Source organism: Amphritea sp. 1_MG-2023, assembly GCF_030547545.1.
Taxonomy (GTDB): Bacteria; Pseudomonadota; Gammaproteobacteria; order Pseudomonadales; family Balneatricaceae; genus Amphritea.
Window position 1 is genome coordinate 1 of the sequence record NZ_JAUOQE010000035.1, and the last position, 42386, is coordinate 42386.

Annotated in this window: 43 protein-coding genes; 35 read left to right on the top strand and 8 right to left on the bottom strand. The window is 48.8% G+C overall.

Going from position 1 to position 42386, the window contains the following annotated elements; genetic code table 11:
* The first annotated feature begins 207 nt into the window (after window positions 1–207).
* The 3 genes from Q4488_RS15720 to Q4488_RS15730 all read left to right on the top strand — a co-directional run bounded on the left by Q4488_RS15720 (window position 208) and on the right by Q4488_RS15730 (window position 2072).
* Window positions 208–657, top strand: a complete 450-nt coding sequence (locus Q4488_RS15720) for a hypothetical protein (RefSeq protein ID WP_303581436.1) — start codon at window positions 208–210, stop codon at window positions 655–657.
* 28 nt (window positions 658–685) lie between these two features.
* Window positions 686–1393: a uracil-DNA glycosylase gene (gene ung, locus Q4488_RS15725; protein WP_303581473.1), complete on the top strand. Its 708-nt coding sequence runs from the start codon at window positions 686–688 to the stop codon at window positions 1391–1393.
* A 118-nt stretch (window positions 1394–1511) separates the two neighbouring features.
* Window positions 1512–2072 carry a hypothetical protein gene (locus Q4488_RS15730; protein WP_303581437.1) on the top strand — a complete coding sequence of 187 codons (561 nt, stop codon included), beginning with the start codon at window positions 1512–1514 and terminating at the stop codon, window positions 2070–2072.
* A 120-nt stretch (window positions 2073–2192) separates the two neighbouring features.
* Here Q4488_RS15730 and yeiP read toward each other — a convergent pair whose 3' ends face one another.
* From yeiP to rsgA, 6 genes are all read right to left on the bottom strand, one after another.
* Entirely contained in the window at window positions 2193–2759 is a 567-nt protein-coding gene (yeiP, locus tag Q4488_RS15735) for an elongation factor P-like protein YeiP (protein ID WP_303581438.1), read from the bottom strand.
* 97 nt (window positions 2760–2856) lie between these two features.
* On the bottom strand, window positions 2857–3891 hold the full coding sequence (locus Q4488_RS15740; protein ID WP_303581439.1) for a folate-binding protein YgfZ: 1035 nt from the start codon (window positions 3889–3891) through the stop codon (window positions 2857–2859).
* Window positions 3892–3974: 83 nt separating this feature from the next.
* The gene (gene asd / locus Q4488_RS15745; protein ID WP_303581440.1) at window positions 3975–4817 is read right to left on the bottom strand and encodes an archaetidylserine decarboxylase; all 843 of its coding nucleotides are present in this window, start codon (window positions 4815–4817) and stop codon (window positions 3975–3977) included.
* Window positions 4818–4911: 94 nt separating this feature from the next.
* The gene (locus Q4488_RS15750) at window positions 4912–5724 is read right to left on the bottom strand and encodes a sulfurtransferase (protein WP_303581441.1); all 813 of its coding nucleotides are present in this window, start codon (window positions 5722–5724) and stop codon (window positions 4912–4914) included.
* A complete protein-coding gene (locus Q4488_RS15755; protein WP_303581442.1) occupies window positions 5721–7457 on the bottom strand; it encodes an HDOD domain-containing protein in 1737 nt (578 codons plus the stop codon). Before Q4488_RS15755 ends, Q4488_RS15750 begins: the two co-directional genes overlap by 4 nt.
* Before the next feature lie 18 nt (window positions 7458–7475).
* Window positions 7476–8498 (bottom strand): small ribosomal subunit biogenesis GTPase RsgA, encoded by a 1023-nt coding sequence (gene rsgA, locus Q4488_RS15760; RefSeq protein ID WP_303581443.1) that lies wholly within the window; start codon window positions 8496–8498, stop codon window positions 7476–7478.
* A gap of 97 nt (window positions 8499–8595) precedes the next feature.
* Here rsgA and orn point away from each other — a divergent pair, with 97 nt between their 5' ends.
* The 3 genes from orn (at window position 8596) to Q4488_RS15775 (ending at window position 12343) form a co-directional block, all read left to right on the top strand.
* Window positions 8596–9138: an oligoribonuclease gene (gene orn, locus Q4488_RS15765; protein WP_303581444.1), complete on the top strand. Its 543-nt coding sequence runs from the start codon at window positions 8596–8598 to the stop codon at window positions 9136–9138.
* A 157-nt stretch (window positions 9139–9295) separates the two neighbouring features.
* Window positions 9296–11143, top strand: coding sequence for an EAL domain-containing protein (locus Q4488_RS15770; RefSeq protein WP_303581445.1), 1848 nt, complete (start codon window positions 9296–9298; stop codon window positions 11141–11143).
* Between the two features lie 207 nt (window positions 11144–11350).
* Complete coding sequence (locus Q4488_RS15775) at window positions 11351–12343, top strand: patatin-like phospholipase family protein (RefSeq protein WP_303581446.1); 993 nt, start codon at window positions 11351–11353, stop codon at window positions 12341–12343.
* A gap of 15 nt (window positions 12344–12358) precedes the next feature.
* Here Q4488_RS15775 and queG read toward each other — a convergent pair whose 3' ends face one another.
* Complete coding sequence (gene queG, locus Q4488_RS15780; protein ID WP_303581447.1) at window positions 12359–13483, bottom strand: tRNA epoxyqueuosine(34) reductase QueG; 1125 nt, start codon at window positions 13481–13483, stop codon at window positions 12359–12361.
* A gap of 75 nt (window positions 13484–13558) precedes the next feature.
* On the opposite strand from queG, the gene Q4488_RS15785 reads away from it, so the two are divergent.
* The 12 genes from Q4488_RS15785 to Q4488_RS15840 all read left to right on the top strand — a co-directional run bounded on the left by Q4488_RS15785 (window position 13559) and on the right by Q4488_RS15840 (window position 26508).
* Window positions 13559–15058, top strand: a complete 1500-nt coding sequence (locus Q4488_RS15785) for an NAD(P)H-hydrate dehydratase (protein WP_303581448.1) — start codon at window positions 13559–13561, stop codon at window positions 15056–15058.
* 11 nt (window positions 15059–15069) lie between these two features.
* Window positions 15070–15555, top strand: coding sequence for a tRNA (adenosine(37)-N6)-threonylcarbamoyltransferase complex ATPase subunit type 1 TsaE (tsaE, locus tag Q4488_RS15790; RefSeq protein ID WP_303581449.1), 486 nt, complete (start codon window positions 15070–15072; stop codon window positions 15553–15555).
* Window positions 15556–15606: 51 nt separating this feature from the next.
* Window positions 15607–16965 (top strand): N-acetylmuramoyl-L-alanine amidase, encoded by a 1359-nt coding sequence (locus Q4488_RS15795; RefSeq protein WP_368411588.1) that lies wholly within the window; start codon window positions 15607–15609, stop codon window positions 16963–16965.
* Window positions 16966–16987: 22 nt separating this feature from the next.
* Window positions 16988–18880 (top strand): DNA mismatch repair endonuclease MutL, encoded by a 1893-nt coding sequence (mutL, locus tag Q4488_RS15800; protein WP_303581450.1) that lies wholly within the window; start codon window positions 16988–16990, stop codon window positions 18878–18880.
* 55 nt (window positions 18881–18935) lie between these two features.
* On the top strand, window positions 18936–19841 hold the full coding sequence (gene miaA, locus Q4488_RS15805; RefSeq protein WP_303581475.1) for a tRNA (adenosine(37)-N6)-dimethylallyltransferase MiaA: 906 nt from the start codon (window positions 18936–18938) through the stop codon (window positions 19839–19841).
* A gap of 117 nt (window positions 19842–19958) precedes the next feature.
* On the top strand, window positions 19959–20195 hold the full coding sequence (gene hfq, locus Q4488_RS15810) for an RNA chaperone Hfq (RefSeq protein WP_091361235.1): 237 nt from the start codon (window positions 19959–19961) through the stop codon (window positions 20193–20195).
* A gap of 8 nt (window positions 20196–20203) precedes the next feature.
* Window positions 20204–21523, top strand: coding sequence for a ribosome rescue GTPase HflX (gene hflX / locus Q4488_RS15815; RefSeq protein WP_303581451.1), 1320 nt, complete (start codon window positions 20204–20206; stop codon window positions 21521–21523).
* Window positions 21524–21579: 56 nt separating this feature from the next.
* A complete protein-coding gene (hflK, locus tag Q4488_RS15820) occupies window positions 21580–22764 on the top strand; it encodes an FtsH protease activity modulator HflK (RefSeq protein ID WP_303581452.1) in 1185 nt (394 codons plus the stop codon).
* Window positions 22764–23645 (top strand): protease modulator HflC, encoded by an 882-nt coding sequence (hflC, locus tag Q4488_RS15825; RefSeq protein WP_303581453.1) that lies wholly within the window; start codon window positions 22764–22766, stop codon window positions 23643–23645. Before hflK ends, hflC begins: the two co-directional genes overlap by 1 nt.
* Before the next feature lie 128 nt (window positions 23646–23773).
* Window positions 23774–23971: a DUF2065 domain-containing protein gene (locus Q4488_RS15830; RefSeq protein ID WP_303581454.1), complete on the top strand. Its 198-nt coding sequence runs from the start codon at window positions 23774–23776 to the stop codon at window positions 23969–23971.
* Window positions 23972–23994: 23 nt separating this feature from the next.
* The gene (locus Q4488_RS15835; protein ID WP_303581455.1) at window positions 23995–25179 is read left to right on the top strand and encodes an ATP phosphoribosyltransferase regulatory subunit; all 1185 of its coding nucleotides are present in this window, start codon (window positions 23995–23997) and stop codon (window positions 25177–25179) included.
* 33 nt (window positions 25180–25212) lie between these two features.
* Window positions 25213–26508: an adenylosuccinate synthase gene (locus Q4488_RS15840; RefSeq protein WP_303581456.1), complete on the top strand. Its 1296-nt coding sequence runs from the start codon at window positions 25213–25215 to the stop codon at window positions 26506–26508.
* Window positions 26509–26647: 139 nt separating this feature from the next.
* Here Q4488_RS15840 and Q4488_RS15845 read toward each other — a convergent pair whose 3' ends face one another.
* Window positions 26648–27460 (bottom strand): inositol monophosphatase family protein, encoded by an 813-nt coding sequence (locus Q4488_RS15845; RefSeq protein ID WP_303581457.1) that lies wholly within the window; start codon window positions 27458–27460, stop codon window positions 26648–26650.
* A gap of 129 nt (window positions 27461–27589) precedes the next feature.
* Here Q4488_RS15845 and Q4488_RS15850 point away from each other — a divergent pair, with 129 nt between their 5' ends.
* The 17 genes from Q4488_RS15850 (at window position 27590) to der (ending at window position 42200) form a co-directional block, all read left to right on the top strand.
* Window positions 27590–28324, top strand: coding sequence for an RNA methyltransferase (locus Q4488_RS15850; RefSeq protein ID WP_303581458.1), 735 nt, complete (start codon window positions 27590–27592; stop codon window positions 28322–28324).
* 150 nt (window positions 28325–28474) lie between these two features.
* The gene (iscR, locus tag Q4488_RS15855) at window positions 28475–28960 is read left to right on the top strand and encodes a Fe-S cluster assembly transcriptional regulator IscR (RefSeq protein ID WP_303581459.1); all 486 of its coding nucleotides are present in this window, start codon (window positions 28475–28477) and stop codon (window positions 28958–28960) included.
* A 34-nt stretch (window positions 28961–28994) separates the two neighbouring features.
* Window positions 28995–30209 carry an IscS subfamily cysteine desulfurase gene (locus tag Q4488_RS15860; RefSeq protein ID WP_303581460.1) on the top strand — a complete coding sequence of 405 codons (1215 nt, stop codon included), beginning with the start codon at window positions 28995–28997 and terminating at the stop codon, window positions 30207–30209.
* 35 nt (window positions 30210–30244) lie between these two features.
* Window positions 30245–30631: a Fe-S cluster assembly scaffold IscU gene (iscU, locus tag Q4488_RS15865; protein ID WP_303581461.1), complete on the top strand. Its 387-nt coding sequence runs from the start codon at window positions 30245–30247 to the stop codon at window positions 30629–30631.
* 36 nt (window positions 30632–30667) lie between these two features.
* Window positions 30668–30991: an iron-sulfur cluster assembly protein IscA gene (gene iscA / locus Q4488_RS15870; protein WP_303581462.1), complete on the top strand. Its 324-nt coding sequence runs from the start codon at window positions 30668–30670 to the stop codon at window positions 30989–30991.
* A gap of 50 nt (window positions 30992–31041) precedes the next feature.
* Window positions 31042–31584: a Fe-S protein assembly co-chaperone HscB gene (hscB, locus tag Q4488_RS15875; protein WP_303581463.1), complete on the top strand. Its 543-nt coding sequence runs from the start codon at window positions 31042–31044 to the stop codon at window positions 31582–31584.
* A 7-nt stretch (window positions 31585–31591) separates the two neighbouring features.
* On the top strand, window positions 31592–33466 hold the full coding sequence (gene hscA / locus Q4488_RS15880; protein ID WP_303581464.1) for a Fe-S protein assembly chaperone HscA: 1875 nt from the start codon (window positions 31592–31594) through the stop codon (window positions 33464–33466).
* Entirely contained in the window at window positions 33466–33804 is a 339-nt protein-coding gene (gene fdx, locus Q4488_RS15885; RefSeq protein WP_303581465.1) for an ISC system 2Fe-2S type ferredoxin, read from the top strand. The genes hscA and fdx overlap by 1 nt, the downstream gene beginning before the upstream one ends.
* Window positions 33805–33823: 19 nt before the next feature.
* A complete protein-coding gene (gene iscX, locus Q4488_RS15890) occupies window positions 33824–34018 on the top strand; it encodes a Fe-S cluster assembly protein IscX (protein WP_303581466.1) in 195 nt (64 codons plus the stop codon).
* A gap of 166 nt (window positions 34019–34184) precedes the next feature.
* The gene (gene ndk / locus Q4488_RS15895; protein WP_303581467.1) at window positions 34185–34592 is read left to right on the top strand and encodes a nucleoside-diphosphate kinase; all 408 of its coding nucleotides are present in this window, start codon (window positions 34185–34187) and stop codon (window positions 34590–34592) included.
* A 57-nt stretch (window positions 34593–34649) separates the two neighbouring features.
* Window positions 34650–35783 (top strand): 23S rRNA (adenine(2503)-C(2))-methyltransferase RlmN, encoded by a 1134-nt coding sequence (rlmN, locus tag Q4488_RS15900; protein ID WP_303581468.1) that lies wholly within the window; start codon window positions 34650–34652, stop codon window positions 35781–35783.
* A 40-nt stretch (window positions 35784–35823) separates the two neighbouring features.
* The gene (gene pilW / locus Q4488_RS15905; RefSeq protein ID WP_303581469.1) at window positions 35824–36585 is read left to right on the top strand and encodes a type IV pilus biogenesis/stability protein PilW; all 762 of its coding nucleotides are present in this window, start codon (window positions 35824–35826) and stop codon (window positions 36583–36585) included.
* A complete protein-coding gene (locus Q4488_RS15910) occupies window positions 36582–37556 on the top strand; it encodes a RodZ domain-containing protein (protein ID WP_303581470.1) in 975 nt (324 codons plus the stop codon). The genes pilW and Q4488_RS15910 overlap by 4 nt, the downstream gene beginning before the upstream one ends.
* 53 nt (window positions 37557–37609) lie before the next feature.
* Complete coding sequence (hisS, locus tag Q4488_RS15915) at window positions 37610–38845, top strand: histidine--tRNA ligase (RefSeq protein WP_303581476.1); 1236 nt, start codon at window positions 37610–37612, stop codon at window positions 38843–38845.
* 43 nt (window positions 38846–38888) lie between these two features.
* Window positions 38889–39536 carry a tetratricopeptide repeat protein gene (locus Q4488_RS15920; RefSeq protein ID WP_303581477.1) on the top strand — a complete coding sequence of 216 codons (648 nt, stop codon included), beginning with the start codon at window positions 38889–38891 and terminating at the stop codon, window positions 39534–39536.
* A 3-nt stretch (window positions 39537–39539) separates the two neighbouring features.
* Complete coding sequence (gene bamB, locus Q4488_RS15925) at window positions 39540–40691, top strand: outer membrane protein assembly factor BamB (protein ID WP_303581471.1); 1152 nt, start codon at window positions 39540–39542, stop codon at window positions 40689–40691.
* 96 nt (window positions 40692–40787) lie between these two features.
* Window positions 40788–42200 carry a ribosome biogenesis GTPase Der gene (gene der, locus Q4488_RS15930; protein ID WP_303581472.1) on the top strand — a complete coding sequence of 471 codons (1413 nt, stop codon included), beginning with the start codon at window positions 40788–40790 and terminating at the stop codon, window positions 42198–42200.
* Window positions 42201–42386 lie beyond the last annotated feature (186 nt).

Below are 42386 nucleotides of genomic sequence, written 5' to 3' on the forward strand. Positions count from 1 at the left end.
GCCGCGGGCGCAGGGATGCGCAGGAGCGGCGATGTCAGGACGTGCAGTATGCCGCGGGCGCAGGGATGCGCAGGAGCAGCGATGCACAGGACGTGCAGTATGCGTGTATACAAGTGCGCTTGATCGCTACCGCAGCCTCTTGATTGCCTTATCCATCCCTTGAATGTCATTATGAATCGTAGATGTAAATTATCAGAGAATCACTCAATGAGTTGGTTAATACCGCGACATAAGCGTCACTTGCCGGGTAAACGTTGGATCAGTATCGTATTACGCTCGCTGCATTTAGTGGGCATTGCGGGATTAGCCGGTGCGTATCTGTTTCACCTGCCAGAAGCCAGCTGGTGGCCGTTTATGATCCTCGGTATCGGTAGTGGCATACTGCTGGCGGCGAAAGAGCTCTATGTCGATGCGATCTGGTTGTATCAGTTGCGCGGACAACTGGTGGTGTTCAAAGTGTTGATGCTGATAAGTGGTTTATATTGGTTCGATCAACCGCAAGCGTGGCTCTATATTATCGTGATTTTGATATCAGGCGTTATCTCCCATGCGCCGGGAAAAGTACGCTATTACTCGCTGATCTATGGCAAACCGCTGACTCGAGATATATGGCAGGGCGATACGGATGCCAAGGTGCGTGATAGTGGCGATAATTAGGGGTAATTGAATGAGAGATAATGTGATGATGACGTTAGACAACGCGCCTAGTTGGCAGCCTTGGTTAGAGGCTGAGTTCGATAAGCCCTACATGCAGCAGTTGAGAGACTTTCTGCAGACGAGAGCCGCTCAAAAAACGATCTATCCTCACTCAAGTGACTGGTTTCATGCGCTGGAGGCGACGCCTCTGGATCAGGTAAAAGTCGTGATGATCGGGCAAGACCCTTATCATCAGCCGGATCAGGCTCACGGACTCTGCTTTTCGGTGCGTCCCGGTATTAAAACACCGCCTTCGTTGAAGAATATCTACAAAGAGCTGCAAACGGATCTGGGGATTGCCCCAGTCAGTCATGGTTATCTGGAAAGCTGGGCTAAGCAGGGCGTGTTGATGTTGAATGCCGTGTTAACGGTCGAAGACTCTCAGGCGGCGTCACATCAGGGTAAAGGCTGGGAGTTGTTTACGGATAGAGTGATTGCCACGATTAATCAGCAGTGTGAACACGTGGTGTTTTTGTTATGGGGAAGCTATGCCCAGAAAAAAGGCGCCATGATTGATACTCAGCGTCACCTAGTGCTGAAATCGGCTCATCCGTCACCACTGGCTGCGTATCGTGGCTTCTTTGGCTGTCAGCATTTTAGTCAAGCGAATGATTATCTTTCACTGAATGGTCGTCGCCCGATCGATTGGCAACTGCCAGCAACGCCCGTGGCAGATTATAAAAATCCAGATGCATAAAAAGCGAATACAGTAACGCGCTGATTGTGTTACGCTTTTTCTAACCACTAAGGGGGCGCGTGGCCGTCTTTGGTAAGGAAAGCGACGCTTTCCCTGCGTCGATTGAAAGGAGAGTCTGATGCCTGATACTGTGCGTTTGAAAGTGTTTCATCTCGATAGTGAGGCACAATCCTGTCTCTCTGAACTGTTTGAATTACGCTTGGATGATATATGGGCCGGTGGTTTACATACCTGTTTAGGTCAGGATATGAATCGCGCTTGTTGGCTACGTTTCAGGCTGGATGATGAGCATTGGATCGAGATCAGCGTGGCACGACATCCCTTTAATGATGGCTTTAGTGTCGGCTGTTTGGCGGTTGCCAAGATCGATGCGCTAGTGCCAAAGCCTGATCAATGCAGTTGGATTAGCCTGCCGGTGGCGGCTAAGTTGGTGGCGATAGATATCTATGAACAGCGCGAAATGATCGATATTATTGCCCCGGATTTGAATGTGCCGTCAGAATCGCTGAATTATGATGCCCTGTTAGTGTTACATCTCGACAATGGTGCTGCGATTATGTTGGGCATGGAGCAAGATTTTGTCGACGGTGAATTAGTGATATTGCAAACCGATCAGCCGGAGGCTCAGATAGGGCCAAGCTTACGTTTGCGTCGTCAGTTAGAGCCTTCACGTCGTTAAAAAGGGCTAGAACGGGCTCGAAAGCTTAAATAGTGTCATTATCGATGCGGCAGCGATAGAGGATGGTTAAAAACGTAAAAAACCGCTCAACGGAGCGGTTTTTAGCGGTATGACTAAGTCTTAAGCTCGGCCGGTAAATTTACGTTCTTCGACATTCACTTTAATGCGATCGCCGGTGGAAATATGTTCAGGTACCTGAATAACCAAACCGGTAGAAAGCGTTGCAGGCTTGGTGCGAGCCGTGGCCGAGCCGCCTTTGATCGATGGATCGGTTTCGGTGATTTCCAATTCTACGACACCCGGTAGGTCGAGCGCGACGGGTGCATCATTAACGATAACCACGTGTAACCCTTGCAGATCATCGGTGATAAACATCAGTTCGTCTTCGATATTCTCTTTATTCATGCTGTAGGAAGAGTAATCTTCGCTATCCATGAAGACATACTCATCGCCATCGGAGTATGAGAATGTCACTGCACGGCGGGTTAGGTCGGCCAGTGTCAGCATATCGGAATCTTTAAAGGTTTCATCGATCTTTGCGTTGGTCGCAACATTGTACATACGCATGCGATAGAGGCTGCCGCCAGCACGTCCTTGAGGGACTGAGCGCTCGATATCGCGAACAATATAAGCTTCACCATTAATATCGATTGCTGCATTTCTTTTTATTTCACTAGCTTTTGGCATGGTAACGGGTTCCAGAATGAAAATGTGTGGGTAGTATAGTCAGGTCCATCGTTGGAAAAAATGGGGCGGCGAAAATTATTCCTGCCGCACCTGACAATTAGTGTGTTTTTCGTTCAAACAACTCAGGATCTAGGGTATAAGGCAGTTCGAGCCGTTGTAGCGGTTGATCAAAGCCTTCCAGCATTAACGAGGTTTGCTCATCGTCAACGCTGCTTTTGAGGATGACCGCTAACAGTTCTCCACCTTGCGTGGATTGCATCGCGGCACTGACTACGCTGCCAACACCGGCACGCTCTGGGGTGTTGATCGCACTACCGGCGACGGGTGGATGATCGCCACTAAAAGCAAGGCGATACATTGGTCGGTTAAGTTTCCCTCGGTGTTGTAGGCGCGTAACAACCTCTTGGCCGGTATAGCAGCCTTTAGTAAAACTGACCCCATCAAATACCTGTAGATTAGTCATTTGCGGTATAAATGTTTCAATCGTCTGAGAGTGAAGGGCTGGAATGCCGGCGCGAATCTCGGCTAGCCTCCAGTGATTGGTGTCGGTTAATACCACCTCATTCAAGCAGGCGGTTAACAGCGTGATCGCGTCCTCAGCCGGTAGCCAAAGTTCAAATCGATCGCCGGGAACACGGATCAGATGGCCGTTAAGCCCGTTGCTGCTAGCGCCCGTTTCTATGGGGATACTGAAGCCTTGGGCGGCGAGTAGCTCAGCTGCCTCGGCGTTAAAACCTAATCCGACAATCTCGTCTGAGCGATCTTGGCTTTCGGCTTTAGAGAAAACCATGTATTTCTTTAGGTTAGCCATCGCGGTCGCGAGAATAGAGCGTTCGCAGCGTAACCAAAATCCATTGTCGACAGCGATGAGACGGCTTAGGCTAACCATACTGCCTTTGATATTACAGTGAGCGCCAAGCAAGCTTTTTCCGGCGCTGACTTGGCTTATATCACATGAGAGTTGTCCTTGAAGGAACTTTTCAGCATCAGGACCGAGTACATCAAACAGGCCTAGATGGGTCAATGGCGTTATTGTGACGGTGGTGTCTGTATGCTTGGAGGCTGAAACTTGACAGTTTCCTCGCTCATCAATCTGAACACCCAATGTATGAAGCGTATCTAACCAGCTCATAATAAAACCTGAAACAGTAATGTATGTAAGTCCTCGATAATACGAGGCATCTCTAAGTGAATGGTTTACAGCCTTATCGGCTATTAAGCACTCATTTGTTGTCCCAGCCGTACTGGGTCATCGGCTTTGAGTGAGTCTGTCCACTCGATAGCCTCTTTGCCAAACAGGAGAATAACCGTGGAGCCGAGCTTAAAGCGGCCCATCTCTTGGCCTTGCTGCAGTATAACGGGTTCGACGGGTTGTTGATGATCAATACGCCAGCTGTTTTTAGGCACTGGGGCTACCTGTCCACCCCAAACGGTTTCGATACCCGCCACAATCATCGCACCAACGAGAATCATAGCCATCGGGCCTAATTCAGTATCAAAAATAGCGATCAGCCGTTCATTACGGGCAAACAGGTTATCGACTCCTTTGGCGGTCGTCTGATTGACGGAATAGAGATCGCCCGGTACATAGATGCTTTCTCGCAGGGTACCCGTCACCGGCATGTGGACACGATGATAATCGCTGGGTGACAAATATATCGTGGTAAAACAGCCGTGAATAAATTGCTCGGCTAAATCGGCGTGGCCGCCTAATAAGGTGCTAAGGCCATACCCTCGGCCTTTGGCTTGCACGATGCGACCATAGTCTATGCGACCGATTTGACTGATTTCACCGTCGGCTGGGGAAACCACGGCGGCATCGTCTAAAGGACGTGCGTCTGCTTTCAAGGCGCGGGTGAAAAAGGCATTAAAATGATCATATTGATCCAGATCTTCAATCAATGCTTCGGCCATATTTACACGATAGCGTTTCGCAAATGTTTTGATGAAGGGACGTTTAATCCAGTTACAACGGCTGTCAGCCAAATAGCCGACCGCACGAGACAGCAGATGTTGGGGCAGCAAGTGTTGCAGCAGGATAAAGAGAGTATCTTTCACTGTAGGGTTTCCGAAAAAAACATTTTATAAAAAGTAGCGCTACTCATCGGCAACGCTATCTGCGATTTTTTAGACCGCTTGAGGTGATCGCGGTTCAGGATTCGATCGGCGTGTCATCGCGATTACCCCATTCAAACCATGAGCCATCGTAGCAGCGTACCTTATCGAACCCAAGGTGTTTTGTGAACAGGTAACTGAGGCCTGAGCGTCGATGGGTTTGGCAGTGAGTAATGACAGTTTTATCGGGTGTTACACCTAAGGCCGCCAGATCGGCGAGAATCTGTGCAGCGGGACGCAGCTGTGGATTGTCGCTAGCAACGAGCGCGCGAGTCCATTCGTAATTGACCGCTCCGGGTATATGACCACCACGCTTAGCATTGATGACTTTATCACCGTTATATTCGGCGACTGAACGAACGTCGAGCACGATATGATCGTTATCGTTTAAGTGCTGGGTAATATAATCAATATCGGCTAGGTAATCGGCATGAGGTATCGCCGTGTAATGACTGCCTACAGGGCTATTTGATGCCGACTGAAGGGGCAAGCCTGCATCGATCCAAGCGCTTAACTGACCATCGAGGAAGGAACATTGTTGATGCCCGACATAGTTGAGGGTCCATAGCATGCGACCAGCCCAAGGGCCCATTTGATCATCATACACAACAACATGATGTTGCGGCGTTAAGCCTATTTCGCTGCATAAACGACTTAACTGATCGATCTCGGGGACTTTATTGGGGACATCACCGGTGCCACGGAGTAACTTGCTGGGATCAAGATGAATGGCGCCAGGGATATGAGCTTTGAGGTAGTTATCGGTAGATGATAGATCAATAATCAATAGCTCATCATGGGGCAATGCGTTAAACAGTTGTTGAGGGGAGATAACGAGTGGCAGGTTCATTTTAGGCTTCCGGCACGTAATGTATAAAGTTGCTTCAGGCAGCGTCCAGCTGCGAGGCACAGTGCTTTAAAGTGTTGATGATGTATGTCTTGCACGCCGTCGGGAGCGCCGTCGCGATCTGCGTAGATAATCACTACCGATCGGTTTGCGGTGATTAAAGACATAAAGAGATAGTTCTGCTGACTGACTGAGCTTCTAAAGGATGCTGGCAGAAGGGTATCGACCTGTTGCCGGTTGGCTGCGGTAATGAGCAGGCAGGCAGGCTTTTCATTCAGGCGGTGGAACAGACTATTGGGGGCAAGCTGATGGATCGAATGCGGCAGTGGGTGGCCTGACTCAAATCCGGTTGTTTTAATGACTTTCAGTGTGTTACTGCTAGTTGGTAATATATTCAGGGCGACGCGCTGGATACCGACGCCTTGAACTAATCCTTTGATTAGATCGGTTAAAATCTGCTGACCCCGAGTATAAGAATCGCCGAGCGTATTAAATTTCGCTAAGTACGCTTGATAAGTGTCTCGATTGAAACAGTCGTTAGCGGCTGCTAAAGGGTCTGGCCGTGATGTTTCTTGAACGGTGATTTTATCCTTGTCGTCGACACTTGTCGTCACAGAGTTGGCGATCGATGGCGCAGCAGATGACGTCTGTTGAGGGCGTGAGTGAGTGGCGTTGGTGCTATTTGGCTGACGTAAATGATCTGATTTGAGCGATAGATCGAAGAGTTTATTGTCGCTAGGCGTGAGCCGATAAGCGGGTGCGAGATCGGCATCCAGCATCAGCATCTCTGCTGCGGGAGAAAGCGTGCCGGGTACAGCATAAAGCCGTGCGGCAGTCGCGCAGTTTTTATGCAGCAAGGCGCAGGTATGGTGTAACTCTGCGCGTAGATAATCATTAATAATATCGATGAGCTGCAGGGTTGATTCGCTTTTCCAACTGTAATGCGACGCGAACGCTAACCAGTTACTCAGCTTCACGGGGAAAAACTTTTGCTGTGTTAGGTGGTTAAGCTGACGTAACTGATCGCCCTGTAAGCGGGGATCACCCAAGGCGCGTTGATGTAGCTGAATGATCATCTGTTTATTCAGCGGCGAACTGGTTTCTTGAGTGATTCTCGCCAATGATGAGACCGGCCAATGACTCAGTAGACGTTTCGAAATGGCGTCGATGCTACTACCGAGGATACGTGCTTCTGCTAGCTCTGGGCTAATCTGCTTTTCTCTGATGAGAATCTGAATATTGGACATCTGCCGTGGTGCGAAATACCACAGCAGCCAGTGACCAATATTGCAAAACAGGGCCGCTTGATAGCTTTCCTCAGCAAACATACCGCCTCGACATTGGTTCAGCCATTGTTGTGTCTGGATCGCCGCATGGTGACTGTTGGCCACCGAGCGAAAATACATTTTCTGCGCGGTACTCGCAGGGTTGAGTCGAGTGGTGGGTAGGCTGTTAATCAGTTGTTCGAGTTTGCGTATGCCTAACGAGCCGATGGCATGATCAAGACTGGTGACCTCGGATTTTTTTTCACTGTGCAGTTTACCGGCGCTCAGTGCTACATAGAAACACAGCAGTGGATCTGTTTTGATAAACCGACTCAGCAAGATAATAGAGCAGTTTTGATCGCTCAGCATGCGCTGAAATCGCTTAATAACACTGCTGCGCACCGGGGGTTGTTTATCGCTTAGAAAGCGGAACCACTGATCGGCATTTTGTGGAGTCTGTTGTTCGCTCATTCGCCCATCGTATTCCTATCAATTTTGATTCAGGCTATGCAAAATATGTTTGTAGCTGTTGACTCGCTGTGCACTGATCTTACCCTCTTCGATGGCTTTCTTGATAGCACAGCCGGGCTCTTGTTCATGATTACAATCTCTAAATTTACAGTAACCGATAAAAGGTGAAAATTCACGGAAGCCATCGAGCAAATTATGCTCATTGATGTGCCAGAGCGCAAACTCACGGATTCCGGGGGAATCAATCAGGTCACCGCCATCGGGGAAGTGAAATAAGCGGGCAGTCGTAGTGGTGTGAGTCCCCTTACGGGTGGCTTCAGATAATGCCCCCACTTTGATATCGATGCCGGGGAGCAGCGCGTTAATAAGGGATGATTTACCCACGCCAGACTGACCGACAAATACGCTGATACGGTGGTTCAGTTGCGCTTGAAGTGGTGTCAGCCCCTCTTTATCCATCGATGAGACCGTCATGACCTGATAACCGATCGAGCGGTAAAGATCGATCATAGCATCGATTCTCTGACGGTTATCATCATTGATTAGGTCGGTCTTGTTGAGCAAAATAATCGGTTCGATACCGCTCAGTTCAGAGGCGACCAGATAGCGATCAATCAAGTTGTAATGGGCGAGGGGTTCAACGGCGATAGTGATAATAATCTGATCGATATTGGCGGCAACCGGCTTTAATTCACCATGATTATTGGGCCGTTGCAGAATGGTGGTGCGTGGTTGCGTGGCGACCACTACGCCATATTCGACCCCAGCACGCCAAATAACGCGATCGCCGGTGACTAATGCATCGAGGTTGGTGCGCATGTGACAACGAAAAATCTGCCCTGCGGACTCGCCATCTTGGGCTTCGACATCGACCTGACGGCCAAAGTGAGAGATGATCTGACCGTGCTGTTCTGGCCCCAGATCACCGCCCTCTAATTGCTGGTCGATATCTGAATCTTTGCGGGCGGCGCGTTGGGCGCGCTCCTCTTGAATCTTTTGTACTCGCCATGTTTGGCGGCGGTTAAGTTTTCGTTTCGACATTTATGAGCTAATTCTGGTGTAGGGGTGAATTTTTACAGCTTGCTAAGGTATTCTATTCAGTCATAAATATATAGTACTGAACCTAAGGAATACCACTATGTCACGGCAGAATAACCTGATCTGGATCGATCTTGAGATGACCGGCTTAGATCCGGAGCATGACAGGATTATTGAAATTGCTACTATCGTAACAGATTCACAGCTGAATATTCTGGCAGAAGGGCCCAATTTAGTCATCCATCAATCGGATGCGCTATTAGCAGGAATGGATGAGTGGTGTACTAATCAGCATGGTCAGTCTGGATTGACGCAAAAGGTCCGGGATTCTCAGATCAGCGAGCGGCAGGCAGAACGCGAGACCATCGCGTTTATTAATCAGTATGTTGATCAGGGAGCCTCTCCCATCTGTGGTAATTCGATCGGTCAGGATCGTCGTTTTTTGGTGAAATATATGCCAGAACTTGAAAACTGGTTCCATTATCGTAATCTGGATGTCAGTACCATTAAAGAACTGGCGCGACGTTGGGCCCCTGAGGTGCTCAACGGAGTGGTTAAAAAAGGCTCTCATTTGGCGCTAGACGATATTATTGATTCCATTAATGAGCTGATACATTATCGTAAGACTTTTTTTAAAGACTGATGTTCGTTTACTGGCAACATTGGTGTTTAATGAATCAGATTAGGGCTGTTTTGGCTGATGGCACTGAGATTGCTCTGATTGAGGAAGTATTTTTGCTTATAGGTATATCGCGCTAGTCGTTTACCTCAAATTCGAAGGATTGAAGGCTGGGATGCCCATGTTTGATGAGACTGATACGTTAACAATATCGGGACAACGGCTCGCGTTGGATGATAAACGCTCGGCTGATGAGACGCTGGCGATGTCGACGGCTGAGTTGAGTCACATTCTCAGTTTGCAACAGGCTATCTTTACTCAGGTTGCTAAGAATGAGGCGTGTGACGATATTCTAACGGCTATCTGTCAGATGGCCGAACAGTTGTTACCGAACGCCGTTGCTAGCATTATGTTATTGGATCAAGCAACCGGGCTATTAAATGTATTGGCCGCTCCAAGTTTGTCACAGCAGGGGGTTGATGCATTATCTGGTTTATCCCCAGGCCTTGGCGCCGGATCATGTGGTAATGCGGTGATGCGCGATGAGCCTGTGTTTGTTCGGAATACCTTCGAGGACCCTCGCTGGGCTAATCTGCGGCATCTGGCGCGCGATTTTAATCTGTGCGCTTGTTGGTCAATGCCGCTGCATGATAAGGAGGGCGTCGTTATCGGTTCGTTTGCCCTATCTTCGTTTGAGCATCGTTTACCCTCCGAATTTCATCTTCGCATCTTAGATGTCGGTGCTTCGATGGTGGACATTATCCTCGCCAAACAAGCACAAGAACGAGCGCTTGAAGCACAGCGACAACAACTGATGACCGCATTGGAATACGATAGCCTGACCGCACTGCCGAATCAGTCAAAGTTGAAGTTGAATTTGAAAAATCAGCTTGGCAAGCAATCATTGCTACTGCTTAACTTGGATAATTTTCGATTTATTAACACCGCTTATGGGCCAGCCTTCGGTGATCGCTTTCTCTGTCAGGTCACACGGCTATTATCAAAGCAGTTTCCTGAAGCCGACCTCTACCGGATTAACGCGGATGAATTTGCCCTGCATTTCTGTGTCCCGGTAGAACTTGCGCAGCAGGTGGAACAGTTTCGGCGCTATCTGTTTGCTCACACCATCAAGATAGATAATCAGAATTTCAGTATTACCTTTACGATCGGCGGTGCGGTTGGGCACAGTGCTTTACTCGAACAGGCGATTCAGGCCATGAGTCAGGCCAAAGCGCAGGGCAAAAATCGTTACCATCTTTATAATGCTCAGCGAGATGAGCCCGATCAGGCCTTGCGTCGAGAATATATTGGTTGGAACTCGCTGCTACATCAAGCGCTCAATAGTGGCCGAGTGGTACCTTATTTTCAGGGCGTTCGCGATAATATCAGTGGTGATATTGTCAGTTATGAGGCATTAGTTCGGTTGGAAGAAAAAGGCATTGTCTATACACCTTATCATTTTCTCAATGCGGTTAAGTTATCCGGGCTGTTTCCTACGATTACTCGCTTGATGATTGATAAGGGGTTGGCGAAAATTGCAGGTACGGGGTTGATGCTGTCGATCAATATTACCGAAGATGACCTGTTAATGGAGTATCTGGAAGACTATCTCAGCGAAAAAACTCAGCAGTATGGTGTGCCGCCAGAACAACTGGTACTCGAAATTCTGGAAGGCGTTAGTTCGGCGGGTAAAGCGAGTCATATCGCGCAGCTGCGTCGACTCAAAGCGTTGGGCTATATGCTAGCGATTGATGATTTTGGTACCGAATATTCTAATTTCGAGCGGATACTTGAACTACAAGTTGATGTTGTAAAAATCGATGCCAAATATATCAAGCATATTGATAGCGATCGTAAAAGTTATGAAATCACACGAGCGATTGTCTTTTTTGCTCAAAATGCGGGAATTAAGACGGTGGCTGAATTTGCTCATAGCGAAGCGGTACAACGCATCGTAGAATCACTGGGTATCGATTACTCACAAGGTTACTTGTTTAGTAAGCCCGCCCCTAGCCTGACTGTTCATTAGTCATTAGTCATTAGTCGTCATCATGCTGCGGTATTCAGCGATGTGATGGCAAACAGCCTCTCAACACCATCGTTTTAGTCAGGTTCAGTGCTTCAGTGCTCGGCTTATTTCATTTGCAACACGAATAGTATTCATCCCCAAGGCGGTTTTAATATGCTATTTTTTGTGCGGTGCACAATTTTGCGTATTATCTATCACGAGGTGCTTATGGAATCAGTATCTATCAATCTCGCATTGCAGGGTGGCGGTGCTCATGGCGCATTTACATGGGGAGTATTAGATCGTTTATTGGATGAGTCTTGGATCAGTTTTGAGGGCGTGAGTGGTACCAGTGCGGGGGCCATGAATGCGGTGATGTTAGCCGAAGGCTGGCGTCGGGGCGGACGCGATGGCGCAAAACAAGCACTCGCCTCATTCTGGCTGTCGGTGGCTTCAAGTGATTTTTCTATTCGCCTGCCGGAGCACGTCGAGGGAGCGGTAGCGCGCTTTTGGCTGCATGCGATGCGCTATCTTTCGCCTTACGATGTCAATCTGCTGGATATCAATCCGCTGGAAGATTTGTTGATTCAACAGGTGGATTTTGAAAAGCTACGTCAAGACAGTGCTTTTAAGCTGTTTATCGCGGCCACGGAGGTGTCGACCGGTAAGTTGAAACTATTCAATGAGCGAGAGATAGCGTTACCGCATCTGTTGGCTTCGGCATGCTTGCCTAATATTCATAAAGCCATAGAAATTGAGGGTGCCTACTATTGGGATGGTGGTTTTTCAGGCAATCCCGCGGTATTTCCGCTGATTTATGAGTGTATTGCGGATGACGTTTTAGTGGTCTTGTTGCAATCGTTACAGCGAGATAGCTTGCCTGTATCCGCCGAATCGATCACTGAACGAGTGACTGAACTGGGGTTTCAGAGTACGTTTATGCGGGAAATGCGTGCGGTGAGTAATATTCGTCAATATAGTTCTGATTCCCGTTGGCGACAGGGTTGGGCGGAACGCAAGGTGAATGGTCTGCGTTGTCATCTATTGCAGAGTGATGCCTCCCTTGAAGGATTGGGACAGCTAAGTAAGTACGATAACAGTAAGCAGTTTCTAATCAGCCTCATGGAGTCTGGTCGAGAGGCTTGTGATCATTGGCTCTATACGCATCAGGCTAAGTTAGGTAAGCGCGAAAGTTGTGATCTAGATGCGCTGTTTAGCTAAGCGGATAGGCGCATGTTAGTCGGGTAACTTAGCGGCTCGAGGATGTTGTAAAATAGGTGTGCTGTTGGCTGTGACGCGTTTCTTCTGTGCCTCTAAGGCCCAGAGAGCGTGTTCTCGTACCAGCGCATCATCGCCGTCGACCATGCTTTGTAGCGTATTCAGTACGGCTTCGCCGCCGCGACTGTTGCCAAGGGCGATAGCAATATTACGTTGCCAGCCACTATACCCCGTGCGGCGGATGGCAGAGCCTTCGGTGCGCTTAAGAAAGGTGGCTTCATCCCAGCGTTGCAGCTCGATGAGTGAAATATGATCGAGTTGATGACGTGGCGTGAAATCGGCTTCTTCACTGTGCTTGGCAAAGCGGTTCCATGGACAGATGAGCTGACAATCATCGCAACCAAAGATTCGGTTGCCGATCAAAGCACGAAACTCAATGGGAATAGCGCCTTTGAGTTCGATCGTCAGATAGGAGATACAGCGGCGCGCATCGAGTTCATAAGGAGCAATAATGGCTTGGGTTGGGCAGATGTCGATACACGCCTGACATTGACCGCAGTGCTCTTCTGTATAGGGGGGATCAATCGGTAGGGGGAGATCGACGAATAGTTCGCCCAGCAAAAACCAAGAACCGGCTTCTCGGTTGAGTATCAGCGTATGTTTTCCTTGCCATCCGAGTCCGCTTTTACGCGCGAGAGGGCGTTCTAATACTGGGGCGCTATCCACAAAGGCACGGTAACCAAATTCACCTATCAACGTTTCAATAAACTTTCCTAACTGCGTCAACTTCTTACGCATAACCTTGTGATAATCGCGTCCCATCGTGTAGCGAGATATATAGGCTTGATCAGGGTTTTTCAGCACTTTGATCGTATCGATATAGGGGGGCAAACAGTTCATACGTACACAGATGATCCGTTGCGTACCTTCGGTGAGAAGGGCTGGGTTGAGGCGTTTATCAACGTTATTTTCCAGATAACTCATCTCCCCCTGATAGCCTTTATCTAGCCAGCTTTTCAATGGCGCGGCCTCGGCACTCAGATCGGTATCGGTAATACCGCATTGTTGAAAGCCGAGGGTAGTCGCCTCTGCTTTTATCTGAGTCGCTAGGTTTTGCAGTGTGTCGGGATCGTATTGAGTCATTGGCACTATAGAATAAAGTTATACATAATGAAGTTAGGGCAAATAAAGCTAGAAACACTTTTTAGAGAGTATGTTATGTCACATTTTGACCTGCCAGCATCATTATACACAGCGGAGCAGACCCGTGCGCTTGATCGTATGGCAATCGCCTCTGGCGTGTCCGGTTTTAAGCTGATGCAGCGAGCGGGTCATGCCGCTTTTGATCGCTTACGGCAGCGTTGGCCTGAGGTTCGTAGATTAACGTTGCTCTGTGGTGGCGGTAATAACGGTGGTGATGCTTTGGTGGTGGCCGGACTAGCGCAGCGTCAGGGAATGTCGGTACAGTTGCTGTGTGTCGGTGATGATTATGCCGAGCGTCTATCTGGTGAGGCACTTGAGGCGTGGCGGTGGTTGCAGCAAGAGTCGGTGCCCTATCAGGCGTATCGACAACAGCCTTTTACAGGGGAGCTTATTGTTGATGGTTTATTAGGTACCGGCATCAGTGGCGCGGTACGTGATCCTTATCCGACGGCAATACAGCAGATCAATCGTGCGGGCTTACCGGTGATAGCGTTGGATATTCCATCGGGCTTATGCAGTGACACGGGGGCGGTTCAAGGGCTGGCGGTACGCGCCGATATGACGCTGACCTTTATCGGCGTGAAGCGGGGTTTGTTAACCCATCAAGGGCCCGAGTATACCGGCGAGTTGTTGTTTGATGATCTACGCGTCGCCGATGAGGTGTATGAGGCGGTCGATGTCTCTGGTTTTATTACCGGGGCTGATGATGTCAGTCATCTACTACCCGCGCGGTCTAAAACCGCCCATAAGGGGCGTTGCGGTCATGTGCTTGTGATCGGCGGTGATCTCGGTATGGGGGGCGCGGCGATTATGGCGGCACAGGCGGCGGGTCGTTGTGGTGCGGGTTTGGTCACCGTGGCGACACATATTGAACATGTTGCCGCCGTGTTGAGCCGCTATCCCGAAGCGATGGCGGTGGGCGTGCGCTCGGGGGCTGAGCTTGAGCCGTTGCTTGAACGAGCCTCGGTACTGGTGGTCGGGCCTGGGCTGGGGCGGCACGCCTGGGGTGAACAGTTATTGAGGATCGCGTTGCAAAGCGACAAGCCGCTGGTCTTAGATGCCGATGCATTAAACTTATTGCAGCAAAGCGGTGAATTTGAGCAACGTAATGCTAAGCAGTGGCTGATAACACCTCATCCGGGGGAAGCAGCTCGATTACTCGATTGCACGGTGGCTGAGTTACAAGCGGATCGCTTTGCGGCGGTTGTTGCCCTGCAAGCGATTTTTGGTGGCGTGGCACTACTGAAAGGCCCAGGCAGCTTGAGTTTCGATGGCGATGCCTTGCACCTTAATCCAACGGGCAATCCAGGCATGGCCAGTGGTGGAATGGGGGATGTGCTCAGTGGTGTGATCGGTGGTTTGATCGCGCAAGGCTTGTCGATGGCGGATGCGGCCCGATTAGGGGCTTGGTTACACGGCGCGGCGGCAGATCGAAGTGCAGCACAATATGGTGCTCGAGGTATGCAAGCGACAGATCTATTGGCACAATTGCGTTTGTTGGTTAATGGCTTGTGAGGAATAATAGCGTGCCACAAGAATTAGATTACAGTGCGTTGATTGCCGGTGAAGCGGCGATGGTCATGTTTGGTCGGCAGATGGCTGAGGCGATTAGTGGGGGAGAGGTGATCTTCCTCAATGGCGATCTCGGTATGGGTAAAACGACCCTCAGCCGTGGGGTGTTGCAGGGCTTTGGTCATCAAGGTGCGGTTAAGAGTCCCACTTATACACTGGTGGAACCCTATGAATTAAAGGCGTTGACTGTATTTCATTTTGATCTGTATCGCTTAGGCGACCCTGAAGAGCTGGAATATCTCGGGATTCGTGATTATTTCACCGATCAGAGCGTCTGTCTGATAGAGTGGCCAGAAAAAGGTGAGGGCGTGCTGCCCACAGCGGATCTGTTGATAACGATTACGCTGGCGCAGCATGGGCGACGGATCGATTGGCAGGCACAGACTGAAAAAGGTCGATTAATGGCCGATAAGCTTAAGCATAATGTGGTTCATAGCTAACGTTAGGTGGTGTTGAAGAGTGCAGCTTGTATGAGTAGTAGGATAGACAGAGTGATACGACGATGTTGGTTGATCGTGCTGCTGTTGGCTGGTGGGTTGAATGCTATCAGTGTGTCTGCGGCAGAGGTGCATAATGTGCGAGTGTGGATTGCGCCCGATCATGCACGTCTGGTGTTTGATCTGTCGTCAGCGGTGCAACATAAGCTATTCACCCTTAAAAAGCCTGACCGTATCGTGTTGGATCTATCGGCAGCAACGCTGAAGTCGGATCTAGCCTCGGTTGATTTGAGCAAGAGTCCAATCTCGCTGATGCGTTCCGGCTCGCGTAATGGCGGCAAAGATTTACGCATCGTGCTGGAGCTTAACGAGCAGGTGAAACCGAAAAGCTTTGCCTTAAAACCGAATGAGCAATATGGCGATCGTTTAGTGGTCGACCTGTATCGTGATGCCGTTGATGACAACCCCGCGCCGCCGAAATCAGCGGTGGCGTCGATCAATGATCCTGCCTCTTTACGCGATGTAATTATTGCCATTGATGCTGGTCATGGTGGCGAAGATCCCGGGGCTATTGGGCCTGGACGGGTGAAGGAAAAAACAGTTGTCTTGGGTATTGCTCGAGAACTTAAAGCGTTGCTGATCAAAGAACGCGGCTTTCAGCCCAAGCTGACCCGTGACGGCGATTATTATATTAGTCTGCGCAACCGTACCGAACGGGCTCGCAAAATGAATGCGGATCTATTTGTATCGATTCACGCCGATGGCTTCCGTGATCACCGAGCGAGGGGGGCATCGGTCTGGGTGTTATCGCCGCGTGGTGCGAGTAGCGAAATGGGCCGCTGGCTGGCACGCAAAGAGAATGGTGCCGATCTGATCGGTGGTGTCGGCAGTGTCAGCTTGGAAGATAAAGACGATGTGCTGGCGAAGGTTTTACTGGATATGTCGATGACAGCCAGTCGCAGTGATAGTCGGGATATTGCGCATAGTATCCATAAGAATATGAGCAAGTTCGCCAGAATGCATAAAAAACAGGTCGAACAAGCGGGGTTTGTGGTGTTGAAATCACCGGATATTCCTTCCATCTTGGTGGAAACCGGTTTTATTACCAATCATGACGAGGCGGCAAAACTGAAATCTAAGGCGTATCAACGCAAGATGGCTGCAGCGGTGTTTGCCGGTATTAAGGCGCACTTTACGGCCAAGCCGCCAGCGCTCACTTGGTTAGCGTGGCAGAAAGAGGGCGGCACGCGTGTTGCAGCGACAGCCTCAAGTTATAAGGTGGTTAGGGGGGATACTCTCTCTGTTATTGCCAGCAGGAACCGTGTATCGTTAGCGGCTTTACGTAAGGCCAACGGGCTTCGCAGTGCCGACCATATTATGGTGGGTCAGGTACTGAAGATTCCTGCCAGTTAACCCTCTATTTGTAATCTGTGATATGTCTCGAATACATCTGCTAACCCCTCGGCTGGCGAACCAAATAGCCGCCGGAGAAGTGGTTGAACGGCCTGCTTCTGTTGTCAAAGAGATCTTAGAAAATAGCCTCGATGCGGGGGCTAACCGTATCGAGTTGGATGTCGAGCAGGGCGGCGTTAAATTGATTCGCTTGCGGGATGATGGCAAGGGGATTGAAAAGGATGACCTCGCGTTGGCGCTGAGCCGCCATGCAACCAGTAAAATTCTCAATCTCGATGACCTCGAAGCCGTCGAAAGTCTCGGCTTTCGGGGGGAGGCATTGGCGTCTATTAGTTCGGTTTCTCGGCTGACGCTGACCTCACGTACCGCCGATCAAGAGGCTGGCTGGCAGGTTCAGACTGAGGGGCGAGATATGATCGCCGAGGTGTCACCGGCTGCTCATCCGCAGGGGGCGACAGTCGAAGTGCGAGATCTGTTTTTCAATACGCCTGCGCGACGCAAATTTCTGAAGACAGAAAAAACGGAGTTTAAGCATCTGGAAGAGGTGGTTAAACGGTTGGCTCTGAGTCGCTTTGATGTCGGTTTTACCCTGCGACATAATCAGAAAGTGATTCATCAGTTGCGCCCAGCGTTAACTGAAACCGAGCATGAAAGGCGTATTTCAACCCTGTTATCGCCAGCTTTCATTGAGAATGCGATGAAAGTGGATGTCAGTGCAGAAGCGTCGGGGCTGCGATTATGGGGCTGGGTGGCGTTGCCTACGTTCTCCCGTAGTCAGGCGGATTTACAATACTTTTTTGTTAATGGTCGTATTATTCGCGATAAGGTTGTGGCTCATGCGCTACGTCAAGCCTATCAAGATGTGCTCTATCACGGTCGTCATCCGGCCTATGTGTTGTATATGGAGCTGGATCCTAAGCTGGTGGATGTCAATGTCCACCCGACTAAGCATGAGGTGCGTTTTCGTGAAACGCGCTTAGTGCATGACTTTATTTTCCGTACCACTCACCGAGTGATTGCTGATATTCGTCCCGAGCAGGGCAGTGAACCGGCGATATCGGGTGCTTCTGCGAGTGAGTTATTGAGTGCGGCACCTGGGCAGACACTCTCGCGGCAGAGCTTTGAGCAGAGTCGTATGCCGTTGCATCAAGCATCAGCCGATGCCGTGGCGGGGGGCGGTTTTGTCGCGCGTCAAAATTATTCCACCGACCGCCCGAGTGCAGGTCAGGTGCGCGATCAGTTGTCCGGTTATGGCGCGCTGCATCCACAAAAGGGTATGCCGCTAAGTTCCACATCGGTGCCGCCGCTGACTGAGGGCGATGACACTGAGTGTCCGCCACTGGGTTACGCTATCGCGCAGTTGCATGGCATCTTCATTCTGGCGCAGAATGATGCCGGTTTGGTGGTGGTGGATATGCATGCGGCCCACGAGCGAGTGGTCTATGAACGCATGAAACTGGCTTATGAAGCTGAAGGTGTGCGCAGTCAGCCGCTGTTAGTGCCGGTGAGTATGGCGGTGAGTTCGATGGAAGCCGATTGCGCTGAAGAGCAGGCTGAGGTGTTTTCACAGTTGGGTATTGAAATCGCTCGGATGGGCGAGGAGACGCTCGTGATTCGACAGGTGCCAGTTGCGCTTGCTAGCGCGGATATCAGTAAACTGATTCTCGATGTCTTGGGCGATATGGTGATGTTTGGCAGTAGTCAGAAGATTCAACAGCATACCAATGAATTATTAGCGACCATGGCCTGTCATGGCTCGGTCAGGGCGAATCGGCAACTGACTATTCCTGAGATGAATGCGTTATTAAGAGATATGGAACGGACTGAACGCAGCGGTCAGTGTAATCATGGCCGTCCAACGTGGACACAGATGTCGATGGCTGATCTCGATAGCCTCTTTATGCGAGGGCAATAAATTGACTCAGCTAGTTGATATAAATGACGATTTGTTACCGCCGGCTATTTTTCTGATGGGGCCGACGGCATCGGGTAAAACTGATTTGGCGATGGCGCTATGCGACCGTTTACCCTGTGACATCATCAGTGTCGATTCCGCCATGATCTATCGTCATATGAATATTGGTACGGCGACCCCCGATGCAGAGTTTTTGTCGCGTTATCCGCATCGATTAGTCGATATTCTCGATCCGGCAGAGAGCTATTCGGCGGCTGATTTTAGAGCCGATGCGCTGCGTGAAATGGCTGAGATTCGAGCGGCAGGGAGGATTCCGCTGCTAGTCGGGGGAACCATGCTGTATTATCAAGCCTTGATCAACGGCTTAGCGGTATTGCCTCAAGCCGATCAATCGATTCGTGATCGATTAGTTCAGGAGGCTGAACAGCAGGGATGGGCAACTTTACATCAACGCTTGCAACAGGTGGATCCAGTTGCCGCGCAGCGTATCCATCCCAATGATCCGCAGCGGCTACAGAGAGCGCTGGAAGTTTACGAATTGACCGGACGGTCGATGACTGATCTGTGGCAGGAGCAAAAACAGCAGCAGTTGCCCTATAACGTGACTCAGATGTGTGTCATGCCGCAAGAGCGTAAAGTATTACATGAGCGAATAGAAAAGCGCTTTCAGTTGATGCTGACGCAAGGATTTGAAGCCGAAGTGCGAGCCCTTTGGCAGCGTGATGACCTAAATTTGCAGTTGCCATCGATTCGTTGTGTCGGTTATCGGCAGATGTGGGAGTACTTTGATGGTCAATGGGATTACCCCACGATGATCGAAAAAGGTGTTATCGCCACACGACAATTAGCCAAACGACAGATAACCTGGCTACGGAGTTGGGATAATCTGCATTATTTTGAATCGTCAGACCCTAATTTAACAAATAATGCCTTGAAATTATTGGATGGGATCATTATATAATGGAGTACTGAAATTAATTTTGGGCTGTCCGGCTTTTTAGTGACAGCAGATTGTATTACGGGGTCATAATAAGGCCTCAATAGTGATGCATTACTTACTCTTAGGAAGGAGCTTCCAATGTCAAAAGGGCAATCTTTACAAGACCCTTATCTGAACGTACTGCGCAAAGAACGGGTACCTGTTTCAATTTTTCTTGTAAACGGCATCAAACTTCAAGGACAGATTGAGTCTTTTGATCAGTTTGTGATTCTGCTGAAGAATACGGTCAGTCAGATGGTTTACAAACACGCTATTTCTACTGTGGTTCCAGCCCGTCCGGTAAAACTACCGCAGGGTGATGAATCAACTGACTGAGGTTTTCATTGTTCTTCGAGCGCCCTGAATCTGGCGAATGCGCCATTCTTGTTCATATCGATATGGCAGATGAGACGGACCGCGAAAGTCCAAAAGAGCTCGAAGAGCTTGCTCTATCTGCTGGTGCAGATCCGGTTGCGTTTTTAACCGGATCTCGCAGTCTCCCCAACCCTAAAACATTTATCGGCTCCGGTAAGGTGGAAGAGCTGAAGGATCTCGTGCGCCTGCATGAAGCGGCGTTGGTTATTTTCAACCATGCGTTAAGCCCCGGTCAGGAACGTGAGATTGAGCGAGCCATTGAGTGCCGTGTGCTTGATCGTACTGGACTGATCTTGGATATTTTTGCTCAGCGGGCCCGTACCCATGAAGGTAAGCTTCAAGTGGAACTGGCGCAGCTGGAGCATATGTCGACGCGATTGGTACGCGGCTGGACTCACCTTGAACGACAGAAAGGTGGTATCGGTCTGCGTGGTCCCGGCGAAACGCAGTTGGAAACCGATCGACGACTATTGCGAGCGAGAATAAAAAGTATTCTCAAGCGCCTGGAAAAGGTGCGTAAGCAGCGAGAGCAGGGGCGTCGTGCTCGAAGTCGCTCTGAGGTACCAACGATCTCTTTGGTCGGATATACCAATGCGGGTAAATCAACGCTGTTTAATCGTGTGACGGCCGCTGAGGTGTATGCCGCGGATCAGTTATTTGCGACCCTCGATCCCACTTTACGACGAATTGAGTTGGCCGATGTGGGTCCAGCCATTTTGGCGGATACGGTCGGGTTTATTCGTCATCTTCCGCATAAGCTTGTTGAGGCATTCCGTGCTACGCTGCAGGAAACCACGGAAGCGGAGCTCTTGTTGCATGTGATTGATGCTTACGATGAAGATCGGCAATCGCATATGCACGAAGTGCACTCGGTATTAAAAGAGATCGGTGCTGATGAGGTATTGACGCTTGAGGTTTATAACAAAATCGATATGCTCGAGAGGGCTGAAGCACGTATCGATCGTAATGATGAAGGTAAACCTGTACGTGTTTGGTTATCAGCAGTCTCTGGCGAAGGCATAGCGTTATTGTTTCAGGCGATCACAGAGTTGCTTGCCGATGATATTTTTCATGAGCAATTAAGCTTGCAGCCGGAAGAAGGTGGGCTGCGTGCTCAGCTTTATGCTCAGGGAGCGGTGCTGAATGAAGTCGTTGATGAGCAGGGAGTGATTGACCTGGAAGTACGGATGCAGAAAAAAGATCTGCTGCAGCTATTGAGTCGTATGAACATAGCACCGGAACGATATCTGGGAAATAATGTCAACAAACCCGAGTGGTTGCATAGTTAGTATATGCTGCTTACAATTTTTTTAATGGTTTAAACAGTTCTATAACGGAGAACAGTATGGCTTGGAATGAGCCTGGTGGTAACGGCAATAATCAAGACCCGTGGAATAACGGCGGAGATCGTCGTGGCGGTGGTAAAAAAGATCAGGGACCCCCTGATCTCGACGAAGCGCTGCAAAAGTTGCAGGAAAAACTGAACGGCATTTTTGGTAAGGGTGGCGGCAATAAAGGAACTGGGGGGGCGGGCTCTTCGGGTTCTTCTGCTGGTTTTTTTGCTGTAGTCGTGGTTGTCATCCTGGTGGGTTGGGCGGTGATGGGTTTTTATACTGTCGACCAACAAGAGCGCGGTGTTGTGCTGCGTTTGGGTAAATATCAGGAAACCGTGATGCCGGGTCTGCAGTGGAATCCACCGATGATCGATGAGGTTATTACGACCAATGTAACGCGCGTGAGTGCCTATGAGCATCGTTCGTTGATGTTGACAGAAGATGAGAATATCGTTGATGTCAGCATGACCGTTCAGTACGTTATTTCAGATCCCGTTAACTATGCGCTGAAAGTACGTGATCCTAATGCGAGTCTGCAAAACGCGTCTGAGTCCGCACTACGGCATACGGTTGGTTCATCGGAGATGAACTCCATCTTGACCGCCGGTCGTGAGGTGTTGGGCAGTGAGGTGAAGCAGCGTTTGCAAAGCTTTATGGATGCTTATCAAACCGGTCTGCGGATTACTCAGATCAATATTAAAGAGGCAAAAGCGCCTTCTCAGGTTCAGGATGCGTTTGATGACGTGATCAAGGCGCGTGAGGATGAGCAGCGTTCTATTAACCAATCAGAGTCTTACCGTAACGGTATCGTGCCTGAAGCGCGAGGTATTGCTCAGCGTATGAAGGAAGAGGCTAACGGTTATCGTGAGCGAGTTGTGGCGCAGGCACAAGGTGATGCGCAGCGTTTCAGTTCGTTGTTAGCTGAGTATCAGAAGGCGCCTGAAGTGACGCGCGAACGTCTCTATCTTGATGCGATGGAAGAGGTATTATCAAATAACTCTAAAGTGCTGATCGATGTCGAGGGTGGCAATAATATGATGTATCTACCGCTGGATAAGTTGGTCGAGAGTCGTCCTCGTAGCTCAACCGGTACCTCATCGGGTCGATTGAATAGCTCTGAATTACAGGATGTGACTGATCGAGTTATTGATCAATTGCGTCAGCGTCAGCAAACAACTACACGGGAGGCACGCTAATGTCGGGTAAATCAATGACAGGGTTGGTGATCGCACTCTTGCTGGTAGTGGTTGGCTTTAACACGCTATACATTATTAAAGAAACGGATCGAGCTGTATTGCTGAAGTTCGGTGAGATTGTTAACCCGGATATTAAGCCGGGTCTGCATATCATGATTCCGGTGATTAATAAGGTGCGTAAATTTGATGGTCGAGTGCAGACATTGGATGCTCAGTCTCAATCCTACTTGACGGTTGAGAAGAAACGTCTGATTGTCGATTCTTTTATCAAGTGGCGTATTGTTGATCCGCAGAAATACTACACAGCGACATCCGGTGATGGTTTTAAAGCCGCTGAGCTGCTGTTCCCGAACGTTGATGCTGGGCTACGTAATCAGTTTGGTGAGCGTACCCTGACAGAAGTTGTTTCTGGGGAGCGCGATGAGCTGATGGTAGAGCTGGTTGAAGCCTTAAGTGTTCAGACCAAGGAAGAGCTGGGTATTGAGATGGTGGATATCCGCGTTAAGAAAATCGATCTGCCACAAGAAGTCTCGGCTTCTGTTTATGAGCGGATGCGGACTGAACGTGAGCGGGAAGCACGTGAGTTGCGTTCACGCGGTAAAGAGCTTGCAGAAGGTATTCAGGCGGATGCTGATCGTCAAAAGGCGGTTATCGAAGCCAATGCTTATCGTGATGCGGAACAAGTTCGTGGTGAAGGTGATGCTATGGCGGCTAAAATATATGCGGATGCCTACAATAAGGATGCTGAGTTCTACTCCTTCTATCGTAGTCTGAATGCCTATAAAGCAGCGTTTAATCAGCAAGGCGATATCATGGTGTTGAAGCCTGATAGTGATTTTTTCCGCTACCTAGGGAATCCAACCGGTAAGTCATCTGAATAGGATATTGCTGGTGTAAAAAATCCGCGGAATGGACTGCACTAAGGTGCCTATTCCGTGGTAGAATTCATTAACCGGGTTAAGACCCGGTTTTTTTATGTGGCGGCTATGCCGTTGTGTTGAGGTGAGTCATGGATTCTGAGCTCTGGCATCAGTTGCTGATTGGTTTTTGTCTGATGCTGGTAATGGAAGGTATTGTGCCTTTCCTCTATCCTCAACGTTGGCGTAATCTGGTTCATCAGCTCGCGTTGGTGAGTAACCGGGGGCTGCGCATAACAGGTTTTGTAAGCATGATGGCGGGTGTCATTCTGCTTTATATATTCAACTGATCCACTGTATTTCGGAGAGTTACATGACGTTGGCAGAACGCTGGTTACTACCAGACGGCGTCAAAGAGGTGCTGCCGCCTCAAGCACAGCAGGTTGAGACTGCGCGTCGTCGCTTGCTAGACCTTTATGATAGCTGGGGTTATGACTTGGTGATGACTCCGCTGATTGAACATCTGAATTCATTATTGGTGGGTGTTGGTCGAGATCTCGAGCTGAATACGTTTAAAGTGACGGATCAGCTAACAGGTCGGATGCTAGGTATTCGTGCAGATATTACCCAGCAGGTGGCTCGTATTGATGCGAATCATTTGAGTAATCAAGGGCCGGTTCGTTTTTGTTATTGCAGTACTATACTTCACACCTTGCCAGCTAATCCGCTGGCGTCCCGAAACCCACTGCAGGTGGGTGCTGAGTTGTTTGGTCATTCCGGTGTCGCTAGTGATGCTGAGATTATCTCACTCATGGTTGAAACTCTGAATGTCATGCAGGTCAATCAAGAGCTAAGTCTCGATTTAGGTCACGTGGGTATTTATCGCGGTCTGATGAGTGAGGCGGCGCTGAATGCTACTCAAGAAGCTGAGTATTTCGAATTGCTGCAACGTAAAGATCTACCTGAGATTGCCCGCTTTTTAGCGCAATCAGATCTAGATGAACGTATTCAGGCGTATTTGGCAGTACTGCCCACCTTGCATGGTGGACGGGAAGTATTGCAAAAAGCGCGACGTTGTTTTGCGGGTGTAGAACAAACAATTATCACCGCGCTGGATTATCTCGATGCACTTGCAGAGCAGATTTCTCAGCGCTATCCGCAACTGGATCTGTATTTTGATCTAAGCGAGTTGCGGGGTTATAACTATCACACGGGCGTGGTGTTTGCGGCTTATGTACCAGCATTTGGGCAAGCAGTAGCCAAGGGTGGTCGTTATGATGAGGTCGGGCGCGATTTTGGTCGAGCTCGTCCAGCAACCGGATTCAGTGCGGATCTGAAAACGCTTGTGGGATTGTCAGCAGTCGAGAATAAGCTGACACGTAAGGTTATACGGGTACCGGCTGTCGAAGACGCTTCTGCACTGGCATTAGTGGCTAAGTTGAGAGCTCAGGGAGAGCGTGTTGTTCAGTTGCTGGATGAGGCTGTTGTGGAGGATGCGCAGCAGTTTACTCATCAGTTAGTGCAGCAGGATGAAACTTGGGTTCTCGAGAGCCTGTAATTATTAAGATTGATTAATCGCTAGAGACAACCAATGGGCAAAAACGTAGTTGTTTTAGGAACACAGTGGGGCGACGAAGGTAAAGGTAAAATCGTCGACCTGTTAACAGATCAGGCAACCGCCGTGGCACGCTTTCAAGGTGGTCATAATGCGGGTCATACGCTGGTAATCGACGGTGAGAAGACGGTGTTGCACCTGATTCCATCCGGTATCCTGCGGGAAAATGTCCTGTGCATGATTGGTAATGGTGTGGTGCTTTCTCCGCAAGCGTTGCTGGAAGAGATTACTGAGTTGGAAGGACGTGGGGTGCCGGTGCGTGAGCGCCTGCGTCTGAGTCCTGCTTGTACCCTTATCTTGCCGTATCATATTGCGCTGGATCAAGCGCGTGAACTGGCACGTGGCGAAGCTAAGATTGGTACGACAGGTCGTGGTATTGGGCCTGCGTACGAAGATAAAGTGGCGCGCCGTGGCTTGCGACTGGATGATCTAATGAATCCAGAACGCTTTGCTGTGAAGCTGAAAGAAGTGCTGGAATATCATAACTTTGTACTGCAGAACTACTACAAAGTTGAAGCGGTCAGCTATGATGAAGTACTGAAAGAAGCGCTGGAAATGGCTGAGATTATGCGGCCGATGGTTGCTGATGTAACCTCGATACTGCATGACTATCGTGAACGTGGTGAAAACATCATGTTCGAGGGGGCGCAAGGCTCGCTGTTAGATATCGATCATGGTACTTATCCTTTCGTGACGTCTTCTAATACAACGGCTGGCGGTACTTCTACGGGGAGTGGTTTTGGTCCGTTGTATCTGGATTATGTCTTGGGTATTACTAAGGCATACACGACGCGTGTCGGTTCCGGTCCTTTCCCAACTCAGTTGGATTGTGCGATTGGTGAGCGCCTAGCGACTCGAGGTCATGAGTTTGGTGCCACAACAGGGCGTGCTCGCCGTTGTGGTTGGTTTGACGCGGTTGCGCTAAAGCATGCGATTCGGGTTAACTCGGTTTCGGGTATCTGTCTGACCAAGCTGGACGTACTGGATGGTTTAGAGACGATCGAGATCTGTGTTGGCTATAAAGATGCGGAGGGTAACCTTGTTACCTCACTCAGTGGTAGTGAGGATTATGAAGGGGTAGAACCTGTTTATGAAACGATGCCGGGTTGGACTGAATCCACTATCGGTGCCAAAACATTAGCAGAGTTGCCAGCCGCTGCAGTGGCTTATATCAAGCGCCTCGAAGAGCTAACCGGCGCGCCGATTGATATTATTTCAACAGGCCCTGATCGAGTTGAGACGATTGTATTGCGTCATCCATTCGATGCGTAATTTTCGTTGATTAGCTTAGTTTGATTGCGAGTCTTAAAAAAATCCCGACCATTAGGTCGGGATTTTTTATGTCTGGCACGGCTATTTGCGGCATAAAAAAAACCGAGCTAAGCCCGGTTTTATGGATATGCGGGTGTGATTACTTCAGTTCATCGTTCAGTGCTGGGCGAATAACCTGAAGTAAAGCCTTGAGCATCTTTGGGTTACCGACCACCAGATTGCCAGAACTCATATAGTTATTATTGCCAGTGAAATCTGATAATAGTCCGCCGGCTTCTTGGATCATTAGTGTGCCAGCTTCCATCTCTGATTGTTTTAAGCCAATTTGGAAGAAGCCATCTAAGCGGCCTGCAGCTGTATAGGCTAGATTCAGGGCTGGTGATCCGCCGCTATGGATGCGGCCGCTCTCGAGTGAGATGCTTTTGAAGATCTGCTGAAAACTGTCTAAGTGAGCTTTATCGCTACTACGAGCAAAGAATCCACTACCAATGAGCGCATTATCGAGTAGCTTTCGGTTGCTGACGCGCAGGCGCTTGCCATTCAATTGTGCGCCGCGGCCTCGGCTAGCGGTAAACTCTTCACCGGTGATTGGGTTCAAGATGATGGCGTGTTCAAGTTTGCCTCGCTGATGGCAAGCAATGCTCATAGCAAATACTGGCAGAGCGTTAGAGAAATTTGAAATGCTATCAATCGGATTAACTGACCATATGACATCACAAACTTTATCTTCGGGTTTGTGTGTGCCGGTATATTCACAGTTGACTTGGTGATCGGGATACGCCTTATGGATCGTATTAACGATAGTGCGTTCAGCTTGCTTGCAGGTGTCCTCGATATATTCGATAACACTTGATTGTTCTGATTTGATCAAATCCAGTCGCTCAATTGAGCGGGTGATTTGTTCACCTGCGGCGCGCGCTCCGCGCAGGGCGATATTAACCATCGGTTGCATCTGTAAATACCAGTAAGGGAACCAAAACGGGCATTATACAAAACAGTTGCCACATAAAGAACAGTCCGTGATTAATAGTTGTAAAATATCTGCTAAAATATCGTCCTTTTTTGTGATGGCGGGCTAAAGATGCTGGAAAATATTCGAATCGTACTGGTTAATACGACCCATCCGGGCAATATTGGCGGGGTGGCCCGGGCGATGAAAAATATGGGCTTATCTGATCTTTGCCTGATTGAGCCAAGACGGTTTCCTCATGCTGATGCCAGTGCGCGCGCGGCGGGTGCTGATGATGTGCTTGAGAGTGCGGTGGTGGTTGATAGTCTTGAGCAGGCGTTGGCTGATTGTCATTTAGTGGTGGGGACGAGCGCGCGGAGTCGTACGATTCCTTGGCCGTTGGTTAATCCGCGAGAGCTGGCTGCTATTGTGTCTCCTTTGCCTGCAGAGACACGCGTGGCTATCGTATTTGGGCGCGAAGACCGAGGCTTAACGAACGAGGAGTTGCAACGCTGTCATCAGCATGTGCATATCCCTGTTAATGATCAGTTTAGCTCGTTGAATCTAGCGGCGGCGGTGCAGGTCATTACCTATGAATTGCGTATGGCAAAAGAGATGGATGTGAGTACGGCTAAGCCGCGTTGGGGAACCGAGTGGGATGTTGATCTTGCTGAAGGGCGCGAGCTAACGCTGCTGTTTGAGCATTTTGAGCGCACTCTCACAGAGATTGAGTTTTTAGATCCTGACAAGCCGCGTAATTTGATGCCGCGGCTGCAGCGGCTGCTATTAAGGGCGGTGCCTGATAAACTAGAAGTTAATATATTGCGAGGCATGTTAACCGCAATGCAGAAGCGTAATCAGCGTTAACGTATTGATTGCTAGTCTGCTTTTTTCTGTTAAGAGTGATGATGTGTATAGTTGACTATTTTAGTTGGTCTAATAGTTGACTAAAATAGTCGGTTATTGCATAATAATCATAGCTTCGTTGACGTGCGAAGAATGACGGAGAGGTAGCTAATGCGATTAACGACAAAAGGCCGCTATGCGGTGACAGCCATGCTTGATTTAGCAATACATGCAGGCAAAGGGCCTGTTAGTTTGGCTGATATATCTGAGCGACAGGGCATATCGCTGTCTTATCTCGAGCAGCTGTTCGCTAAGTTGCGCCGCAATGAGTTGGTGCGTAGTGTGCGCGGTCCTGGTGGCGGTTATCAGTTGAATCGTGAGCAGCGAGATATTAATGTCGCGCAAGTCATTGATGCAGTAAATGAATCTGTCGATGCAACAGGCTGTGGGCACACGGGTAGCTGCCAAGACGGTAGTATCTGTCTAACACATCACTTGTGGTGTGATTTAAGTAGTCAAATTCATGATTTTTTAAGCCAGATAACGCTGGCTGACCTGATGGAAAGAAGTGATGTTCGTAGTGTCGCTAAGCGACAAGATCGAGAGCATTCATCTGCCTTTGAAGATTCACTTATTTCCGCAAAAGTAACGGCCTGAAAAACGGTTTCAGGTTTTTGGAGATGTATAGACAATGAAATTACCAATCTACTTTGATTATTCCGCTACAACACCTGTAGATCCACGGGTTGCAGAGAAGATGATTGAGTGCCTGACGATGGACGGTAATTTCGGTAACCCAGCATCACGCTCTCATTTATATGGCTGGAAAGCTGAAGAAGCGGTTGAAACGGCACGCCGTCAGGTCGCTGACTTATTGAACGCCGATCCACGGGAGATCGTTTGGACCTCCGGTGCGACAGAATCGGATAACTTGGCAATAAAAGGTGTGGCGCACTTCTATCAGAAGAAGGGTAAGCACATTATCACCTCGAAAATTGAGCATAAAGCGGTATTGGATACCTGTCGTCAATTAGAGCGTGAAGGCTTCGAAGTGACTTACTTGGATCCTGATCAGGACGGTATTATTCAACCCGAGGCCGTTAAAGCGGCACTGCGTGACGATACGATTTTAGTCTCTTTGATGCACGTCAATAACGAGATTGGTGTCATCAATGATATCGCCGCTATCGGTGAAATTACGCGTGCCAACGGTGTGCTCTTGCATGTCGATGCAGCGCAGAGCGCCGGTAAGGTTGATATCGATGTGGTAGCGATGAAAGTGGATTTAATCTCTCTTTCTGCCCATAAAATGTATGGTCCAAAAGGGATGGGCGCTCTGTATGTACGGCGTAAGCCGCGTGTCCGTCTAGAAGCACAGATGCACGGTGGTGGGCATGAGCGTGGTATGCGTTCAGGCACATTGGCGACCCATCAGATTGTTGGTATGGGTGAGGCTGCAGCAATTGCGAAAGCTGAAATGCAGCAAGAAGAAGAGCGCATTACCGCATTAAGACAGCGATTCTGGGATGGTCTTTCTGATATGGAAGAGATCTATCTGAATGGTTCTCGTGATCAACGCTACATCGGCAATATGAATGTCAGCTTCAACTTTGTTGAGGGTGAGTCTTTATTGATGTCGCTTAAAGATCTTGCTGTATCATCGGGCTCTGCCTGTACATCAGCTAGTTTGGAACCTTCTTATGTGCTGCGGGCACTGGGATTGAACGATGAGATGGCGCATAGTTCTATTCGCTTCTCAATCGGTCGTTTTACGACCGAAGAAGATATTGATCGGGCTGTCGTTGAGATTCGTACAGCCGTAGGTAAACTCCGTGAATTATCGCCTTTGTGGGATATGTATAAAGACGGTGTGGATTTAAGCAAAGTTGAATGGGTTCACCACTAGTTTGTAACTGGGTGAATACGCTTTAGGAGGTCGTTATGGCTTATAGTGAACAGGTTATCGATCATTACGAGAATCCTCGTAATGTCGGCAAGATGAATGATCAGGACGACAATATCGGTACGGGTATGGTCGGTGCTCCCGCCTGTGGTGACGTGATGCGTCTGCAGATTAAGGTCAGTGACGAAGGCGTTATCGAAGATGCTAAGTTCAAAACCTATGGTTGTGGTTCGGCTATTGCTTCTAGCTCGCTTGTGACTGAGTGGGTTAAGGGAATGACGCTGGATCAGGCTCAGGAGCTCAAAAACACCAAAATCGCGGAAGAGCTGGCGTTGCCGCCGGTGAAAATTCACTGCTCTGTATTGGCAGAGGATGCGATTAAGGCCGCGGTTGCTGATTATAAAGAGAAGCAGGCGAAGAAGTAATAATCGAGCCTTAGGCTTAATGGAGTAAACGGATTCATGGCAATTTCAATGACACCGGCTGCGTCTGATCATATTAGTAAATATTTGAAGGGTCGCGGCCACGGGTTTGGTATTCGTCTTGGGGTTCGCACATCTGGCTGCTCTGGCATGGCTTATGTGCTAGAGTTTGTCGATGATATTCAAGAAGAAGATCAGGTATTTGAGTCTGACGGTGTAAACGTTGTGATTGATCCTAAGAGTCTTCTTTATCTTGACGGAACCGAACTAGACTTTGTAAAAGAAGGTCTTAATGAAGGGTTTAAATTTAATAACCCTAACGTCAAAAATGAGTGTGGTTGTGGCGAAAGTTTTAATATTTAAGTCTTGTTAGGCTTTAGTGGCAACAACACTTTTTATCACCTGCTGGTTATATGATGGATATTACCCAGAACTATTTCGAATTTTTAGCTCTGCCGGTGACGTATCAACTGGATCTGCAGGCTTTATCTGAACGAAGCCGGGCGCTGCAAAAAAAGCTGCACCCGGATCGTTTTTCTCACCTGTCTGACCGAGAGCGTCGGCTTTCTGTACAGTACACGGCATATCTCAATGAGGCAGTTGCGACATTAAAGCACCCCTTGTCGCGTGCTCAATATCTGTTAAAGCTGGAAGGGATTGATACCTTCTCAGAATCTCAGGTGCAGCTTGATCCTATGTTTCTCATGCAGCAGATGGAGCTGCGGGAGTCGCTGGAAGATATTGCTGATGCAACTGATCCGGACGCTCAGCTTGAACAGCTTAGGCAGAAGGTTGAGCAAGAGATGAAGTCCTTACGCGAACAGTTTGATATGAATTATCAACAATCGACGCCTTCAGCACATGAAGCCGCAGCCGTCTGTGTCAGAAAGATGCAGTTTATTGATAAGCTGGGCCGAGAGATGGAAGCGTTAGAAGATAAACTTTTCGACGAATAAATAAAATATGGCGTTATTGCAGATTGCAGAACCTGGGCAAAGCCCCGAGCCTCATCAGCGTAAGCTGGCGGTTGGTATCGATTTAGGCACCACTAATTCATTGGTTGCGGCTGTTCGCAGTGGCGAAGCGACCACGTTATCGGATGAAGGGGGGAGTCATTTATTACCCTCAGTGGTTCGTTATACTGAACAGGGCGTGGTGGTTGGCCAGTCCGCACTGGCGCAAGCTTCAGTTGACCCTTTCAACACGATTGTCTCCGTCAAGCGATTGATGGGCCGAGGCGTCGCTGACCTTAAGGGGTTGCAGGGCGAAGCGGTGTATCGTTTTAGCGAGCGAGATGGCGGTATGCCGTTTTTGCAGACAATTGCCGGTGACAAAAGCCCCGTAGAGGTTTCGGCTGAGATTCTGAGAACCCTCAAAGCGAGAGCGCGAGCAACCCTCGAGGGCGAGCTGGAAGGTGCTGTGATTACAGTGCCTGCTTACTTTGATGATGCGCAGCGTCAAGCGACTAAAGATGCCGCTCAGCTAGCCGGTATCAACGTGTTGCGCTTACTTAATGAGCCAACAGCCGCGGCTGTGGCCTACGGCTTGGATCAGGCGGCCGAAGGTGTGATCGCTGTTTATGATCTCGGTGGTGGTACCTTTGATATTTCTATATTGCGGCTGAATAAAGGCGTATTTGAAGTCTTGGCTACCGGTGGCGATAGTGCCTTGGGCGGCGATGATTTCGATTTGGCGTTGGCACAGTGGTTTCTCGAGCAGTTGGGCGGTGAAGAAGTGGTTGCCGGTGAGTCGCGTTATCTGACAGAGAAAGCGCGCTGGGTCAAAGAGCAATTAACAGAACGAGATTCGGTGATTGTTGATTTGGAGCATGCCGGTCAGAAGATCTCGTTAACGGTTTCCCGTGAGTTGTTTGATGGTTTGGTTGACTCGCTGATCACTAAAACCATCCGCGCATGTCGCCGCTCTCTAAGGGATGCTGGGGTTGAACTAGACGAAGTTCAGGATGTTGTCATGGTTGGTGGCAGCACACGAGTACCCGCTGTGCGGACTCGAGTAGAGCAGTTCTTTCAGCGAGCACCACGTATTAATATCGATCCCGATCGAGTAGTGGCTGTTGGCGCAGCGATTCAGGCGGATATCTTAGCGGGTAATAAGCCTGATAGTGAGATGTTGTTGTTGGATGTGTTACCACTATCGCTCGGGTTGGAGACTATGGGTGGATTGGCGGAGAAGGTTATCCATCGCAATACATCGATACCGGTTGCGCGTGCTCAAGAGTTTACGACCTATCAAGATGGTCAAACCGCGATGATGATTCATGTGGTGCAAGGTGAGCGTGAGTTAGTGTCTGATTGTCGTTCATTAGCTCAGTTCGTGTTGCGAGGGATTCCGCCAATGGCGGCGGGCGCGGCAAAAATTAGGGTGGCATTTCAGGTCGATGCCGATGGTTTGCTGGGGGTTTCGGCAAAAGAGTTATCCACAGGTGTTGAGAGCGAGATTCAGGTTAAGCCTTCGTATGGCCTCGATGATAATGAAATTGCTGATATGCTGAAGGCGTCCTATAGTTTTGCGGAAGAGGATATGCTGTTGCGTAATCTGCGGGAGCAGCAGGTTGAGGCGGATCGATTGTTAGCGTCTCTGACGCAGGCGATACAAACCGATGGCGAGTCGCTGTTGACGTCGGCAGAGATTGCTCATTTAACTGAGCAAATGGGTATTTTACAGACGTTACGAGATAGTTCTGATGCTGATGCGATTGAGCAAGGCGTTAAAGTGTTGTCTCAGGCGAGTGATTTTTTTGCTGCGCGACGGATGGATCAAAGTATTAAAAACGCTCTTAAAGGGCATAGTATTGATGAGATTGAGGGAGACGCCTGATGCCGCAGATTATTTTTCTGCCCCATGATGAACTTTGTCCAGACGGTAAAGTCATTGAAGCTGAAGCCGGCGAGTCTATTTGTGATGCGGCTTTACGGGAAGGTATTGAGATAGAACACGCATGTGAAAAGTCTTGTGCTTGCACCACATGTCACGTGATTGTGCGTGAAGGCTTTGATTCACTTGAAGAATCCGATGAGCTTGAAGATGATATGTTGGATAAAGCATGGGGGCTTGAGCCGGAATCTCGGTTGAGTTGTCAGGCACTCGTGGGTGATGAAGATTTAGTGGTTGATATCCCTAAGTATACGATTAACCAAGTGTCTGAACGGCATTAAGTGAGGCGTGGAGGTCGTTATGAAATGGGTCGATGTTTACGATATCGCAATCGAGTTAGATGAAGCGCATCCTGATACGGATCCCTTGACGGTAAGTTTTCCGGATCTGTATGAATGGGTCATGGCCTTAGATGGCTTTGATGATGATCCTGATCGCTGTGGTGAGAAGGTGCTTGAAGGGATTCAGATGGCTTGGATTGAAGAACGGACATGAAGGATAGTGAAATAGCCCGCATTTGCGGGCTTTTTCGTACTATGATGTGCTGTTCAGTCAAGACTGGTTAGCGTATAATTGCGCGTTTCATTTTTCTGGTGTGCCTGCGACTTTCGTCTGCCGGCAGCTAATCTGCCCTGAACTTTATACAAAGGATTTATAGCATATGGCTATCGAACGTACTTTTTCTATCATTAAGCCTGATGCCGTTGCAAAAAACGTTATTGGTAAAATCGTTTCTCGTTTTGAGTCTAACGGTCTTAAAATCGTTAACATGCAGCTTAAGCAACTGACACGCGAAGAAGCTGAAGGCTTTTATGCAGAGCACAAAGAACGTCCTTTCTTTGGTGATCTGGTTGAGTTTATGACTTCTGGTCCTGTTGTTGTTCAGGTACTGGAAGGTGAGAATGCGATTGCTTTGAACCGTGAATTGATGGGTGCGACTAACCCACAGGAAGCGGCTGAAGGCACTATCCGTCGTGATTTCGCTCAATCAATTGATGCGAATGCGGTACACGGATCTGATTCTCCAGCTTCTGCAGAACGCGAGATTGCTTACTTCTTCGGTAAGTAAGCTTACCCCGCGAGCCGCTATTCGGCGGCTCGTCATTTCATGAACGTTGAGGTCAATATGACTGAATCCACCCAGAAAATTAACCTGCTCGGATACTCGCCAAAAAAATTGGAAGAGTTTTTTGTGAGCATCGGCGAGAAGCCTTTTCGGTCGACACAGGTACTGAAATGGATTCATCAATTTGGTGCCAGCAGCTTTGATGAAATGACGAATATCAGTAAAAGCTTGCGGCAGAAACTCAGTGAAGTGTCAGAGATTCGTGAGCCAGAAGTGCTGGTGCAGAATATTTCTAAAGACGGTACCCGTAAATGGGTTATTCAGCTGGATGGTGGTTCTGCTGTAGAAGCCGTGCTGATACCTGATAATGGTCGTGCGACATTATGTATCTCATCGCAGATTGGTTGCTCGTTAGATTGTAGTTTTTGCTCAACGGGCAAGCAGGGATTTAATCGTAATTTGAGCGCTGCTGAGGTTATCGGTCAAGTCCGCGTGGCGATTCGTTCATTTGGTCCTTTTGATCCGTCCGGTGATCGTCGAGTGACCAATGTGGTACTGATGGGCATGGGTGAGCCATTGATGAACTTTGATAATGTTGTCGATGCAATTCATCTGATGATGGATGATAACGCTTACGGTTTGTCTAAACGACGTGTTACGTTAAGTACGGCGGGCGTTGTGCCACAAATTGATAAGTTGAGTAAGGTTACCGATGTGTCTCTGGCAATCTCTCTGCATGCGCCCACCGATGAGCTGCGTGATCAACTCGTGCCGATTAATAAACGCTATCCCATCAATGAGTTGGTTGATGCGTGTAACCGTTATATGGCGAATTTAAAAGATAAGCGGGTTATAACGGTTGAATATACCTTAATTGCGGGGATAAACGATCATCCAAGTCAAGCAAAGCAGCTGGTTAAGTTGTTAAAACGTTTACCCTGCAAGCTAAACCTAATACCATTTAATCCGTTTCCTAATTCAGACTATCGACGCCCGTCTGAAGATGCCATTCAGGCGTTTAAGATGGTGTTAGTGAAAGCGGGGGTGGTGACGACCGTACGACGCACTCGTGGTGATGATGTGGATGCGGCCTGTGGACAGTTAGTCGGTCAGGTTATGGATCGTACTCGTCGTAGTGAGAAATATATACCGCTAAAAGATGCCAGTGAGGTGCAACAGGAAACGCCTCGTTGAAAAATCAAATGTGATATGAATCTGCCAGGAGTGAATAAGATTGAAAGGATATCTGATATTACTGATTAGTCTATTGATTGCTGGTTGTGCGGGACAAAATGTCTCAACCACAGAGCAAGACACTCCCAAAGCTGTTCAGGCTTATAATACTTTGGGTATGCAGTATCTGCGCAGAGCTGATACGTCTAATGCCAAATTAGCCTTTCAGCGCTCCATCGAACTTGATGCTAAATCGGCGCAAGCTTACAACGGTTTGGCAATGGTATTTCAACTCGAAAAAGATACCGAGCTAGCCGAAAGCTATTTTAAAAAAGCGATTAAAGTTGAACCGGATAGTGCCATGTTGCATAACAATTATGGTGCTTTTTTGTTTAGCCTTGAGCGTTATGCTCAGGCCTGTAAAGAGCTTGCTCGTGCCACAGAAGATCCTTTTTATAGTCAGCGTAGTCAGGCATTTGAGAATCTAGGACGTTGTTATCGATTGATTGATCGCTTAGATGCGGCCGAACATGCCTTTAAACGTAGCTTGACACTCAAACCCGATCGTCCGTTGGCCATCTTGCAGTTAGCCAGTGTCCTGATTGAAAAAGATAATCATGAAGAAGCCGCAAACTTATTTGATCGATTTAGCAAGATGGTCGATGAGAAACGGGTTCAGCATAACGCTCAGAGTTTGTGGTTGGGAGTGCAAATTTCCCGCCTAAAAAATAGCAGCATTGATGCTGCAACCTATGGTCTGATCCTGAAAAACATGTATCCGGATTCAGAAGAGTATCGGCAGTATAAGGAGTCTACTCCGTGAGTAATGAGCAGTTACTGAGTCACGAAGCTGAAGTACATGATGTGGCGTTTCCCGCCGCCGATTTTGCGCTAGCCCGAGAACAGCAAGGGTTGACTAAGAGTGAAGTTGCCAGGGAATTAAAATTATCAGAAAAGTACATTGATTCGCTTGAATGCGGGGCGTTTGATGAGTTGCCCAGCATGGTCTTTGCGCGGGGGTATGTACAATCCTACAGCAAATTACTCAAACTGGATGTTAATCGCTATCTGGCGTTATTTGATAACCTCTATGGACGAGCGAGCAGCGGCAGTGCGCCTCAGTTTCGTACCACACCCGGTGTTCAGTCGACGGCTAAGTTGGGCGACCCGGTCATAAAGTGGTCGGCTTGGATCTTTATCTTGGCGATTGTCGCGGTAACCATCTGGTGGTGGAAAATTCAGCAAGGTGTCGATTTGCCGGTCTCGCTTTCGCCTGTTACAGAATCGGTAGAGGTTGAATCGGTCGATGGCAGTACATTGATTGTGCCATCGGGTATTAGTCATCAGAGCGAAACACAGGCGCTTGTGCAGCCCGACATTAATCGACTAACACCCGCACCCGATAGTGATGCTGCTGCCGTGTTAGTAGCGCCAGAAAACAATACAGATGTTGAGTTGCCAGAGTCTATTGATTCGACTGTAGCGGTGGCCGCTATTGAACCCGAGGCAGCGACAACGCCTGCCCCGCAAGTGGTTGATGGCGCCGATGTGTCTTTGCGTATTACCTTTACCGATGAATGCTGGGTGAGTGTCGAAGATCATACCGGTGAAGTATTGGAAATGCGGGTGAAGCCTGCGGGTAGTGAGTTAAATGTCTCGGGTGAGGCGCCGCTAAAATTATTGCTAGGTCGTGTTGAAGCGGTAGGTAATGTGTTTCTTGATGGGTCGGCGATAGAGTTTAATCGTGATAGCCGTTCTGGTGTGGTGCGCTTAACGCTGCCACAAAGTGAATAAAGTTTTAACAGATTAGGTACTGAACATTGGCCAAGATTAATGCCATACGTGGAATGAATGATATATTGCCAGACCAGACACCGGTTTGGCAGTTTCTTGAAAGTAGTGTGAAGTCTGTGTTGGCGGCTTATGGATATACAGAGATCCGTATGCCAATCGTCGAGCAGACCGATCTTTTTAAGCGCTCTATTGGTGAAGTAACTGATATCGTTGAAAAAGAGATGTATACCTTCGATGATCGCAACGGCGAGAGTTTGACGCTTCGCCCAGAAGGCACCGCTAGCTGTGTACGTGCGGGCGAAGAACATGGTTTATTATTCAATCAGACGCAACGGTTGTGGTATCAGGGACCGATGTTCCGTTACGAGAAACCGCAAAAGGGTCGTTACCGTCAATTTCATCAGATTGGTATTGAAACCTTTGGTATGTCCAGTGCGGACATTGATGCCGAAGTGATTATGTTGAGTGCGCGCCTGTGGCAAAAGCTGGGCATCGCCGATGCGGTGACGTTACAGCTTAACTCGCTGGGTAGTAATGAAGCGCGTGCCGCCTATAAAGAAGCGCTGGTTAGTTATCTCTCGGCTCGCAAAGATGAGTTAGATGAAGATAGTCAGCGTCGTTTGAGCAGTAATCCGTTACGGATTCTTGATAGTAAAGATCCTCAGACACAGTTGTTATTGAATGACGCGCCTTCGCTGGTCGATTTTATCGATGAAGAGTCTCGAGTACATTTCACTGAGCTATGTGAAATGCTGGATCAGGCTGGTATCGCCTATGAGCTGAATCCTCGGCTGGTACGCGGGCTTGATTATTACTGCAAGACGGTATTTGAATGGGTAACCGATAAGCTCGGCGCTCAGGGTACGGTCTGTGCTGGCGGACGCTATGATGGCTTGGTTAAGCAGTTAGGGGGTCGCCCGACTCCGGCGGTGGGCTTTGCCATGGGGGTTGAACGCCTTATTCTGCTATTGGAAACATTGTCTGCTATTCCAGAGGCGGTTAAACAGCCGTTTGATCTATACCTGGCGGCGGAGCATAAAGGATTGCAAACGCAGTTAATGGTATTGGCTGAACAGCTACGTAATGAGTTACCGAATATGCGCATCAGAGTGCATTGTGCCGGGCTTAAAAATATTAGCAGTAAAGCGCGACAGAGTGGGGCTCCATGGGTGGTATTAGTGCGTTCGGAAAACGATTCGCTACTAGCGAACCTGTGGTATAACTCTGAACCAACCTATGATATTCAGGTCAACAGCCTGAGCGGCTTGCTGCAACAGCAACAGGCATAATAACTCAATTAAGTAAGGTGATTAGGAGCAAGCTGTGTCAGATATGCGCACCGAAGAAGAGCAGGTTGAAGCGTTAAAGAGTTGGTGGAAGGAGAACGGTAAGACGTTATTGCTTGGCATCGCTTTAGCCTTAGCCGTTGTGTTTGGTTGGAAGGGCTGGCAGAACAATCAGCGTGTAGCGGCTGAAAATGCGGCGGTGGTCTATCAGAATCTGGTGCAAGCGGTCGCGTTGGCCAGTGCACCGCAAGCGACGGATGATCAGCGTACCACGGCCACTCATTTAGCGAAGACGTTAAAAGATGAGTATGGCGATACTGCTTATGCACGTTTTGGTGCGTTATTCAGTGCGCGCTTGTATGTCGATAGCGGTGACTATTCAGCGGCTGTGAATGAACTGGATTGGATATTGGCTCAGAGCCCTGATGAAGTAATGGCGACTATTACGACCATGCGCAAAGCGCGCGTGATGTCAGCTATGGACGATGTTGATGCAGCGATTCGCCTTTTAGATGGGCTTAAAGCGCAGAGTTTTAGTGTCAGTGTTGCAGAACTTAAAGGTGACCTCTACCTTCGGTTGGGTCAAGTTGATAACGCTCGTGAAGCCTATCAGGCGGCAGTCGCTGATGCTCCTCAAGGGGAGCGTCCGCTTCTTAGTTTGAAACTTGACAGTTTGGCGGTTAAAGGAAGTTAACAGATGAAACAGCTATTATGCCGTGCGTTATTGATTAGTATGTGTTCTATCACGATCTCCGCCTGCGGTTGGTGGGGAGGCGAAGTTGAAATTGAACCCGCTGAGTTGGTTGATTTCGAGGCAGAGAAAGAGGTCGATGTCCTGTGGAGTCAATCGGTCGGGGCAGGATTAGGCGAAGCATTTAATAAGTTGAGTTTAGCTATCAATGGTGATGCTATTTATGCGCTTGATGTTGAAGGCGCTATTGTTGCCTTCGATCGGCATAATGGTAGCGCTCTATGGCAGGTTGAATTAGACACGCCACTTGTTGGCGGAGTGGGCGTTGGGCCAAATCATGTTGCCGTGGCTACGGAGAGCGGTGAAATCGTTATGCTTAGCGCTGATGACGGCACAGAGATGTGGCGTCAGCAGATGAGTAGTGAGACGCTTAGTCCAGTACAGATGAATACTGACATGGCGGTGGCGCAACTCCAGAATGGTAAGTTGGTCGCGATGGATATTAGTAGCGGCGATCACTTATGGACATATGATAGTCAGATTCCGCGTTTAACCCTTCGAGGTACCAGCGCCCCTATTGTGGCGGCTAACGTCACCATTGCGGGTTTCGCCAATGGCAAGCTGGTTGCGGTGCGCAATGATTCTGGTGCAGCCTTGTGGGAACGGCAGGTTACCGTACCCGAAGGTAAAACGGAGCTTGAACGCTTAATCGATATTGATTCACGGCCTCTCTATATCGATGGTGTGGTTTATATTGTCAGTTATCAGGGTAAGTTAGTCGCGGTGAGTGCATCCGATGCGCAGATTCTGTGGACACAAGATGCGTCGAGTTATCAGAGCCTGGCTGCGGGATTTGGCAATATTTATGTCAGTCAAGCGAATGGATTTATCGAAGCATTTGATCAGCGCAGTAGTGCTAGTGTATGGCGGCAAGCGGCTCTAGAGAATCGTCAGAGCACCTCTACCGCGGTATTAGGTACGACCGTGGTGGTCGGTGATTTTGAGGGGTATTTGCACTTTATGTCTCAGATCGATGGTCACTTTGTGGCGCGTTACAAAGTCGACTCAGATGGTTTGCGTGGTGATATGGCTGTTATGGATGATGTCCTGTATGTGTTAGGTAATGGTGGTCGCTTAGCTGCGCTACAATTAAACTAAACTCGGTGTTTATGATAGGGCGGCTATCTGTTGTGACAGGTAGCCGCTATTTCATTGTTAGATAAATCTTTGTTTTTAACAGTTGGTAATAAAAATATGCTTCCGGTAATTGCACTCGTTGGCCGACCAAATGTAGGTAAGTCGACCTTGTTTAACAGACTGACAAAAAGTCGCGATGCGCTTGTCGCAGACTATTCGGGTCTGACTCGTGACCGGAAGTATGGTGAAGGCCGTTTAGGTGATCGGGATTATATCGTTGTGGATACGGGGGGTATCTCAGGCGACGAGGATGGTATCGATTATAAAATGGCTGAGCAGTCGCTGATGGCGATTGAAGAAGCGGATATTGTTCTGTTTCTTGTCGATGGACGTGCCGGGCTGAACCCCGCCGATGAGATGATTGCAGATCATTTACGACGCTCCGAAAAAGAGAGCTATTTGATCGTTAACAAAACGGATGGACTTGATCCGGAAGTGGCGTTATCTGATTTCTATGGTTTAGGCTTATCTGAACCTCTGCCAATCGCTGCGTCTCATGGCCGTGGCGTGACTCAGCTTGTTGAGCATGTGTTGGCCGATATTCCATTGCGTGATGAGCTCGAAGAAGAGGAGCATCAGCGGCAAAAGAAAATTGCGATTGTTGGTCGGCCTAACGTAGGTAAGTCGACGTTGGTAAATCGTATTTTGGGTGAAGATCGTGTGGTCGTGTTTGATCAGGCGGGAACCACCCGTGATAGCATCTATATTCCCTTTGAAAGAGATGAAGAACCATATACGTTGATCGATACAGCCGGCATACGTCGGCGTAAAAATGTTACCGAAGCGGTTGAAAAATTCTCGATTATTAAAACCCTACGTGCCATCAATGATGCTAATGTGGTGGTACTGGTCATTGATGCGCGGGAAGGTGTTTCTGAACAGGATCTACATCTATTAGGTTATGTATTGGATGCTGGGCGTTCGCTGGTTATCGCTATCAATAAATGGGATGGCATGACGGGTGATGAAAAGGAAGAAGTGCGTGAGCAACTGCGTCGTCGTTTAGAGTTTGTGTCTTTTGCGCGGATGCACTTTATCTCAGCGTTACATGGAAGTGGTGTGGGTAATCTATTCGCCTCGGTCGATGAAGCTTATGGTTTCGCGATGACTAAATGGGCGACTAATAAATTGACGCGTTTGTTAGAAGATATTGTAGCCGATCATCAACCTCCGATGGTGAATGGCAATCGGATTAAACTAAGATACGCGCATCAGGGGGGATCCAACCCTCCGATTATTGTCATTCATGGTAATCAGACAAGTGCATTGCCAGGATCTTATAAGCGCTATCTGGAAAATAAGTTTACCAAAGTGCTCGGTATCAAGGGGACGCCTCTGCGTTTTGAATTTAAGAGTAGTGACAATCCCTTTAAGAATAAGAAAAATGAATTAAGTAAGCGTCAGGTGATGAAAAAGCTGCGTCAAAAACTACATAACGATAAGCAAAAGAAGAAAGGCAAGAAACGATAGTGATATGACGGGCACGCTGTTGTCAGTATGACTCTAAGTAGACTGCCTCATTTACTAGATAATTTATTCGATTAAACCGCCGTCAGGCGGTTTTTTGGTTTTAGGGATCGATCAGCGTTATAGAAGCCCGTTCTGCTTATCAACAGCATCGCTATTACGCTTATCAAGGGGCTTCGCTAACGGCAA

Coding starts and splice junctions, on each gene's coding strand:
- Q4488_RS15720 (WP_303581436.1), top strand. CDS start 208: ATGAGTTGGTTAATACCGCGACATAAGCGTCACTTGCCGGGTAAACGT.
- ung (WP_303581473.1), top strand. CDS start 686: ATGACGTTAGACAACGCGCCTAGTTGGCAGCCTTGGTTAGAGGCTGAG.
- Q4488_RS15730 (WP_303581437.1), top strand. CDS start 1,512: ATGCCTGATACTGTGCGTTTGAAAGTGTTTCATCTCGATAGTGAGGCA.
- yeiP (WP_303581438.1), bottom strand. CDS start 2,759: ATGCCAAAAGCTAGTGAAATAAAAAGAAATGCAGCAATCGATATTAAT.
- Q4488_RS15740 (WP_303581439.1), bottom strand. CDS start 3,891: ATGAGCTGGTTAGATACGCTTCATACATTGGGTGTTCAGATTGATGAG.
- Q4488_RS15750 (WP_303581441.1), bottom strand. CDS start 5,724: ATGAACCTGCCACTCGTTATCTCCCCTCAACAACTGTTTAACGCATTG.
- Q4488_RS15755 (WP_303581442.1), bottom strand. CDS start 7,457: ATGAGCGAACAACAGACTCCACAAAATGCCGATCAGTGGTTCCGCTTT.
- rsgA (WP_303581443.1), bottom strand. CDS start 8,498: ATGTCGAAACGAAAACTTAACCGCCGCCAAACATGGCGAGTACAAAAG.
- orn (WP_303581444.1), top strand. CDS start 8,596: ATGTCACGGCAGAATAACCTGATCTGGATCGATCTTGAGATGACCGGC.
- Q4488_RS15770 (WP_303581445.1), top strand. CDS start 9,296: ATGTTTGATGAGACTGATACGTTAACAATATCGGGACAACGGCTCGCG.
- Q4488_RS15775 (WP_303581446.1), top strand. CDS start 11,351: ATGGAATCAGTATCTATCAATCTCGCATTGCAGGGTGGCGGTGCTCAT.
- queG (WP_303581447.1), bottom strand. CDS start 13,483: ATGACTCAATACGATCCCGACACACTGCAAAACCTAGCGACTCAGATA.
- Q4488_RS15785 (WP_303581448.1), top strand. CDS start 13,559: ATGTCACATTTTGACCTGCCAGCATCATTATACACAGCGGAGCAGACC.
- mutL (WP_303581450.1), top strand. CDS start 16,988: ATGTCTCGAATACATCTGCTAACCCCTCGGCTGGCGAACCAAATAGCC.
- miaA (WP_303581475.1), top strand. CDS start 18,936: ATGGGGCCGACGGCATCGGGTAAAACTGATTTGGCGATGGCGCTATGC.
- hfq (WP_091361235.1), top strand. CDS start 19,959: ATGTCAAAAGGGCAATCTTTACAAGACCCTTATCTGAACGTACTGCGC.
- hflK (WP_303581452.1), top strand. CDS start 21,580: ATGGCTTGGAATGAGCCTGGTGGTAACGGCAATAATCAAGACCCGTGG.
- hflC (WP_303581453.1), top strand. CDS start 22,764: ATGTCGGGTAAATCAATGACAGGGTTGGTGATCGCACTCTTGCTGGTA.
- Q4488_RS15830 (WP_303581454.1), top strand. CDS start 23,774: ATGGATTCTGAGCTCTGGCATCAGTTGCTGATTGGTTTTTGTCTGATG.
- Q4488_RS15835 (WP_303581455.1), top strand. CDS start 23,995: ATGACGTTGGCAGAACGCTGGTTACTACCAGACGGCGTCAAAGAGGTG.
- Q4488_RS15840 (WP_303581456.1), top strand. CDS start 25,213: ATGGGCAAAAACGTAGTTGTTTTAGGAACACAGTGGGGCGACGAAGGT.
- Q4488_RS15845 (WP_303581457.1), bottom strand. CDS start 27,460: ATGCAACCGATGGTTAATATCGCCCTGCGCGGAGCGCGCGCCGCAGGT.
- Q4488_RS15850 (WP_303581458.1), top strand. CDS start 27,590: ATGCTGGAAAATATTCGAATCGTACTGGTTAATACGACCCATCCGGGC.
- iscR (WP_303581459.1), top strand. CDS start 28,475: ATGCGATTAACGACAAAAGGCCGCTATGCGGTGACAGCCATGCTTGAT.
- Q4488_RS15860 (WP_303581460.1), top strand. CDS start 28,995: ATGAAATTACCAATCTACTTTGATTATTCCGCTACAACACCTGTAGAT.
- iscU (WP_303581461.1), top strand. CDS start 30,245: ATGGCTTATAGTGAACAGGTTATCGATCATTACGAGAATCCTCGTAAT.
- iscA (WP_303581462.1), top strand. CDS start 30,668: ATGGCAATTTCAATGACACCGGCTGCGTCTGATCATATTAGTAAATAT.
- hscB (WP_303581463.1), top strand. CDS start 31,042: ATGATGGATATTACCCAGAACTATTTCGAATTTTTAGCTCTGCCGGTG.
- hscA (WP_303581464.1), top strand. CDS start 31,592: ATGGCGTTATTGCAGATTGCAGAACCTGGGCAAAGCCCCGAGCCTCAT.
- fdx (WP_303581465.1), top strand. CDS start 33,466: ATGCCGCAGATTATTTTTCTGCCCCATGATGAACTTTGTCCAGACGGT.
- iscX (WP_303581466.1), top strand. CDS start 33,824: ATGAAATGGGTCGATGTTTACGATATCGCAATCGAGTTAGATGAAGCG.
- ndk (WP_303581467.1), top strand. CDS start 34,185: ATGGCTATCGAACGTACTTTTTCTATCATTAAGCCTGATGCCGTTGCA.
- rlmN (WP_303581468.1), top strand. CDS start 34,650: ATGACTGAATCCACCCAGAAAATTAACCTGCTCGGATACTCGCCAAAA.
- hisS (WP_303581476.1), top strand. CDS start 37,610: ATGAATGATATATTGCCAGACCAGACACCGGTTTGGCAGTTTCTTGAA.
- Q4488_RS15920 (WP_303581477.1), top strand. CDS start 38,889: ATGCGCACCGAAGAAGAGCAGGTTGAAGCGTTAAAGAGTTGGTGGAAG.
- bamB (WP_303581471.1), top strand. CDS start 39,540: ATGAAACAGCTATTATGCCGTGCGTTATTGATTAGTATGTGTTCTATC.
- der (WP_303581472.1), top strand. CDS start 40,788: ATGCTTCCGGTAATTGCACTCGTTGGCCGACCAAATGTAGGTAAGTCG.